Origin of the sequence: Burkholderia sp. Bp8986 (assembly GCF_003854225.1) — a bacterium.
Classification (GTDB): domain Bacteria; phylum Pseudomonadota; class Gammaproteobacteria; order Burkholderiales; family Burkholderiaceae; genus Burkholderia.
In genome coordinates, this window is record NZ_QTQM01000039.1 from 1 (window position 1) to 57,671 (window position 57,671).

50 protein-coding genes (1 of these 50 running past the window's edge) are annotated in these 57,671 nt (G+C 66.6%); 18 read left to right on the plus strand and 32 right to left on the minus strand.

The genetic code is table 11. The annotated features are described in order from the left end of the window. The first annotated feature begins 271 nt into the window (after positions 1-271). Positions 272-742, plus strand: a complete 471-nt coding sequence (locus tag DID99_RS27560) for an ATPase (protein WP_124667900.1) — start codon at positions 272-274, stop codon at positions 740-742. Between the two features lie 162 nt (positions 743-904). Here DID99_RS27560 and DID99_RS27565 read toward each other — a convergent pair whose 3' ends face one another. The 9 genes from DID99_RS27565 to DID99_RS27605 all read right to left on the minus strand — a co-directional run bounded on the left by DID99_RS27565 (position 905) and on the right by DID99_RS27605 (position 10,837). Further along, a complete protein-coding gene (locus tag DID99_RS27565; RefSeq protein WP_124667901.1) occupies positions 905-1,609 on the minus strand; it encodes a DUF429 domain-containing protein in 705 nt (234 codons plus the stop codon). 9 nt (positions 1,610-1,618) lie between these two features. Continuing rightward, on the minus strand, positions 1,619-2,143 hold the full coding sequence (locus tag DID99_RS27570) for an HD domain-containing protein (protein WP_044848835.1): 525 nt from the start codon (positions 2,141-2,143) through the stop codon (positions 1,619-1,621). Between the two features lie 121 nt (positions 2,144-2,264). Beyond that, entirely contained in the window at positions 2,265-5,735 is a 3,471-nt protein-coding gene (locus DID99_RS27575) for a YhaN family protein (protein ID WP_124667902.1), read from the minus strand. 3 nt (positions 5,736-5,738) lie between these two features. Further along, positions 5,739-6,989, minus strand: a complete 1,251-nt coding sequence (locus DID99_RS27580) for a DNA repair exonuclease (RefSeq protein ID WP_124667903.1) — start codon at positions 6,987-6,989, stop codon at positions 5,739-5,741. A gap of 591 nt (positions 6,990-7,580) precedes the next feature. After that, entirely contained in the window at positions 7,581-8,120 is a 540-nt protein-coding gene (locus DID99_RS27585) for a hypothetical protein (protein ID WP_124667904.1), read from the minus strand. 247 nt (positions 8,121-8,367) lie between these two features. After that, positions 8,368-8,736: a hypothetical protein gene (locus DID99_RS27590; RefSeq protein ID WP_124667905.1), complete on the minus strand. Its 369-nt coding sequence runs from the start codon at positions 8,734-8,736 to the stop codon at positions 8,368-8,370. Positions 8,737-8,908: 172 nt separating this feature from the next. Then, on the minus strand, positions 8,909-9,388 hold the full coding sequence (locus DID99_RS27595; protein ID WP_044848830.1) for an RES family NAD+ phosphorylase: 480 nt from the start codon (positions 9,386-9,388) through the stop codon (positions 8,909-8,911). Further along, a complete protein-coding gene (locus tag DID99_RS27600) occupies positions 9,385-9,840 on the minus strand; it encodes an antitoxin Xre/MbcA/ParS toxin-binding domain-containing protein (RefSeq protein ID WP_124667906.1) in 456 nt (151 codons plus the stop codon). The genes DID99_RS27595 and DID99_RS27600 overlap by 4 nt, the downstream gene beginning before the upstream one ends. A 343-nt stretch (positions 9,841-10,183) precedes the next feature. Then, on the minus strand, positions 10,184-10,837 hold the full coding sequence (locus DID99_RS27605) for an HD domain-containing protein (RefSeq protein ID WP_124667907.1): 654 nt from the start codon (positions 10,835-10,837) through the stop codon (positions 10,184-10,186). 216 nt (positions 10,838-11,053) lie between these two features. On the opposite strand from DID99_RS27605, the gene DID99_RS27610 reads away from it, so the two are divergent. From DID99_RS27610 to DID99_RS27620, 3 genes are all read left to right on the plus strand, one after another. Next, a complete protein-coding gene (locus DID99_RS27610) occupies positions 11,054-12,019 on the plus strand; it encodes a GlxA family transcriptional regulator (protein ID WP_124667908.1) in 966 nt (321 codons plus the stop codon). Between the two features lie 462 nt (positions 12,020-12,481). After that, positions 12,482-12,793, plus strand: coding sequence for a DUF4148 domain-containing protein (locus tag DID99_RS27615; protein WP_124667909.1), 312 nt, complete (start codon positions 12,482-12,484; stop codon positions 12,791-12,793). A 312-nt stretch (positions 12,794-13,105) separates the two neighbouring features. Beyond that, complete coding sequence (locus tag DID99_RS27620) at positions 13,106-13,819, plus strand: dienelactone hydrolase family protein (protein WP_124667910.1); 714 nt, start codon at positions 13,106-13,108, stop codon at positions 13,817-13,819. Between the two features lie 507 nt (positions 13,820-14,326). Here DID99_RS27620 and DID99_RS27625 read toward each other — a convergent pair. Both DID99_RS27625 and DID99_RS27630 read right to left on the minus strand, forming a co-directional pair. Beyond that, positions 14,327-15,268 carry a LysR family transcriptional regulator gene (locus tag DID99_RS27625; protein WP_044848839.1) on the minus strand — a complete coding sequence of 314 codons (942 nt, stop codon included), beginning with the start codon at positions 15,266-15,268 and terminating at the stop codon, positions 14,327-14,329. A 237-nt stretch (positions 15,269-15,505) separates the two neighbouring features. After that, complete coding sequence (locus tag DID99_RS27630) at positions 15,506-16,795, minus strand: adenylosuccinate synthase (protein WP_124667911.1); 1,290 nt, start codon at positions 16,793-16,795, stop codon at positions 15,506-15,508. Positions 16,796-16,935: 140 nt separating this feature from the next. On the opposite strand from DID99_RS27630, the gene gcvA reads away from it, so the two are divergent. Then, on the plus strand, positions 16,936-17,841 hold the full coding sequence (gene gcvA / locus DID99_RS27635; RefSeq protein ID WP_044848823.1) for a transcriptional regulator GcvA: 906 nt from the start codon (positions 16,936-16,938) through the stop codon (positions 17,839-17,841). Positions 17,842-18,167: 326 nt separating this feature from the next. On the opposite strand, the gene DID99_RS27640 is transcribed toward gcvA, so the two are convergent. Further along, positions 18,168-18,494, minus strand: a complete 327-nt coding sequence (locus tag DID99_RS27640) for a hypothetical protein (RefSeq protein ID WP_044848822.1) — start codon at positions 18,492-18,494, stop codon at positions 18,168-18,170. Between the two features lie 229 nt (positions 18,495-18,723). Then, on the minus strand, positions 18,724-19,299 hold the full coding sequence (locus DID99_RS27645; RefSeq protein ID WP_124667912.1) for a hypothetical protein: 576 nt from the start codon (positions 19,297-19,299) through the stop codon (positions 18,724-18,726). 1,723 nt (positions 19,300-21,022) lie between these two features. Between DID99_RS27645 and DID99_RS27650 the strand changes: the two genes are divergently transcribed. After that, a complete protein-coding gene (locus DID99_RS27650) occupies positions 21,023-22,339 on the plus strand; it encodes a replication initiation protein (RefSeq protein ID WP_124667913.1) in 1,317 nt (438 codons plus the stop codon). 90 nt (positions 22,340-22,429) lie between these two features. On the opposite strand, the gene DID99_RS27655 is transcribed toward DID99_RS27650, so the two are convergent. Together DID99_RS27655 and DID99_RS27660 are read right to left on the minus strand one after the other, a co-directional pair. Continuing rightward, positions 22,430-23,461: a ParB/RepB/Spo0J family partition protein gene (locus tag DID99_RS27655; protein ID WP_124523082.1), complete on the minus strand. Its 1,032-nt coding sequence runs from the start codon at positions 23,459-23,461 to the stop codon at positions 22,430-22,432. After that, on the minus strand, positions 23,454-24,149 hold the full coding sequence (locus tag DID99_RS27660) for a ParA family protein (RefSeq protein ID WP_011879640.1): 696 nt from the start codon (positions 24,147-24,149) through the stop codon (positions 23,454-23,456). The genes DID99_RS27655 and DID99_RS27660 overlap by 8 nt, the downstream gene beginning before the upstream one ends. A gap of 396 nt (positions 24,150-24,545) precedes the next feature. Between DID99_RS27660 and DID99_RS37425 the strand changes: the two genes are divergently transcribed. After that, entirely contained in the window at positions 24,546-24,752 is a 207-nt protein-coding gene (locus tag DID99_RS37425) for a hypothetical protein (protein WP_185733827.1), read from the plus strand. 1,236 nt (positions 24,753-25,988) lie between these two features. Here the strand turns inward: DID99_RS37425 and DID99_RS27670 are convergent. After that, positions 25,989-27,113, minus strand: a complete 1,125-nt coding sequence (locus DID99_RS27670; RefSeq protein WP_124523084.1) for an MBL fold metallo-hydrolase — start codon at positions 27,111-27,113, stop codon at positions 25,989-25,991. An 84-nt stretch (positions 27,114-27,197) separates the two neighbouring features. Here DID99_RS27670 and DID99_RS27675 point away from each other — a divergent pair, with 84 nt between their 5' ends. From DID99_RS27675 to DID99_RS27690, 4 genes are all read left to right on the plus strand, one after another. Continuing rightward, positions 27,198-27,848: a TetR/AcrR family transcriptional regulator gene (locus DID99_RS27675; RefSeq protein ID WP_124523086.1), complete on the plus strand. Its 651-nt coding sequence runs from the start codon at positions 27,198-27,200 to the stop codon at positions 27,846-27,848. Positions 27,849-28,041: 193 nt separating this feature from the next. After that, on the plus strand, positions 28,042-28,533 hold the full coding sequence (locus tag DID99_RS27680; RefSeq protein ID WP_044849164.1) for a flavodoxin family protein: 492 nt from the start codon (positions 28,042-28,044) through the stop codon (positions 28,531-28,533). A 652-nt stretch (positions 28,534-29,185) separates the two neighbouring features. After that, on the plus strand, positions 29,186-29,845 hold the full coding sequence (locus DID99_RS27685; protein ID WP_124667929.1) for a ProQ/FinO family protein: 660 nt from the start codon (positions 29,186-29,188) through the stop codon (positions 29,843-29,845). Between the two features lie 782 nt (positions 29,846-30,627). Then, complete coding sequence (locus tag DID99_RS27690; RefSeq protein ID WP_124523088.1) at positions 30,628-31,689, plus strand: DMT family transporter; 1,062 nt, start codon at positions 30,628-30,630, stop codon at positions 31,687-31,689. Positions 31,690-31,814: 125 nt separating this feature from the next. On the opposite strand, the gene DID99_RS27695 is transcribed toward DID99_RS27690, so the two are convergent. The 10 genes from DID99_RS27695 to DID99_RS27740 all read right to left on the minus strand — a co-directional run bounded on the left by DID99_RS27695 (position 31,815) and on the right by DID99_RS27740 (position 41,229). Beyond that, positions 31,815-32,180, minus strand: a complete 366-nt coding sequence (locus tag DID99_RS27695; RefSeq protein ID WP_124571912.1) for a bleomycin resistance protein — start codon at positions 32,178-32,180, stop codon at positions 31,815-31,817. A 118-nt stretch (positions 32,181-32,298) separates the two neighbouring features. Then, complete coding sequence (locus DID99_RS27700; RefSeq protein ID WP_124667914.1) at positions 32,299-32,889, minus strand: nitrogen fixation protein NifQ; 591 nt, start codon at positions 32,887-32,889, stop codon at positions 32,299-32,301. An 85-nt stretch (positions 32,890-32,974) separates the two neighbouring features. Next, entirely contained in the window at positions 32,975-33,400 is a 426-nt protein-coding gene (locus DID99_RS27705; RefSeq protein WP_124489331.1) for a molybdopterin-binding protein, read from the minus strand. Positions 33,401-33,583: 183 nt separating this feature from the next. Next, the gene (locus DID99_RS27710) at positions 33,584-35,083 is read right to left on the minus strand and encodes an efflux transporter outer membrane subunit (RefSeq protein WP_124571898.1); all 1,500 of its coding nucleotides are present in this window, start codon (positions 35,081-35,083) and stop codon (positions 33,584-33,586) included. Beyond that, positions 35,080-36,045: an HlyD family secretion protein gene (locus DID99_RS27715; protein WP_124646582.1), complete on the minus strand. Its 966-nt coding sequence runs from the start codon at positions 36,043-36,045 to the stop codon at positions 35,080-35,082. The genes DID99_RS27710 and DID99_RS27715 overlap by 4 nt, the downstream gene beginning before the upstream one ends. Positions 36,046-36,047: 2 nt before the next feature. Then, entirely contained in the window at positions 36,048-36,260 is a 213-nt protein-coding gene (locus DID99_RS27720) for a DUF1656 domain-containing protein (protein ID WP_044849171.1), read from the minus strand. 34 nt (positions 36,261-36,294) lie between these two features. Next, positions 36,295-38,445: an FUSC family protein gene (locus DID99_RS27725; protein ID WP_124489328.1), complete on the minus strand. Its 2,151-nt coding sequence runs from the start codon at positions 38,443-38,445 to the stop codon at positions 36,295-36,297. Further along, a complete protein-coding gene (locus DID99_RS27730) occupies positions 38,442-38,921 on the minus strand; it encodes a MarR family winged helix-turn-helix transcriptional regulator (RefSeq protein ID WP_124530012.1) in 480 nt (159 codons plus the stop codon). The genes DID99_RS27725 and DID99_RS27730 overlap by 4 nt, the downstream gene beginning before the upstream one ends. 269 nt (positions 38,922-39,190) lie before the next feature. Further along, complete coding sequence (locus tag DID99_RS27735) at positions 39,191-40,900, minus strand: dihydroxyacetone kinase family protein (RefSeq protein ID WP_124667915.1); 1,710 nt, start codon at positions 40,898-40,900, stop codon at positions 39,191-39,193. Further along, entirely contained in the window at positions 40,897-41,229 is a 333-nt protein-coding gene (locus DID99_RS27740) for a hypothetical protein (RefSeq protein ID WP_124523100.1), read from the minus strand. The genes DID99_RS27735 and DID99_RS27740 overlap by 4 nt, the downstream gene beginning before the upstream one ends. A gap of 24 nt (positions 41,230-41,253) precedes the next feature. On the opposite strand from DID99_RS27740, the gene DID99_RS27745 reads away from it, so the two are divergent. Next, entirely contained in the window at positions 41,254-42,462 is a 1,209-nt protein-coding gene (locus DID99_RS27745) for a collagen-like triple helix repeat-containing protein (RefSeq protein WP_124523102.1), read from the plus strand. A 176-nt stretch (positions 42,463-42,638) separates the two neighbouring features. On the opposite strand, the gene DID99_RS27750 is transcribed toward DID99_RS27745, so the two are convergent. Continuing rightward, on the minus strand, positions 42,639-43,757 hold the full coding sequence (locus DID99_RS27750; protein WP_124523104.1) for a sigma-54-dependent Fis family transcriptional regulator: 1,119 nt from the start codon (positions 43,755-43,757) through the stop codon (positions 42,639-42,641). A gap of 514 nt (positions 43,758-44,271) precedes the next feature. Here DID99_RS27750 and msuE point away from each other — a divergent pair. From msuE to DID99_RS27775, 4 genes are all read left to right on the plus strand, one after another. Beyond that, positions 44,272-44,832 (plus strand): FMN reductase, encoded by a 561-nt coding sequence (gene msuE, locus DID99_RS27760; protein WP_124667916.1) that lies wholly within the window; start codon positions 44,272-44,274, stop codon positions 44,830-44,832. 35 nt (positions 44,833-44,867) lie between these two features. Next, on the plus strand, positions 44,868-45,971 hold the full coding sequence (sfnG, locus tag DID99_RS27765; RefSeq protein WP_124667917.1) for a dimethylsulfone monooxygenase SfnG: 1,104 nt from the start codon (positions 44,868-44,870) through the stop codon (positions 45,969-45,971). Between the two features lie 189 nt (positions 45,972-46,160). Beyond that, entirely contained in the window at positions 46,161-47,390 is a 1,230-nt protein-coding gene (locus DID99_RS27770; protein ID WP_124667918.1) for an SfnB family sulfur acquisition oxidoreductase, read from the plus strand. Between the two features lie 146 nt (positions 47,391-47,536). After that, positions 47,537-48,985 (plus strand): APC family permease, encoded by a 1,449-nt coding sequence (locus DID99_RS27775; protein WP_124667919.1) that lies wholly within the window; start codon positions 47,537-47,539, stop codon positions 48,983-48,985. 43 nt (positions 48,986-49,028) lie between these two features. Here the strand turns inward: DID99_RS27775 and DID99_RS27780 are convergent, their stop codons facing one another. Beyond that, a complete protein-coding gene (locus DID99_RS27780; RefSeq protein WP_124667920.1) occupies positions 49,029-49,676 on the minus strand; it encodes a LysE family translocator in 648 nt (215 codons plus the stop codon). 106 nt (positions 49,677-49,782) lie between these two features. Here DID99_RS27780 and DID99_RS27785 point away from each other — a divergent pair, with 106 nt between their 5' ends. Continuing rightward, positions 49,783-50,631: a LysR substrate-binding domain-containing protein gene (locus DID99_RS27785; RefSeq protein ID WP_124530024.1), complete on the plus strand. Its 849-nt coding sequence runs from the start codon at positions 49,783-49,785 to the stop codon at positions 50,629-50,631. A 24-nt stretch (positions 50,632-50,655) separates the two neighbouring features. On the opposite strand, the gene DID99_RS27790 is transcribed toward DID99_RS27785, so the two are convergent. Beyond that, entirely contained in the window at positions 50,656-51,546 is an 891-nt protein-coding gene (locus tag DID99_RS27790; RefSeq protein ID WP_124667921.1) for a LysR substrate-binding domain-containing protein, read from the minus strand. A gap of 153 nt (positions 51,547-51,699) precedes the next feature. Here DID99_RS27790 and DID99_RS27795 point away from each other — a divergent pair, with 153 nt between their 5' ends. Continuing rightward, the gene (locus tag DID99_RS27795; RefSeq protein WP_124667922.1) at positions 51,700-54,753 is read left to right on the plus strand and encodes an FAD-binding and (Fe-S)-binding domain-containing protein; all 3,054 of its coding nucleotides are present in this window, start codon (positions 51,700-51,702) and stop codon (positions 54,751-54,753) included. A gap of 79 nt (positions 54,754-54,832) precedes the next feature. On the opposite strand, the gene DID99_RS27800 is transcribed toward DID99_RS27795, so the two are convergent. The 3 genes from DID99_RS27800 to DID99_RS27810 all read right to left on the minus strand — a co-directional run. Beyond that, on the minus strand, positions 54,833-55,135 hold the full coding sequence (locus DID99_RS27800; RefSeq protein ID WP_124489315.1) for an XRE family transcriptional regulator: 303 nt from the start codon (positions 55,133-55,135) through the stop codon (positions 54,833-54,835). Positions 55,136-55,223: 88 nt separating this feature from the next. Continuing rightward, positions 55,224-56,378 (minus strand): branched-chain amino acid ABC transporter substrate-binding protein, encoded by a 1,155-nt coding sequence (locus DID99_RS27805; RefSeq protein WP_124667923.1) that lies wholly within the window; start codon positions 56,376-56,378, stop codon positions 55,224-55,226. A 574-nt stretch (positions 56,379-56,952) separates the two neighbouring features. Further along, positions 56,953-57,671 carry the 3' portion of a DMT family transporter gene (locus DID99_RS27810; RefSeq protein ID WP_124667924.1) on the minus strand. The gene runs 187 nt beyond the window's last position, so the window shows 719 of its 906 coding nt (coding positions 188-906); the start codon falls outside the window, past its right edge — the gene reads right to left on this strand; it ends in the stop codon at positions 56,953-56,955.

Here is a 57,671-nt window from a genome sequence, read left to right on the forward strand (position 1 = left end):
CTTCTTCCCCCGCGCTGCGTTTCCGTTAGCGCGAAAGAGGCGTGATTCTAAGCACCTGCCCTCGTCTGCGCAACCCCTTTGTGAAAATATTTTGAAAAGCCCCGTGCGCTGCCGCGCACGGACTTGGGATGCCACGCTCCGGGGCGCCCCCTTCTTTCGTCCTATATATAGGCGGTCGACGACATCCTCTGTTCCTCCGCGCTCCGTATTGGCGTCGCGCTCTCGTCATCCGGCTGCGGAACAAACGAGGGGGCGCACGCCGTCGAGTATCATGCCGCGATCGAACAACGCACTCACACCGACGATGGACAGCACCACACAATCCGGCGACGCCGATCTCCGCGATGAATACGCCGCGCTGCGCGAGCGCGCCGTCATGCTCGAAGAACAGGTCCCGCCGCTCCTGCAACGCATCTCGGATGTCCTGCCGCGCATCAGCGGCGAGTCCGAACTGGCGGACGAGCATCGTGAACGGCTCGTCGGCGCGCGCAACGCAGCGATGGTCTCGATCGAAAACTATCAACAGGCGATCCCGTTCCTGCAGACCGCCGACTCGATCATCGAGCAGCTCGACAAGACGCCCGAGCGCGACGAGGACTTCGAGTGGCGCGAATCGCTGCTGCAGCGGCTCGACGAACTGATCGACGTCGCGGTCGTGATGATCGACGATGCGCAAGGCTACTTCGAGCAGGCCGATGCCTGCGATCTCTCCAGCGTGCCGAAGTCCATTCTCGAAGACTGAGCATCACGGCCGTGAGGCATACGGTGCGTCGACTGCCTATGTCGATGCGCACGCCACCTGCTCCGCACATGCCGACCGGCTGTCCCTGCTCGACACCGTGACGTCGACAATCCGATGCGCGTCCCGAAAAAGCTCACCCTTGCTGCCAAGGGTTCACGGGTATCAGCGAGCCGCGGCCCGTGACTGGAGCGTATCGAGAACGATCGTCTCGCCGACGACCGGTACACGGATATACCCGCCCTCCGCATCGCCATACGCGTGTGCGCTGCCGTCGATCACGTATTGCGCGGTCAATGCGCACAGCGTGGCCTCGCGCGCGTCGACCGATCGCAGCGTCGACACGTCGATTCCGAGTTGCGCGAGCAATTGCCGCCGCTGGTTGCGTTTCTGCTTCGCCGACGCAATCGCCTTGCCGAGCATCGCGCAGGTAATCGCGTACGGATAAGTCTCGAAGCTCACGCGCCCGCCGGCATACCGTGCGTCGGTCAGCAGCGGATAGGCGCCGGCCAGCGCGCGGTAGACACGCTCCCCCATGAACATCCAGTCGAAAAAGCCCGACGTGCTGGCCACGGCCTGCTCGCGCGACGGCGTCGGGAAACATGAGATCCGTTCACGCGCGAGCGCCTGCTCGGCCGCCCGGCGCCCGCTTCCGGTCCACCACAGGCTCGGCGCGTCGACGCCGACCGCCACCACGTCATGCTCGATACACAGCGAAGGCAGCGCTTCGGGCGCGATCCGCGCCTCGCGCCGGACGATCGTCGAGCCGCGCAGGATCACGAGATCGCACTGCTTCCTGTCGCCGCCCACGTCGACGCCCGCCACCGCAGGCAGTGACCGCTCGGCGGATCGGGATCGGGCCGCCCGCATGGCCGCGCGTCAGTCGGCCGGCCGCGCGTCGTACGCGGCGTCGAAGATCCCTTCCAGGCCCGGATGTACACCGCGCATCCGGTCGACGACCGACTTCGCCCAGTCGAAGTACGCCTGCTTGCGCTCGAGCGGCCAGTCCGCGGGCGGATGCCGGGCGATGTCGCGCAGGTTGCAGATCTTGTCCGCGAGCTTCACGAGCTTCGCGCGGCGGCTGATCGTCGCCGCATGCTCGACCTGCAGGCGCTTGCGCTCGTCCTTCGGCAACGACTTGTCGTCGGTGACCTCCATCACGATGTCCGCGACGTCCTTGCCGAACAGCCGCAGCAGTTCCTGCTCGGTGGTCTCCGTGTCCTCGATCGTGTCGTGCAACACCGCCGCGACGATCACGCGCTCGTCCTCGATGCCGGCTTCGTTGGCCAGCACTGCGGCCAGCGCAATCGGATGATTGATGTATGGCGACGCCTCGTCGTCCTTGCGCCGCTGATTGCGATGCTTGTCCGCCGCGAACGCAATGGCAGCTACCAGCTTGTTCATGTCGATCCCTCGTGTGGCCGGACCCGTGACCGGCAGAACCGGTCGCGTGCGTTTCGGAACCGCACATACTACCTGTACGCGATGACCATTCCCACGTAGCGGGACATCGGGCCGCCCGGCGTCATGCGCCGGCTGCCTCGCGCTGCAGCGCGACCACGTTCACCTGCGCGCCGAACACGTCCCGCACGAGCGGCAGCAGGTGATCGTGGTGCGTCAGGAACAGCACCTGGGTTCGCGTCGACAGATCGCGCAGCGCCTCGAGCCCCGCCTTCGCACGTGCATCGTCGAAGTTGATGAACAGGTCGTCGGCAACGAACGGCAGCCCGGTCCTGCTGGCGAGTTGCAGTTCGAGCGCCGCGATCCGCAGCGCGAGGAACAACTGGTCGCGCGTCCCTTCGCTCAGGCCGGCGACCTCGACCGACGCGCCCTTCGTGCGCCGCGCATACAGCGCGGGCGGCGTCCGTTCGGTGTCGACGGTCAGCCGCGCGAATTCGCCCAGCGTAAGTCCCGCGAAAATCTCGCCCGCCCGGCGCAGCATCGGCCCCTGCTTCTGGTCGCGATAACGATCGGTCGCCCACTTCAGCAAGCGACTCGCGGTCGCCGCTTCCAGATACTGTTCCGCTGCATCGCCCATCGCCGCGAGCGCTTCCTGCCGCTTTGCTTCGGCCACGGCCGCATTCGCCTGGCCGTCGATCGCGCCGAATGCCTGCCGGGCCACCACCTGCTGCTGCGCGAGCGCGTTCAGGCGCGTGCCGACGTCGCCCAGCGACTGCTTCACCGCTTCGAGATGCGCGGGCACGTCGGCGATGTCCTGTTCAGCGACCTCGGCCTCGACGGCCGGCTGGGACAAGCCGTCGCCGTCGCGCACCAGCGCCTCCTTCGCGGCATCGACGGCCTGTCGAAGCTGACGCTGCCGCTCCGATTGCTCGGCCAGTGGCAGCGCCGCGTCGATCGATGCGACGCCGGCCAGTTGCAGCAACGGCTGAATGCGCGCATCCGCGCCTGCCACCGCGGCGGCGGCATCGGCGACCTTGCCGTCGGCCTGCCGCACCGCGTCGTCGGCACGACCGATCGCACGCGCGGTTTCCCGTGCGGCCGCAACACGCATCGTCAACCGGCGCGCAACGTCCAGCCAGTCGCCGCTCGCCAGCCACGCGGGCTCGAGCGCTTCGGCCAGTCGCCGTGCGCCGGCCTCGAGCGCGGCCAGCTCCGCGCGGATCGCGGTCATCCGGTTGCGCGGCGCATCGGCGTCGGCCAGTTCGGCGGTCACCGTATTCGCGAGCGCGAGCGCACCTTCCGCGGCAGCCAGCGTCACCGCATGGGCGGACAGCTTCGCGTCGGCAAGCGCGTCGCGCCATTGCGCGTGCCACGCATCGTAGGCGGTCTGGGCCTGGTCGGCGCGCGAACGAGCCGTCGCGCATCCGCGTTCGGCTTCGCGCGCCCGGTCCTCCAGGCTGTCCTTTTGCGCGAGCGTCTTTTCCGCCGACTGCACGAACGTCCCGGCGATCGCGATGAGTGCCGTCAGGCCGTCGGCGTCGCCGCCGCGCGATACCATGCGCAGCGCCGAACGCAACGCGGCTTCCGCACCGGCCCGCGCATCGCGGATCGTCGCGAATTCGCGGAGCAGGCGGTCGAGCTCGAGCTGCGCGGCAAACACCGTGTCGCGCTTCGCGAGCCAGTCGCCCATCGCCGCCAGCGGCATGCCGGGCACGCCGGCCGTCGTCGCCAGTTCGGCCCACGCGTCGCGATGTGCCGCCAGCTCGCGTTCGCGCTCGTCCACGGTCGCCTGTCGGCGCGTCAACACGACGCGCGCGGATTCGACCTGCTGACGCAGCGATTGCAGTGTCGCCGCCGCTTGCGTGGCGCCGAGCTGCGCATCGACGAGTTCGTCGGCAAGGCGAATTGCATCGTCGACGGCCGGCGCGCCGGTTGCCAGATCCACCGCGCCGCTGCGAACGTCGCCCCAGGCGCCATCGCGGCGAGCGCGCGCCGCCAGCACCTCGGCGGTCGTGACGACCTTGTGGGTCTGAGCGAAATGCTTCTCCTGCAGTTCGAGCCGCTCGTGTTCTTCCTGCGCGCCGTCCCGTGCATCGCGTGCGGCGGCGGCCGCGCTCGCGCGTTCGCTCGCTTCGGTCAGCAGCACACCGAGCCGAGCCGCCGACGGCACGTCGAGCGCACGCAGCGCGTCGACCGGCTTGCGCCACTGGCCGAGCGCATCGAGCGCGTCGGACAACGTCTGCTCGGCGGCCGCGATGTCGCGTTCGAGTGCCTGTTCACGCTGCCCGCTATTGCGAAAGCCCTGCGCATCGGCGAGCGCCGCACGAAGCGCTTCAGGCACATCGACGGTCGACAGGCGCGCCAGTTGTTCCTGTGCCTGCGCGAGTTCCTGCGTGCGCTCGTCGAGCGACTCGCGCGCGCCGGCCAGCGCCTGATGCAGCGCGCCGTGGTCGCGCAGCAGGTTCGCGACCGTCTTCAGCGACAGCGCGGTCGGCAGGGCCGCGCGCAGCGACGTCTCGTCGGTCGGCCAGCCGAGCTGCGCGGCGGCCGAACCCGCGGCGGACAGATGCCGCTCGACGTCCGCGCCGAGCAACAGCAGATCCTGTGCATGATTCATGCATGCGCCGCGCAGCCGGTCGAGCGCTTCGATATCGGCTTCGAGCGCGAGCGCGTCGGCATCCGGATCGATCGCATCACGCGCCTGCCGTTTCGCGAGCAGGTCCGCGCGCCGTTCCTCGAGCACCTTCTGTTCGGCCGCGAGATCGCCTTGCGCTTTCAGCAAGTCGGCATACGCGGTCGGCGGCAGCTCGACGACGGCCCCCAGTTCGGCCAGCGCCACTTCCTTGATCGTCAGTTCCTTCAGGTACGGCGCCAGCCGCCGCACGCGCTCGAGCTTCGAGCGCAACGCTTCGAGGCGACGCTGCTCCGCGCGCGCCTGCTCGATCTCCTGCTCGACCGCGTCGCGCGCCTCCTTGCGATCGACCCAGTCGCGCGTGCGAACCTGGACTGCCTTCAGTTCGCCAACTGCTTCGTTGAACGAAGTCTCGGCCTGCGCGAATGCGCTGCCGCTGCGCCGCGGCGCCCACAGCTCGGCCGCGCGCGCGTCGAGTTCCTCGCGCACGGGGCCGAGCGTGCCGACACCCGCCGCCGATTCGAACAGCACCTGGCCGAGCTTGTCGGACGCGTCGAGAATGCTCCGGCCGCCGTCGACGAGCCGCCCGTGGTCGAGCCCGAACATCTGTTCGAAGAACTCGCGCGTCGCGCCGTCGAGGATGGCGTCGAGATAGTCGTCCGGCAGCTTGTCGTCGGCGGGCGTGCGCAGCGGACTGCGCCCGCGGGCGCGATGAAAGGCGAGCGCGCCGGCGCCGCCCTCCAGCACGCCGCCGAGACGCAGTTCGGGCGTCGCATGCAGGAAGTCGAGCGGCGTCTGCAGTTTCATCCCGAACAGCAGTTCCGACACGGCCGTCCGGATCGTCGACTTGCCGGCCTCGTTCGGCCCCACGATCACGTGGAAATCCTGGCCGGCCGACGGAAAGCGCAGCGTCTCGTCGGTGAACTTGCCGTACTTGATCAGGTCGAGCTGGCTGATGCGCATCGCTTATTCCCCCCTCGCCAGCCGCGCGAGCAACGCGGGACCGACCTGCTCGACCAGCGCCGTGAGTTCGCCGGCGCGCGCCATCGTCAGCAGCGGCACCTCTTCCTTCACGTCGCTGCGCACCTTGCCGACGAACGGCTTCAGGTCGCGTTCGAGCAGCGCGAGAAAATCCGGATCGTGTGCGGCATCGGCCAGGATCTGCTTCAGATCCTCCAGCGCCTCGAGTTGCTCGCTCTCGCCTTGCGGCTGCACGGGCGCGGACGTCGCGAGCCGGACCTTCTCCAGCCACAGCCGTTCGTTGCCGATGATGCCGATCTGGTTCAGCACCTCCGCACGCAATTGCGGCGCACGGCCGAAGAAGAGACCGTGCGCGGGCGTGCGCCCCGTGACCGTCACGCGCACCGCGCGCGGCACGTGGCCATCGACGCTCAACAGCGCCTCCAGCGACTGGCCGATCTTTCTCGACAGGTCGGCGACCGTCAGGCAATCGGACGCGTCGACCGACAACGCCTCCCAGCGCAGCACGTCGAGGTACAGACGCTCGACGTGCGTGCGGCCCTGCTCCACTGTCACGAGTACCGCGCCGCGGCGGCCCGTCTCGCGGATATGGCGCCCCTGCAGGTTGCCGGGAAACACGACGGTCGACGGCCCCGACCACTGCTGGAATTCGTGCACGTGGCCGAGCGCCCAGTAGTCGTAGCCTTTCGCATGCAATTCCGCCAGCGAGCACGGCGCATAGTTCGCATGCGCCGCATAGCCTTCGAGCGCGGTGTGCAGCACGCCGATGTTGTAATGGCCCGGCACGGGATCCGGATAGCCGATCGCGAGATTGTCGACGACGGCCTTGTCCTTGAAGCTCTGCCCGTGCAGCGCCACGTCGAATTCCGGCAGCTTGAAGGTTTCCGGCTTGCGGTGGCCGAACACGGTGACGTTGTCGGGCAAGGTCAGCTTCTTCGTCATCTCGCTTTCGGCATCGTGATTGCCGCCGAGCACGAATGCGCGAATGCCGGCCTTGCGCAGGCGGCCCATTTGCTGGCCGAAGAAAATGCCGGTGTTGTGGTCCTTCCAGTCGCCGTCGTACAGGTCGCCGGCGATCACGAGGAACGCGACTTCCTCTTCGATCGCACGATCCACGAGCTGCCGCAGCGCCTCGCGCGACGCGTTGCGCAACTGCGCGGCCGGCGCATCCGGATACGCGCTCAGGCCGTGCAGCGGGCTGTCAAGGTGAATGTCTGCGGCGTGGATGAACTTCACGAAGATTCCTCTGGTTCATGACGAAAGGGCGATGTCGACCGGCATTGTGCGCCGTCGAACGACGCGCGGCCGCTGGTCGCAGGCCGGACCGCCGCCGGATGCGCCGTCGCAGGTGGCGGCGCTCGTCCGCACCGATCGTGCCGCCCGTCGCCAGCGGGTCGGGATGGTACCTGAAAGCGGGCGCCGCGAATTCGTCCGGCCTCGCGCCCACCGTGCGCACCCCGCACGCGTCACTCGCCGTGCGGCATGGGTGGTGACGCGCAAGCCGCGAGCCGCGGCACGCAGGCAAGCGCGAGAAGACGGAGCGGGATGGTCATGGTCGTGATGCCTCGGAATGTTATCGGACCACGCCGGGCGGGCCGCGGCAGCGCTTTGGAGTCGTCTGTCGTCACGCTGCCGATCGGACATGCTTGCCTGCATCGATCGGTGGCGCGCAAGGGCGACCGGCGACCGGGAGCACCGCTATTTAAGCATGGCGGGCAGGCAATGGGCAGAGGGTGTGCGGCACACCTGTTCCGGGTCGCGGCTCGCGCAAAAAAAAAGACCCGGCCCGCATCGAAGCGGGCCGGGCCTTGGCTGAAAGCGTATCGCTTACAGCGCGCCGCCTTGTGCCGACGCCGAACCCTTCACGCCGACCGATGCGCCGCCCTGCACCGAGTTCGCCGCACCCTCGAGCGCTTCGCCGGCCTTCGCCTTCGCGCCGCCTGCGACATCACCCGCCGTCGACACCGCGCCTTGCGCGTGGCTCTTTGCCGAGGATGCAACATGCTTCACGTGCGACTTCGTCGTGTGCACGGCCGATATCGCGGCATCCTTCGCCGAACCTGCAGCCGAGCCGACCGCCTGCGTCGCACCGCCAACCGCATTGCCCGCTGCCGAGCCGACGCCGCCGACCGTCTTGCCTACGCCGTTCAGCGCACCGCCGACCAGGTTGCCTGCGCCCGAACCCGAGCCCGCGGCATTCGCGCCTGCACCCGCCTGCACGCCCACGCCGCCGCCGAGCAGCGGCGTCTGGACTTGTGCACCGACGCCGGCGGAACCTTCTGCGCCCGTCTGGGCCGTTTGTGCGAAAGCGGCCGATGCGATTGCCGTCAGCGCGGCGCCAAGCAGAATCGTGCGAATCTTGTTCATGGTCATTCTCCCCAAAGACGTTGTTGCTGCGGGCCGCCTTCGTGCGGCTTGTCGCATGCCTCACCGCGACGTGCGGCAGGTGGAGCCAATGTAGCCGCACCCACGCCCGAAACCATCGAATTGCGGGGACTGTTACTTCCGTTGCAAATGCTGACGATTGACTCACACTGTTTGACAATCATCGCGGCAGGCATGTGATTGGCATCGTCCGATCGCATGCATCGGCGCATCCGGTACGCCGCATCGGCTAGCAGGGAAACCGGCCGTTCGTGTAGGTCTCCCAAAGAACGCGTGACGGCCAGCCGTCGGTGCGGCCCGACAGCCGGCTTCGCGCGATCAGCTCGATGTCATCCGACACGCACGCCGCGATGTCGGCATTCCCCGAGGCCCGGAACGCGAGCCTGAACGCCTTTTCCCTCAGGGCATCCACGGCCGGCTTGTCCAGCACGGCGCCCGGATCGCCGTCGATTTCGTCGAATGCCGTCATCCAGCGGGCGTCGAACGGCTCCGCCTCGCGGCTGGCCAGCGCGCGATCGCAATCGACGTCGCCGAGAAAATCGAAAAACCCCGGGCCCGACAGGATGGCGTCCATTTCGAGCAGATGCGCGTTCGTCACGGCGCCCCCTTGCCACGATGCGTGGCCGTTCTGTTCATCGATCGTTGCTGCCGTGTGCCGCCTTCATGTTTCGCATTGGTGACGTGCAGCACCCTGCCCGCCGCGACCGGCAGACCGGAGCCGCAGGCGGGCGCTGATCGGCGCGGTGCCGCGCGACGACGCGCAATCAGCCCTATTCGCTCTTGTTCGACTGGATCAGCCGCAGAATCCGGCTGTCGTACGGCGACTGCATGACTTCGGCGATGCGGATCCCGGATGCGGCAGGGTGCAGCGGATTCAACAGGAAGTTGTGCGCGTGCGGCACGACGACGCTCGGTACGCGCAACAAGGCGCTCGGCTGCGTGTGCAGCCACTCGGTGCCGGCGCTGCGGGTCCAGTCGACGTCCTCTCGCCAGTCGGCCGGCGCATCGCCCTCCGCGATCTCGGCAACATCCACCGATTCAGGCACCTCGACCCGAAGCAGCTGGTAGCCGCTCGGCAATTGCGCAACGGTGGCGATTTCGAAGTGAACGAGCGTCTCGAGCAGCGCGAGCGCCGGATGCTCGGCGAGATAGACGACGGGCTGCCCGGCAAAATGCCAGCGCCCGCCGGCCCGCAATCCGCCGATGCCTTTCAGGTCCGCGTAATTGCTGATGCGCCACAGCGTCGTCAAGCGAAGTACCCCTCGTCGATCTGCGTGAGGGCTTCCTCGACGAGCCGCGCGCCATGCTCGGTACTCGCCATGTCGAGCGACGTGCGTCCGCCGAAGCGCTGGAGCCCGTTGCGCAGCCACGCCATCGCCTTGTCCGGGTCGCCGAACGTGGCCGTCGCCTGCGCGACGATGCGCGCCAGCCGGATCGCCTTGTCGGACTCCTCCTGCGACAGCCGTTCGTGCGCCTGGCGGCGATGGCTCAGCGTGCGCCGCGGGATGATGAAGGCGAGTTCGTCCGACTTCAGGCCGCGCTCCGACAGCCGGTCGATCACCGCGACGTCGACACGCGCGCTCGCCAACTCCGCGAGATCGGCGCCCGAGCGCACGCGAATCGCGAGCAGTTGCTCGAGGATCGTGAACTCTGCCTGGCGCGGGTGCGCGACGCCCGAAGGGTGAAACGCGATCGTACTCATGAGTCTTCTCCGGCAATTTGCCCAACCATTATAGGCGTTTTGCCGAAGACAGGCGGATTCGGTCGTCAGGCGGTCGACGACCGGTCGACGGCGGGCAATTGCGGGTGTCGGCGAAACGGGGCTTCCCGCTCGCCGCCCCGGCACGCGCGGCCGGAGATGCGCGTCTGGAGCGGGATCGTGAAATTCACGTATATGAAGTCGCTGACTGACGTCATGAAGTTGTCACGTAACAACTTTTCTAATGAATATTCCATCGACGAAACGGCGCCCACCCCGTCTAGGCACCGAATGCGACATGCGTCGCACCGGTTGCCTTCCCCGCCCCGCCCGCCACCGACACCGATCAACCGGCCCACGCCGACGCTCGGATCACGCTGCAGAAATTGCCTGCATGGAAATGCGGATCCTTGTCGGCCAGCACATCGGCCAGCACATCGGCCTTCACGTTGCCGAACGTCGTGTCCGGCTTGTGCCGGATACCGTCGTAGAACGCCTGGATGATGTCTTCCTTGAAGCGCGGCGTCCTCGGATGCGCGCGGACGACGGCTTCTCGCTCGACGTCGCTGTACTCCGGATACGTGAGGCCCAGCACATCCATCTCGACACCGGCGGTGACGAGCGCGACGACCGGATGCATGTGCTGCGGAATGCCGGGGGTGGTGTGCAGTGCGATCGCGGTCCACACGAGGTCGATGTCCTGCTGCGAAATGCCCCTGCTCTTCAGGAAATCGCGGGCGGCATTGGCGCCGTCCACTTCGAATCGCTCACATGCGCTGCTGTGTCGATGCGTGAGCCCCATGTCATGGAACATGCAGCCGCAATAGAGCAGTTCGGGATCGTAGCTCAGCCCGCGGCGCTGGCCCGCGAGCGCACCGAAGTAGTACACGCGGCTGGAGTGATGAAACAGCAGCTCGGACTCGGTATCCCGTACGAGTTCGGTGATCTCGCGCGCGAGTTGGCTATCGGGAAGGGTGATGCCGGCGACGTTCACAGTCATGATCGACCTCCTTGGAAGACAGCATTCATTCTGCGGAGACCGTCGTTTGGCATCATTCGGCGTATTACGCCAAATCCTGCCATTTTGCTCGATCGACGGCCACCACTGCCGGAACCATCGAATCGCACCCGCGTAATGCGCCGATGCCCCGCCCGTCGCATCGCACCGCGCGTCTATACTGCTACGCGTCACATTCGACACATCACGCAACCGAACATGCCGAAGGTCGTGGGTATTTTCGCGGTACCGGGCGTACAACTGCTCGACGTCTCCGCGCCGCTCGACGTATTCGCACAGGCAAACGCCGAAAGCGGCAAACCGTTCTATACGCTGCGGATCGTCGCGAGCGAGTCCGGCCCGATCCGCACGTCATCGGGCGCGCAATTGCTGGCCGACTGGATCGCTCCCGACATTCCCGATCGCATCGATACGCTGCTCGTTGCCGGTGCACCGGGTGCCGGCCGGATCGCGCTGCGCACCGACGTGCTCGCGTGGCTTCGATCGGCCGCCGTGCAAAGCAAACGGTATGGCTCGATCTGCACCGGCGCATTCATCCTCGCGGCGACCGGCCTGCTGAAAGGACGACGCCTGACGACGCACTGGGCCGCGGCCGATGCGCTCGCCGCCGCCTATCCGTCGCTCACCGTCGAAGCGGACGCGCTGTACGTACGCGACGGCAAGCTGCGCACCGGTGCCGGTGTCACGGCCGGCCTCGATCTCGCGCTTGCGCTGGTCGAGGAGGATCTCGGCCGGGAAATCGCGCGGCGCGTCGCCGCGCAACTCGTCATGTTCTTCAAGCGCCCGGGCGGGCAGCTCCAGTTCAGCCGCAGCGGCGCGGCGCGCCCGGCGGGGCGTTCGGTGCTGCAGGAAGTCCAGCGCTGGATCGCCAGTCATCCGGAACTCGAGCACTCGGTGGCGGAACTCGCGAAGCATGCGGGCATGAGCCCGCGCCACTTCGCACGGCTCTTTCGCGCGGAGGTCGGCATGACGCTGGCCGCGTGGGTCGAAGCGACCCGCGTCGCGGCGGCTCGCCAGTTGCTCGAAAACGGACATGACACGCCGAAGCAGGTCGCCGCGAAATGCGGCTTCGCGAATGTCGATACGCTCAGACGGTCGTTCGCGCGGCATGTCGGGATCACGCCTGCCGAATACCGGAAACGGCAGGCGATCGTCGACGCGTGATGCGGTACGCGCGACGAGACGGCACGGGCATTCCCGTCGATGCGTGCAGAAAGGCTCGGCTCGATTTCAACGCGATGGGGCGCGCGGATTTCCGTGCCCACCATCAATACTTCGTTATCCGATTCAATTGAGCTTTCTATCGGCCAAGCTCGGGGCCAAGGTCGGCGTTCGGTCGCCATACGCTCCTGTCCTGTAGTGCGCCGGCCCGTCGTTCTTGCGTCGACATGCCATGCTCGACTCACCGCCGCCGCGACGATCATGCCGCACCGCAACCCGTGACCGCCATCAGGCACGCCAACAATCGTCCGACAAAACCCGTTTTTTCCCGCGAATCGTTTACCCAGTTGCAATAATTATTCGCTGGAACGCCTATTTCCGACCGGTATCGCGATCGCTACGATGCAAATCAACCGCTCAACGCAACCAAGCGAAGCGCGAAATCTACGAAAACCGGAGGTCATCATGAAGTCGTTCATCTACGCAGTCGCCGCTGCCAGCGCCCTGTCCGCATCGTTTGGCGCATTCGCTCAGTCGAACCCGTCGGACCAACTGACGCGTGCCCAGGTCCGCGCAGAGCTCGTCCAGCTCGAACAGGCCGGGTACAAGCCGGAAGTCTCCGATGTCCACTACCCGAATGCGCTGCAGACCGCGCAGGCGCGCGTGACGAACGGCGACGCGACGGGTTACGGCGCACAGGCCGCCGCCGGCGTGCGTGCCGGCCGCGCGATCGCGGTCAAGCAGAGCGCACGCGACTCGGTCTATTTCGGTCAGTAAGACTGCCGCACGCGACGCATTCCGCGATACGCCCGTTGCCGACGCAACACCCCGCTCCCGTCCATCGGGGCGGGGTGTTGTGTTTTCGGCGCACGCGACATGCGCGCCGCACGACGCCCGATCGACGCGCGCGCGCGAATCGGCCGCCGCATCGCGCCGTTCACGCAGACCGCCGGCGTTTGCGCATAGAATGGCCGCGTGGTCGGCGCCGGCCGAAGCGAACGCGAGCGAGACCTCGACTCACCGGGCATACCGCACTCGCTGGCCGACCCGATGCTGCACTGATCGCATTTTTCGAAAAGGAGCGGTTTCATGTCTCAAACATCCGGTTCCATGATCACGTTTCGCCGTCCGGACGGCCAGGAACTGCAGGGCTACCTCGCCACGCCGGAAAAGACCGAAGGCGCACCCGCGGTCGTCGTCATCCAGGAGTGGTGGGGCCTGAATGACCAGATCCGCGGCGTCGCCGATCGCCTCGCGCGCTGCGGCTACTTCGCGCTCGTGCCCGACCTGTATCGCGGCAAGTCGACGGTCGAGGAGGAAGAAGCGCACCACCTGATGACGGGCCTCGATTTCGGCGACGCCGCGTCGCAGGACATTCCCGGCGCGGTGCAATACCTGAAGACGCACGCGTCGCGCGTGGCGGTCACCGGCTTCTGCATGGGTGGCGCGCTCACGCTGCTGTCGCTGCAGTTCGCGGAGGCGGACGCCGGCGTCACGTGGTACGGCTTCCCTCCGCTCGACTACCTCGACCCGTCGAAGATCAAGGTGCCGCTGATGGGTCACTGGAGTACGCAGGATGCGTTCTTCGCGATCGACCAGGTCGATGCGCTGGAGAAGAAGCTGACCGACGCAAAGGTCGACGTCGAATTCCACCGCTATCTCGCGCATCACGCGTTCGCGAACGAAACGGCCGTCGGCCCCGGCCGCATCGACGGCACGCAGTTCGATCCGGTGTGGTCGCAGATCGCGTGGGATCGCACGCTCACGTTCTTCGGGCGCACGCTCTGGGACAAGCAGCAGTAATACCGCAGCAGGCATCCGCCACTGCCGTGCAGCGATGCACGTCAAGCAAAACGCCACGGACTTGCATCCGTGGCGTTGTCGTATGCGGCAAGGATTGCGTTACGCGAGCGGCGGTGGCGCCTGCCGCGAACACCAGACCGGCCTCGATTAGCTGGCGACGGGGTGCGGATAGTCCGTCAGCCATGGAAGCCCGTGCTCGACGGGGCGGAAACGGAGGGGCAGGTTGCGCGTGGCCGGTGCGCGACACGCAAACGGTCGCGTGAACGCGCGGGCACGCGTCGCATCGATGCCAGGCGGTCGACACTTCACACCGAACCGACGATCTCCGATATCGAAAGCAGGTTTTCCATAACGGCGCGCATCGAGCGATGCAGCCGGTCGGTGAAGTCGTGCCGCGTCTTTTCACCATCAATTTAGGTATGCAAAATATCTTGCGCAGCTGAACCTGGATTCAAGGACGATGCGTGTGCCGCATCATGCGATCCGGCACACGTCGTCCACCTTCGCTCAGGACTCGCAGGAACCGCGCAGCGCAGCCTCGTCGGCGGACAGCATTTCAGGCACGCATTCACGCAGGAAATCGACGAAGGTACGGATCTTCGCGTCGAGGTACTGGCGCGACGCGTACAGCGCGTAGACCGTCAGTTTCTGCAGTCGGTACTCGGGTAACACGCGAACCAGCGCACCGCTCGCCAGTGCGGGCACCGCGGTCGACATCGGCAATGAGCCGATGCCGAGGCCGGCGCGCAACGCGGCGCCGAGCGCGTCGGCGATGTTGACCTGGAAATCCGCCAGCGGCAATTCGAACGTCTCGCGACCGTCGGGGCCGTCGAGATGCCAGCGGTCGCGCGGAAAGATCGGCGTGACGATCTGCAGGCACGCATGCGCTTCGAGATCGCGCACGGTGCGCGGCGTCCCGCGTTCCTTCAGGTACGCCGGCGACGCGCACAGCACGCTGTGCACATCGCCAAGCCGCTGCGACACCAGCCCCGAGTCGGGCAACTCCGTCGCGCTCAGTTGCAGCGACACGTCGTAGCCTTCGTCGATGATGTCGGGCACGTGCTGCGACAGCGTGAGCTCGACGGCCACCGACGGATAGCGCTGCCGGTATCGCACCACTGCGGGCACCAGGTAGGCCTGGCCGAAACTGGTCGTCGCGTGCACATGCAGGCGCCCCGACGGCTTCGCCTGCGCATCGGCCGCCTCGGCTTCCGCTTCGTCGATATAGCCGAGGATGCGCTGGCATCGGTCGAGATAGCGCTGTCCGGCATCGGTCAACGCGATGCGGCGCGTGCTCCGGTTGAGCAGACGGGTGCGCAGGTGCGTTTCGAGTTGCGCGACCGAACGCGATGCGTAGGCGGTGGTGATGTCCAGGCGCTGGGCCGCGCTCGTGAAGCTGCCCTCCTCCGCCACCCGGACGAAAATGCGCATCATCTGTAACGTGTCCATCGACATGTCCCCGGGATTGAAATCGCTTCGCAGCGGCGCCCGCCCCGGCACGGGCCGGTCTGGCGCGAATCGTGCGGAACAGTACCGCAGCGATGCAGGCGTGTCCAGTTTGCCGTGCGCCGCGGCGGCAGGCCGTCGTTCACGCGACAACCCATGCCGCAGGACGACCGGCGCCGGATCGATGCAGGCCGCATGGCGGCGGCCTGCCGGGCACGCATTGCGCGTGCCGCGTCGCGCTCAGGCCGGGTCGAAAGGATTGCTCAGCACGATCGTGTCGTCGCGCTCGGCGCCCGTCGTGATCATCGATACGGGCGCGCCCGCGACCGCCTCGACGCGTGCGATGAAATCCTGTGCGGCACGCGGCAGCGCCGCACGCTCGCGCACGCCCTTCACGGTCCCGTCCCACCCGGCGAACGTTTCATAGACGGGCGTTGCGCGTGCCTGCGCATCGAGGCTCGCGGGCAGATGGTCGACGCGTGCGCCGTCGAGTTCGTAGCCGACACACAGCTCGATCGACGCAAAGCCGTCGAGCACGTCGAGCTTGGTGAGCGCGAGCGAATCGATACCCGAGATCCGCACGGCCTGCCGCAACTGCGCGGCATCGAGCCATCCGCAGCGGCGCGGCCGGCCCGTGTTGACGCCGAATTCCTGTCCGCGTGCGCGCAGCGTTTCGCCGGTGGCGTCGTTCAGTTCAGTGAGGAAAGGGCCGCCGCCGACGCGCGTCGCGTACGCCTTGGTCACGCCCAGCACGTGACCGAGTTTCGACGCGCCGAGGCCGGTGCCGGCCGCCGCGGCCGATGCAACGGTGCCCGACGACGTCACGAACGGATACGTGCCCCAGTCGATGTCGAGCATCACGGCCTGCGAGCCCTCGAACAGGATGCGCTCGCCGCGGTCGTTCGCGTCGTTGAGATCGGCCCACACGGGACGCACGAACGGCAGGATCTTCGGTGCGATGTCGACCAGCATTGCCAGCATCGCGTCGCGCGAGCACGGCTCAAGCCCCAGGCCGCGGAACCATGCATTGTGGTGATCGACCAGCACGTCGAGCTTGCCGGCAAGCCGGTCCGGCTCCGCCAGATCGGCAACCCGCAGCCCGCGGCGCCCCACCTTGTCCTCGTAGGCCGGCCCGATCCCGCGCAGCGTGGTGCCGATGGGCTCGCGACGCAGACGCTCCTGCGCCTGGTCGATCGCACGGTGAATCGGCAGGACCAGCGTGGCGTTCTCCGCGATCGACAGATTGTCCGGCGTCACCGACAGCCCGAGCTCGGCCATCCGCCCGATCTCGGCCAGCAGCGCCTCCGGATCGAGCGCCACGCCGTTGCCGATCACGCCGCGCTTGCCGCGCACGATGCCGCTCGGCAACAGCGCGAGCTTGTACGTCTTGTCGCCGACGACCAGCGTATGGCCCGCGTTGTGGCCGCCGTTGTAGCGTGCGACGAGATCGGCCTGCGCCGCCAGCCAGTCCACGACGCGCCCCTTGCCTTCGTCACCCCATTGGGCGCCCACCACCACCACGTTCGGCATGCTCCACACTCCATGTGAGAAATTCAGACACATATTCCGGCCGCATCGACCGTTTGTGTGCCATATTGGCGAAGCATGATCGCCCGATCAAACGATTAAATCTGAGCATTCGTGTGAGTAAAAATCACGCGAAACGATGAATGGCCCGACGACTTCCTCCGTTGAATTCGCTGCGCGCGTTCGAAGCCGCGGCCCGGCACGGCAGTTTCACGCTCGCCGCCGACGAGCTGTGCGTGACGCATGGCGCGATCAGCCGGCATGTCCAGCAACTGGAGGCGTGGCTTGGCCGGCCGCTGTTCGAGCGGCACAACCGGCGGGTCGACCTGACTGATGCCGGTCGCGCGTACCTCGCCGAGGTCGGTGCATCGTTCGACCGGATTGCGCTGGCCACCGCGCAGCATTTCGGCCAGGGGCAGCAGCGCGTGCTGCGCGTCAGCGCGCCCGCGACGTTTTCGCTGCGCTGGCTCGTGCCGAAGCTGTCGTCGTTCCAGGTCGCCCATCCGGCCGTCGAAGTGCGGCTGTCGACATCGAACGAGCCGATCGAGAAGTTGCGCGACAAGGTCGACCTGATCGTCCGCGGCGGCCCGCAGGCAATCGACGGCTATGTCGCCGAGGAATTCCTGTCCGAAGTCAGGCTACCCGTATGCGCGCCGAAGCTGCTCGAGGGCAGGCCGTTGCGTACGCCGGCCGATCTCGCGGGCTTCACGCTGCTGCATGCGGCGACCTATCCCGGCATGTGGCCCGAGTGGCTCGCGGCAGCGGGGCACGCGAATCTGGTGCCGCGGCATTCGCTCACGCTCGAGCATTTCTATCTGACACTGCAAGGCGCGCTCGACGGTCTCGGCGTCGCGATGGGGCCGATCGCGCTCGTCGCGGACGACATCGCCGAAGGCCGGCTGGTGCAGCCGTTCAGCGAACCGGCACTCCCGCCGTGGCGCTACTTCACTTATGTGGCGGCTGCGCGCGCGGAGGACGAAGCCGTGCGGGCATTCAAGGACTGGCTGAAAGTGACGGGGAATGCGGCGGCAGCGAACGCGCGGCGCTGACCAGGTCCTGACGGCGACGATCGCTCGGTCGGTGTGGGTTTCGGGCGCCGTTGCGACGCCGCGTATTGCTCATGCTTGAACGTCTTTCGCCTCGCCCTTCATCCAAGGTTTTTTTCATTCAGTAGGATTACTACTAGTCTGAACAGGACGGACAGAGCAGGAAGAGTCAACGCATCGAGATGGTTTCCATTTCATCTAAAAACAAAGGACATCGAATCATTTGATGCGGATGTGATACCCGCATGGGTGCCCCGGACACGCATCGCGTTTCCGCAGCACAAACGACAAACCCCGGCTCGAGCCGGGGCTTTTCTCGCGAGGGACGCTTATTGGCTGGCGCCCGCGGCTTCGCCCGCCTTCTTCTCAGCGTTCTGCAGATTCTGCGGGTAGTTCGGATCGTTGGCCGCCGGCTTGTAACCCGCGTCTTCGAGCTTCTTCAGTTCGGCGTTGTTCTTCGCGCGCGCTGCCTTGTGTTCGGCTTTGCGTTTTGCCCGTGCTGCCTTGCGTGCTTCACGCTTCGCAGCTTTCGCATCCGAAGCGGCGGATGCGGCCGGTGCGCTGGCGTCGGTCTGCGCGAACACCGGAGCAGCCGAGCCGAAGAGGAACGCCGCTGCCGTAGCAGCCAGCGTCAGTTTTTTGATCTGGATTCGCATCGCTGAACTCTCTTTTCTGATTGGTCACGGAGTGAAAGTACATCGAGATACCGCCCCTGCCCCTGGCCGGTCTTCATCTCGCGATCAGGGCCTTTGCATCATAACCGCGTTGCAAAAAATGTGGCGCTATCGTGCGCACATTCTTGGGGATATACGTATGGGAAACGTCGCATCGTCACGTCTCCCGCGTGTCCGCCGGACCCTCGTTTCGCAGGGACACGGCAATACATCACGCGACGCGTGCGACCGCCGCAAACATGTGACGAAGCGGATTGTTCCGTCGATACGATGCAGGTTGCCGATGAGGATGAGATCCGCTTCGGCGCACCGCGCCCGCGTACGACGCCGACTGTTTCATCCGTGGAATTTGCTGCTCCCGCAACGCGATCGTTGCCTCATGAGCGGAACATGCGACGAAATCGCGGACCTGTGCGCCATGTTGCGATTTGCGGCCGCGCCAACGACGGCTCCTCCCATAAATGACCACGATTGATTCCGTGCCGAGTCCGCCCCGTTCCACTACACGTCGGCCCGATACTATGCGAACGATCGGGTAACCGGTGGCCGCTTGCATGGTTACCTGTTCGGAGCGATTCGTCGCCACTTCTGGGAGATGACATCTGCCGCACAAGGTGAGCGCTTCGATCGGCATTCGTTCACGATCGCGCATCTGCATCGTACGATGCAGTCGCATGAGCGCCTGCGCTGCGCGCGTCATCGTATCTGCGTCACGAAGCGTTTTGCGCCTGTGCGACAAGCACGCCGGCGCGTCTGGCGCTGCGCGCATACACCACAGCTTTTCCATCGGGTGCTCGTATCTCGTGCGGACGCGTCGCACGGACGCTCCATCAACCTGCGAGGAGCTAGTCGGTGAGCCTTTACAAGATCCGACAACTTCCGACGGTGAGCATTTTCGGGATTCGAGTATGTTTCCAGCGAGCGTGAGCCTGGTTGACTCGCCTCACGTTCGGAACCATGCCGGGATCGCCGTGACCGAAGCGCGTTTGATCGTCGTGTCGACCGGCACAGGGATGCAATTCTTGTCCGGTCTGTCGAGATCCCGTACCGATTCCGATACAGGCCCAAAGGTAGAAAACTATGAGGCCAAATGAACGGAGCAAGGGCCCGGGGTTTCGTCCGCGCACTGGTTACTGACTGAAAAGTGTCGGACGAGCCGGCGCGCGATAGCCGGAGACTTATCCACGGAAGCGCGGGCACAGACGCAAAAATAACCGCTTGCGGATGAATTCCGGTCATTTCTCACTGCCCTGAAGCCTACCCGCAGTATTCCTGTGCGGGTGCGATGGCCGTTTTCTACGGGTAATCCCGGACGGAGAAACCTCCCGCTGTGGGCATTTTCCGATCCCATAGATGGGAACCTATGTCCCGAAAACGCGGATTCCATCCCATAAGTTTCTACGTTTGAGCGCTTGTTAGTAGGTACTCACCCTCTTGCGAAGCCTTGTCAGGCCTGGGAGGCTCGCAGAATGAGGTCACATATCGGGGGATCCACAGGCTGGAGACCCGGATTGCTGTGCCCGTCGAGCCCGCTGGAGTCCCTTTGGTAGCGGTTTATGGGGGTTGTTTTTCTGCACAGGCACACGTGTGTTTACATCTTTGGTAAACAACGTTTACTTCTTTAACTACTTTTAGACGGCTCACAGCCTTGTCTGGCAAGGGTTTGACAGGTGTTCGGTACCCATTTATGGGAGCACAGGCGGAAGAGTATGGGGTTTCAGGTCTGTGGATTTGGGGAATCGGGTACCGCGTTGTGGGAAATGGGGGTTGTGGATATGGGGCACGCGTAGCCTGTTATGGGAATTCGGACCAAAAACACTTCAGGTAGCCCTCTATGGGGGAATCCATTGGTAGCCATTTATGGTGCGTTCCAGCTGATCGGTTGGTGCCGCCGGGCACAGCATTTTATGTGGGGTAGCCGGTTATGGGGCGGACTTCAGGTAGTCGTTTATGGGTGCCTGTATTGATCGCGTGATCTCGTTTGGCTCGTCCCTATAGTTGTGGCGTCCCATAAACAGGATCAGGCCGGTAGAAAGGTTACCTTCTGTGGGGGAATCTGAAGGTAGTCATCCATGGGGAGCATTTTCGCCTGTCGGACACCGTTGAACACAAAACGCCACGCCGGTGGATTTCGACAGGTACCCATTCATGGGGCGTGTCGAAGGTAGCGCGTTATGGGAGGAACGCAGATCGTGTTGCATGGCACCACGAATCGGGTTCGCCAATCCAGTTCGAGTCGATTGTTTCCCATGAATGGGTACCTTTGATAGGGCAAGTCCCATGCCGGATCCTGGCGACAAACCACACAGGTAGAAGGTTTTGGGAGCTGTTTTTGACCCAAAGGTATATGGATATGGGGCTCCGAACAAATAGGAAAACCTAGTTTTTTCCTTTTGTGACAGGAACTTAGCATCGGTAGTGAAAGTGATACCGTAGAAAGAGACGTTGCTCGGTGGCTGGAAAAGGTATAAAGTCCGCCATCAACACGGTCACCTTCTCCGGACATCACGATGCCGCGCAAGCCCGCAATCAAAGGCTCCGACAAGCAGGTTTCGCTATTTCAGACGCCCGAGCCTCCCGATCTGCTGCGCAAGGCGGTCCAGGCCATTCATATCGCTCCGAAGTCCGGAAAGATTGGGCTGCAGCAGCGCAAGATGTTCAGCTCGTTGATCAAGAATGCCCTTCGTCAGGAAGCGTTCGAGCCCGGCCGGACGAGCTTCTCGATCTCGATCGCCGCGCTCTCGCACGAAAGCGGGTTGAACAGCAACAACACGAAGTACGTGAAGGACACGGTCAACTCGCTGATCAGTACCGTCGTCAACTGGGACTACCTTGCGGCCGACCGCTCGACGGTGTGGAAGGCGTCGGGCCTGCTTGCCGGCGCCGAACTCGAGCAATCGGTGCTGAAGTACAGCTTCTCCGACCAGATTCGCAGCGAGCTGCTCAATCCGGAGATCTACGCGCTCATCGATATGCGGATCGCGCGCGAGTTTCGGCGCTCGCACTCGCTTGCGCTGTGGGAAAACACGGTGCGCTACGAGGGGATCGGCATCACGGCGAAGATTCCGCTGCCAAAATTCCGCGATCTCATCCTCGGTCAGGACAAGGCATCGCAATCGTACAAGGAGTACAAGCTCTTCAAGAGCAAGGTCCTGGTGCCGTGCATTCAGGAGGTGAACGAAGTTTCCGACCATACGCTCGAGCTGATCGAACACAAGTCAGGTCGCAGCGTGGAGGCCGTCCAGTTCAAGGTGACGCGCAAGCAGAGCGCGGATATGGTCGAGGAAGGCGACGTCAAGAACGAAGCACTCGTCGACGAAGTCGCCAAGTTCGGCATCCCGCGTTCGGAAGCGCGCCGGCTGATCACGCAGTACGGTGTGCAGCGCATCAAGGCGGCAATCGCCTATACGCTCAATCGGACTACGAAGAAGAATGCCGCCCCTGTCGACAACGTGGCCGCGTATTTCCGCAAGGCGCTGACACACGGCTATACGCTGGCCGACGGTCAGGGGACCGAAACGGCCGCGCCGGCAAAGGAATCCGCGCAGAGCAAGCAGGAACAGATTCGCGACAAATACCTGGCGGCGAAGGTCGACGAAGCCGGTGCGTATTTCCGCGAACTGGAGATCGACGACCAGACCAAGCTGATCGAGCGCTACAACGAGACGGTGGCCGGTTCGAGGGATCTCACGCTGTCGCCGAAGAAGAAGGCGAGCAAGCTGGCGCAAACCAGTTTCTTCCGTTGGCTGGCGATCGACACCTGGGGCGAACCGACCTCGGACGACTTGCTGGAATTCCTGCTGAAAAGCAGCCTCGCGACCAACTGATCAAGGCCTCGCAGCCTGGCATGCGCCGCGCGCCGGACTTCATCCGGTTGCGCGGTGCCGTGCAGGCGCGGGGCCTTTGTCTTGGCGCGGCTACTTTTGCGCGGCGTCTGCCAGTTCGGCGACGTACGCATCGATTACGGTCTTGAGGCGGTCGGCGAGTGCTTCCTGGTGAGACGCATCGACTCCCTTCAGTTGCAGATCCAGACGCCCGTCCGGATAGGTCTTCAGCTGACCGATCGCGCGTGATTCGAGCGCGAAATCGTGACGGACGCTGTAGCGCGTGCGCCCCGCCTTCTTGTTGCCGTCGCTCTGCGCGCGCAGGAAATTCTCGAGGTCGCGCACCGACTTTTTCCGGTCGATCACCGCGGTGAGCAGCCGGTCGGCAGCCGGTTCGCCCAGGCGCTCGAAAATCAGCTTCAGGAAGTACGCCGCCTGCAGGCCGACCACATCGTTCGCGCTGGCCATCCGTTCGAGCAGCGTGTTGGGCAGAGCGTTCAGCGACAGCGTCTTGCTGATCGATGCCTTGTCCTTGCCGATCTTTTCCGCGAGCGTGTTCTGGTCGGGGAAGACCTTTTCGTCGAGAAGACGCTTCCACGCGACCGCATCGTCGAAGATCGTCTGGCGCTCGTGGTCGTGGTTGGCGCGATACGCGATCGTATAGAGTTGCTCGGGCGTGTGGTCCGTGCGAAACGTCGCGTTGATCGTCTCGTCGCCGTTGATGCTCGTCGCGCGCAGGCGGCGTTGCCCGTCGATCACGACGAGCTTGCCGGGAAACTCCGGGAGCCGCGTGACCTTGATCGGCTCGATCTGCCCTTCCCGCTTCAATGTCAGTGCGAGCTCGTGCAGGCTCGATTCCGAATAGAACACGCGCGGGTTGAACGGGTTCGGGATGCAGTCCTTGACCGCGACTTTCTGCGGCGCGCCGAGGTCGATCGCGTCGGCGGACGTGGTCGAGGCGGGGGCGACGGGGGAAGCGGCTTCGGTGGCGGGATTCGACGCGGCCACCGGCTCCGGCAGGCGCGTTTCGAGCGCCGCGTTTTCCTGCGCGAGCCCGCGCAGCAGCCCGGCCGCGAGGTGCAGGTTGCCGGTCGGCTTCTTCTCTTTTGAGGTGTCCTTAGCCATGAGCGGCTCCGGTAGCGCGCGTCGACGCGATGTATTGGGCCATTTCGGTGACCAGCCGCTCGATTTCCGCGCGGGCTTCCTTCAGCCCCTTCAGGTATCGATTGTGATGATGGATCGTGGTGCCGAGGGCGAACGTCTGCCGGTAGACCTCTCGCTGCGCGATCTGGCTGTCGAGCAGATGCTCCCCTATTTCTTCAGCCTTTAGAATTTTTAAAATTTCTTCACGCATTTTAGTTTTTCCATTGACGCTATTCAGCATCAGCGCGGAAGACAAATTCGGGTTCCGAACGGCACGCATCGACTCGATCATCCGAATCATCGCGACGGTGCTGTACAGGTCGGCGGGCGACGGGGACAGCGGGACGAGGCAGAAATCGGCGACTTCCAGCACGGACGCGATGCGCGGGTCTTCGAGGTTGCCCGGGCAATCGACGACGATCACATCGAAATTTGCATCCTGCTTCTTGATCTCGCCGCCGATGCCGCGACCGGCGGGGGCCAAAGACAGAACCGTCATCGGGAGCGTATTTTCCCCGCTTGTGACCCATCTGACTGACGTGCCTTGAGGGTCGGCATCGATCAAGGCGACTTTGTTGCCGCCAGCCTCGAAGGCCGCCGCGATATTGACGGAGATGGTCGTCTTTCCAGTACCACCTTTTTGATTACTAACGGCGATCTTGAAAGCCATTAAATTCCTCCAAGGAGTTTTGCGTAATATATGCAGTTGTTGTTGAAAAGTCCAGAAAAGTGTTAGATAAACAGAGAAATTTTCTGATCAATGTGGTTGTCACGTGACAAGCAGGCCAAATGGCTAGCAGATTATTTCTTGAGTTCAAATCGACTGAAAAATAAAAACGGACAACACGTCATTTGAGATAGTAAGTGCCGATGGAGTGGTGGGGAATTCAGCGGCGGAAGCGACAAGAATCGCGGTGCGGTTTCTAAGGGTGATTTTGTTGTCGACCTGAAAATGCGGGACAGGTTTTCCAACTACTTGAGAACTTGAACAGCGTCGGGATCTGCAGTTGTCACGTGACAAGTCGATGCGGATGACTAAGATCGCAAATGCCCGCCGACGGGGAGTATGCAGATTCGACGCGCGGTGGACTCGTGGGGATTCTTTCTTCCTCTTTCGTCATTGCCGCTGTTGCACTCAGATATGCTGGTGCTGGTGCTGGTGCTGGTGCTGGTGCTGGTGCTGGTGCTGGTGCTGCGACTGCGACTGCGACTGCGACTGCGACTGCGACTGCGACGGACGTGGTTGTTACGTGACAACCCGCCTCAGTTGTGATTCCGGGTGGGTTCGCTTGCCTCAATGCACTTACTAGAGAACTTGCTAGCGTGAAGAAATCCGTGCGATATGTGAAGTGACGTGGTCGATCGGACTAGGTCATGGATGGGGGAGCCGTTCGAGTCGCATGGTTGTCACGTGACAACCGCTGAGGTCTCGTGTCGGAATGACCTGCTTCATACCGATGCGGCGTCTTCATTGGGGAGCCAAATTAGCGAGTTGGAACGTGCGAGTGATATGTGCGAGCGAGCGGTACTGGCCGGGCGGCTCGGCCATCCTCTAGCATTCTTGTACTGTGCGGGCTCTCGATCTCCCCACGGCATGTCAGATGGGAACTTTGGCGGCCATGATATGGCCCCAATAAATTGACCCCTGTCTGCGCTCCCCTTGCCACGACGACGTGGCAAGGGGAGGGTTGATATTCGGAGCTTTGTTGCGTTGACGAGTGCTTCAATGGTGGCGGGTATCGACGTCGTTTCACGTATCCTGATCGCGCGACGGCTTTTGGGGCGAATTCATGCATGTCGACGAGGCGAGATGACGCGAATCGACAGGGTCGTGAAACATTTCTCTAAAACGGTTCGTCTCCGTAAACCCTTGTCTAGCAATCAGTTGCGCCACTTTCTTCATGTTGTTTCACGCGAACTGAACGTGATTGATGGGTAAAATGGGGGCGCATGGATCTCGAGCGTCCTATTGGGTTCAAGCGATGAAGAGCGAGGTCAAACCGTATCAATGAAAACGTGTTTTGTAGTTTTCAATACGTTTCGCTCTGCGAAGACAATCGACACGCCGTCGAGCTGCGACGTCGCGCCGAACAGACCCGGGATTCAAGAAATGCGACGCTCCTCTTCATCGCCAGTTGTCACGTGACAACGCGCTGTCCCGGCGGTGCCGGATTGCGAATCCACGGGGGTTGGGAGAAATCGAAGCGGGCGCCGGGCCGATGTTGAATTTACCGGGCGTCCAAAGACTGCGTCGAACTAATGCTGATTCTGTAGACAGCCTCGGATGAACGTCTCCGAGGGGCTTGGCCAATGTCTATCGCAGCGCATACGAAACGGGGATCTGCAGAAACTGCATCAAGATAAGGTGCATTGCCATCGTCGGGCCGGCCGTGTCTATCTGGATAGCGTGGAAGGTCAGATTTCCGGCCTCACCGACCATCAATCCCGTATCGCGACGAAAATTCATCGCCGCGACGTTTCCGCCCAGAAACCGTCGCGGCCATCGAACCTACTTCGTCGCTTGCGACGCGCAGGGTTGCCACCGGCGTGTCTTCGTTTCGGAAGTCTTTGCCGGCTCATCGACCGATCGCCACCACCGCTCGCCGCGATGCGGCTTATTCAGATCGAGTCGCTCGCCCATCCTGGGCGTTGATAGCTCGACGCCATGCACCATTGCCAGCGCGGTGACGCGTTCGAACGGCTCCTGCCAACGGTGCATCGCGAGATCGAACGTGCCATTGTGAATCGGCATCAGCGTGCGACCGCGCAGGTCGATATGCGCCTGCACGGTTTCTTCCGGCTGCATGTGCACGTAAGGCCATTGCGGGTCGTATGCGCCGGTCTCGATCAGCGTCACGTCGAAGGGCCCAAGACGCTCGCCGATTGTCCGGAAACCGTCGAAATAGCCGGTGTCGCCGCTGAAGAACACGCGCAGATCGTCGTCGACGACGACCCACGACGCCCACAGCGTGCTGTTGCCGTCAAACAGGCTGCGCCCGGAGAAGTGCTGCGCCGGTGTCGCGATCAGCGTCAGGCCGTCGACGTCGATGCTCTGCCACCAGTCGAGCTGCCGTACCTTCTGCGAGTCGATACCCCATTCGATCAGGCGGTCGCCGACGCCCAACGTCGTGACGAACACGCCGGTGGTGGCCGCAAGCGCGAGCACCGTGTCGCGGTCGAGGTGATCGTAGTGATCGTGAGACAGGATCACGCCGCGCAACGGCGGGAGGTCCTCGAGCGCAATCGGCGGCGCATGGAAGCGCTTGGGGCCGACGCGCCGGAACGGCGATGCACGCTCGGCAAACACGGGATCGGTCAGCCAGAACTCACCGCGCAGTTTCAACAATAACGTTGAATGCCCCAGCCGATACAGGCTGCGGTCGGGGGCCGCGTCGAGTTGCTCGCGGGTCAGTGAATCGATGGGCAATGCGCCTGTCGGAACCGTGTTGCGCGGCTTGTTGACCAGCATGTTCCATGCGATACCCAGCGTCTTGCCGAAGCCTTCGACCGGTCGCGGTGCGACGTTGCTGAAGCGTTCGCCGTTGTGCTGCGGCGACTCGCCGGACAGCGTGCGGCCACGCCTGGCGGCGGCGAAACCCAGTACGCGATGAAGAAAAACGAGAGGCGAAGCCATGTCGATTCGTCCGGAAATAAAAGTACACCGAGCAGTGTAGTTTATCCCTGGGAAAAGTAAACTCGGCGGTGTAAAATTTTTTGTATGGATACGAGCACTTCTCCTCAGCGCCTGACCGACCGAAAGCGTGCGGCAATACTCGCCGCGGCGATCGAGGAATTTCTCGCGGCCGGCTATGACGCAACCAGCATGGATCGCATTGCCGCGCGCGCCGACGTGTCGAAGCGCACCGTCTACAACCACTTCCCGGGCAAGGAAGCATTGTTCGCGGCGATCCTGCATCAGCTGTGGGACGCGACGCTTACCGCCGGCGCGCCGGCTTACTGCGCCGACGTGCCGTTGCGCGATCAACTGCTCGCGCTGCTGGGCCGCAAATTGCGGTTGCTGAACGACGAAGCGTTTCTCGCACTCGCACGCGTCGCGATCGGTGCGGCCATCCACTCGCCGGAACGCGCGCGCGACATGGTCGAACGCATGGGCGAGCGCGAAGAAGACGTGACGGTCTGGATTCGCGCGGCCGCGGCGGCCGGCCGGCTCACGGTGACCGATCCGGTATTCGCCGCGCATCAGCTGCACGGAATCGTAAAAGCGTTCGCGTTCTGGCCGCAGGTGACGATGGGCCAGCCGCCGCTCGGTGTGCGGGAGCAGAAGAAGGTCGCGGAAACGGCCGCCGACATGTTTCTTGCGTACTACGCGCATGCGGACCGCGCCGATGCGAGTGCCGGGCAGGACTGACCGCACATCGTGCGAAGCGCGGAGTGGAACAGGCGCGTCGATATACTCGATGTGCGCTGCGTCTGCCGCCTCGAAGAATCTGCCATTCGACAGCGGAAGAACGCAGGCCCGGGCACACACGTCGACGTAGTCCGTTTGAGCCGTACCGACGTGTGCGGCGGACGCATTTGAAACCGAACGCGAGCGAACCCCGATGAAGACGCTGTTGATCGTCTATCACACGATGACCGGAGGCACGCAGCAGATGGCCGAGGCGGCCGCGGATGCCGCGCGTCAGCAACCCGGCGTCGACGTCAGGTTGCAGCGTGCGGATGCGACGAGCGCGGATGACGTGCTCGCCGCCGACGCCTACCTCTTCGCGACGCCGGAAAATCTCGCCGCGATGTCCGGGCTGATGAAGGATTTCTTCGATCGCTGCTATTACGCGGCACTCGATCGGGTGAACGGCCGTCCGTATGCGGCGATGATCTGCGCAGGCAGCGACGGACAGAACGCGCTGCGCCAGATCGACCGGATCGCGACCGGATGGCGGCTCAGGAATGTGGCGCCGGGCCTGATCGTCTGCACCCATGCGCAGACACCGGAGCGCATCCTCGCGCCGAAGACGATCGGCAGCGAGGATCTCGCGCGCTGCGCGGAGATCGGCGCGGGTCTTGCCGCAGGGCTTGCTCTCGGCGTGTTCTGATTGGCGACGATCGAGCCGGCCGCCGCGAAGCCGCAACTGCGCGCAACGACCGGAGCGCGACGCCTCGTGTGCCGCATTCGATGACCGCGAGTGCTAGCGATGCGCACGATTCGCGGGACACCACTCCAGCGAACCGCATTGCCGTTCGCGGCAGCGACACCCAGCGACACCAGCGACACCCAGCGATACCAAGCGACACCAAGCGACACCAAGCGACACCAAGCGACACCAACAGCTTGTCGATGCCCCGGTCAACCTTTGCCGATACTGGCGGCCGATGATGTTCGGGCCACCGGCTTTTCACGTGAAGCGCACTGAAGCGAGAAAGTGCGGAAAGCGACACTACGTAACGCGTGTGTCGATACCTGTCGAAAACACCGCCATAATGCGCGTCACGACTGCGCGGACGCCTTGCCTGCCACCCGGATCCGTCAAATCCGAACCGGTGAGTCAACCGACTGCCGCGCGTACCGGTATACTTCCACTCCTGCCTTTGTCCGGCATCGTGGCCGGGTGCCTGAAACAGTGGTGGTGGCGATGCGGCCCCGCAATGATCCGCATCGGTGGCAGTCGAGCCGCAGGCGATGCGGCGAACGCCGATGTGCGGAATGGCCGCACGAACCACACCTTATATTCCTGGTGGATTGAATTTATGGGTTTTGAACAACTTGCCGAATTGCGGGCGCAGCTCGCAGCCAAGGCCAAGCAGGAGCGCAACGCGAAGCGACCGGCTACGCAACCGGACGCAGGCGCGAAGCCGAAGTCCGGCGATCGGCCCGCTCGTGGGGCCAAATCGGGTGCCGGGGCCAAAGCGCCGTCCGGCGCGAAGCCCGCTTCGGCGAAGCCGTCGACGCCGATCGATCCGGTCATCGTCGCAATCGGCAAACTGCAGCGCCGGTTCCCGCGCGCGTTCCCGAAGAATCCGGCTCCCAAGGTGCCGCTGAAGGTCGGTATCTGGGACGATCTCGCCCGCGAGGCGCAAGCCGTCGGCCTGAGCGAAGCCGAGCTGCGCGAGGCAATGTCCACGTGGTGCCGCGGCAATCGTTACTGGTCGTGTCTCGTCGAAGACGCGGTGCGGGTCGATCTGCAAGGTAACGAAGCCGGACGTGTGACGCATGACGACGCCGCGCGTGCGCGCCGGCTGAAGTCGCGTCGTCCGGGCAACAAGGGCGGCGCACAAGCAGCGAAGGGCGCACCGCAGCAGCCGAAGGCCGATGCACAGGCCGACGCCGCCGCGCCGCAGCCGGCAGCCGTGGAAGCACCGGCCGACGCAGCACCGCAGGCCGAGCAGCAAACGGCCGCGAGCGAGTAACACGCGATGCGTCGCCGCGCGATATGCGCGGTGACGCGCCGGCCTTCACCGCGCATATCGCGCATCACAGACGGACCGACCTGTCCTTGTCCGGGCGGGTCGGGACTGCCACCGCTGGCCGTACAGCCAGTCAGCCTTGCCCGATCAGCATCGAACTGCCAATCGAACCGACGACGAAAGCACGTCGGCGGACGCGGCTTGCGAAACGTGTCGCTTACGTCGGGCGCGCGGCGATCAGGCATCGGGGAGTGTCGGCGCGCATCATGAATGCACGGTGCCGTCCCATCCGGAGAACGATGCACAGGCGGGCGTCCCGCACGACTGCGTATCCGCGCTTGCGCGCAGACGATCGACGCATGCGCCATCGAGTGAGTGACCAACGCACATCCGCTTGCGTTCAATCATGATAATTCGTGTTCCTAATGTAATCGGATCGGCGATGAAATCCGGATTCGCACCCACGCGAATATGTCTCACGGGAACTGTTGTCAGGCGTGAAGTGCGGCCGTATTCGAGAGACGGACGTTGAGATGTCCGGATGCGCCGCCGCGGCCGGCCGCTCGTCAGTTGGCGACCCGCAACACAAACGCGATAATCTCCCCGGCACGAATCGTCGGGCCGGCCTGCGTTGCCGCCCGCGCATGACGCGACAGGTACCTGAAAGCCTGCGCAATTCGTCCGACATTCCCCGACATTGAAAGGCACCGGCAAACCGCAAGCGCCACCGCATCGCACGCAACCTGCCGATTCCATACGCCCAACGCCAACGCCAAGACCGCATCATGAACCCGAGACATTCCGCGATTCTCGTCGCGCTCACCGCCGCCGCGCTGTTCGGCGCCGCGACGCCGCTCGCCAAGGCACTGATCGGCGCGATGTCGCCGTTCATGGTCGCGGGCCTGTTCTATCTCGGCAGCGGCATCGGCCTGGGCGTCGGGATCCTGCTGCGCGGGTTGCGCCGCCGCCGCGCGCCGGCCGAGGACGCAGCGCCGCTGCAGCGCGCGGACCTGCCGTGGCTCGCCGGCGCGATCGCGGCCGGCGGCGTCGCGGGTCCGGCGCTGCTGATGCTCGGGCTGTCGAGCACGCCGGCCGCCACGAGTGCGCTGCTGCTCAATCTCGAAGGCGTGCTGACGGCGGTCATCGCGTGGGTCGTGTTTCGCGAGAACGTGGATCTCCAGGTGTTTCTCGGCATGGTTGCGATCGTCGCGGGCGGCACGCTGCTGTCGTGGGTGCCGGGGCGCGCCGGCGTGCCGGTCGGCGCGCTGCTGATTGCCGGCGCATGCCTGTGCTGGGCGATCGACAACAACCTGACCCGCAAGGTCGCCGCGAACGATGCGATGGTCATCGCGTGCGTGAAAGGCCTGGTCGCCGGGCCCGTGAACATCGGCATCGCGCTCGCGACGGGTGCGTCGCTGCCCGCCGTTCCGGCCACGGCCGCCGCGATGCTGGCCGGCCTCGGCGGCTACGGGATCAGTCTCGTGTTGTTCGTCGTCGCGCTGCGCCATCTCGGCAGTGCACGCACGGGCGCGTATTTTTCGGTGGCGCCGCTGTTCGGCGTCGTGCTGTCGTTGCTGATCTGGCCGGCGCTGCCGTCGGTCACGTTCTGGATCGCGGCCGCGCTGATGGCGCTCGGCATCTGGCTGCATGTGCGCGAACGGCACGAACACGAGCATGCGCATGAGCGGCTCGAGCATACGCACCGGCATCGGCACGACGAACATCATCAGCACGCGCACGACTTTCCGTACGACGGCGATGAGCCGCACACGCATCCGCACGTGCATCTGCCGATCACGCACAGTCACGCGCATTTCCCGGACATTCACCACCGCCATCGACACTGATCGCGCGGCACGGGCGCACGACCCGCGCTGTATGCCACGCGCATCGCAAGGTAACCGTTTATGGGGCCGTCGTTCGTGTCCGCTGCACGGCTTCGGCGTCGATCGATGAGGCGAACCGTAGCGAGTCAGTCGTCCGTCTGAATCAACCGGATCAACGACCCGTCCGGGTCGATCAGCGCGCCGACGGTGCCGCCCCATGCCTCGCGTTTCGGCCGATGCACGCGCGGCCAGCCGGTCGTTTGCTCGGGAATACCGGCGGCGAGCACTTCGTCGAAAAACGCACCGACGTCGGCGAGCCGGAAGCAGCAGCTGAACCAGCTCGTGGCCGGATCGAGACCGGGATGCAAAAAGAATTCCAGCAGCAGGTCGCCGCGCCGCAGGATCATCCAGCCGTCGTCGCGCCAGGTTTCGACGAAGCCGAGCTTCGCGTAGAAAAGCGACGTAACTTCGAAATCGCGCGACGGCAGATTGGGACTCGCAAAGTCGGTCAAGGCGGTTCCTCCAGTGGGCGCAGCGATCGAACGAACGCGCGGGAAAAACGTGCGGACGGATGTCGCGCATGGTCGGTCAACGATGCGCACCGGCAAGCCGCGCAAGCCGCCGCCGCGACTATCGTCCGGCGGGAAAGCAGAATCCGAAATCCTCGCAGCCCGGGCATCCGGGGGCGGGCCCGGGCGGCAGGCCGAGCGATGCGGCCGCTTCCTGCGCGAGGAATTTCTTCCAGCGCAGGTTCGCGACATTGCGTGCGGCGAGCGCGGGAAAATAGCGGTCGAGCAGCGCGGACACCGCGGCGCGTCCGTCGAGGCCGAGATCGCGCCACAGGTGATCGGGGCGCAGGCACGCATGCGCGATGATGGTAGCGACGCAGTCGGCATCGTCGCGTGCGACGGCGCAATGCGCATCCTGCATCAATCGCGCGTGCAGTGTCGCGACGAACTGCGCGTGCGCGGTCGGCAGCGGCGCGATGGCGGCCGCCGACACGAGCGCGGCGGCATCGTCCGAACCCAGGTGCGGGAACTGGCGAGCAAGCAGGCCGCTCAACCGCGCGGGAGACAGACCGAGCAGCGCGAGCTCGTTGCGGCATGCGCGTGCCGCGACGAGCGTGCCGAACAGACGTGCATCCGGAGAATCGGCGTCGGTCGCCCCGGCCAGCAGCGATTGCAATATGCGCTCATGCGCGTGCTCGAGCATGGACGTCATCGTGTGCGCCCGCGCGCCGGTCGAGCGTCGCACGCCGCGTGCGGGCGCGGCGCACGATGGATCGTCGGTGCGGTCGACAGGGCGCTCACTCGACTCCGACGATCACGCTCGACGCCTTGAAGATGGCGGACGCGGCCTTGCCGCTCGCGAGGCCGAGACGATCGACGCTGTCGTTGGTGACGATCGCGACGATCTCGGCGCCGCCCGCCGCCTTGATCACGACTTCAGAATTGACCGCGCCTTTCGCGATCGACGACACGGTGCCCGAGACGCAGTTGCGGGCCGACACCTTGCTGCTGTCGACGTCGACCATCACGATCACCGACGATGCCTTGACGAGCGCAAACGCCTTCGTGCCGGCCGCGAGGCCCAGCGATGCGACGCTGCCATGCGTGATCACCGCGACGATGTCGAGGCCGTCCTGGGTACGCAGCGTGATTTCGTCGTTGACCGCACCGGGCTTGACGGCGCCGATCTGGCCGGCGAATTGATTACGGGCGCTGGTTCGCATGATGACTCTCCGGGAAATGGGCGGCCCGACGGGCGGCCGGCGAATGACGGAAACTGCGGACGAGTTTACCGGCAATGCAGGCGACGCGCGACGTCGGCATCGACATACCGGACATGCGAAATCGCGCACGATGGCGCGGGACGGCAGACGTGTCGTGCACGCCGGCTGCCGCCCCGCGCGCGCTTACTTTGCGGCGGCCGGCGCAGCAGCCGGCGTACCCGCTGCCGAAGTCCGCTGCGCCGCAGCGGGCGCAGCATCGCCTTCCCATCCGCCGCCGAGGGCGAGGAACAGCTTGACCTGATCGGCGGCGACCTGGCCCTCGGCCGCGGCGACCTGTGCGCGCACGCTCGTCAGCGTGCGCGTCGCATCGAGATCGGAGATGAACGACTCGCGGCCGGCCGTATAAAGCCGGTGCGTTTCGTCAGCGGAACTGCGCGCCGATTCGTAGGCCGTGCGCAGCGCATCGGTGCGCTGCACGTCGGCAGCATAGGTCGCGAGGCTCGACTGCGTTTCGCGCAGCGCGTTCAGCACGACGCCGTCGAAATGCGCGAGCGCGCCACCGGTCGCGGCTTCGGCCTCGCGCACGCGCGCGCGCTGGCCGTTGACCGGGAACGACCAGCTGATCAGTGGTCCGAACGACCAGCGATTGGTGGTGGACGAGAACAGGTCGGCGGCGACGCCGACCGAGCCGGCCGACGCACCGATGCTGACCGACGGATACAGCGCGGCCGTAGCGACGCCGATCCGCGCGGTCGCGGCGGCGAGCTGGCGCTCGGCCTCGCGCACGTCGGGGCGGCGGCGCAGCAGCGCGGCGCCGTCGCCGATCGGAATCGGCTGGCGCAGCTTCGGCAGCCGCTCGCATTCGGCGACAGCCTTCGGCAGGTCGGCCGGCGAACGCGCGAGCAGCGCGGCGAGCTGGTACTGCGCGATCTTGCGGCGGCCTTCGAAACGCGGGATGTCGGCCGCGAGCGTGCGCACCTGCGTGACGCCGCGCGTGACGTCGGTCTGGTTGCCGCGCCCCGCGTCGCGCAGCCGCTGCGACAGCTTCACGCGCTGCTGCTGCAGCGCGAGCGACTGCTTCGCGATCGCGAGCTCGTCGCCGGCGGAGCACGATTCGACGTAGGCGCGCACGACGTCCGCGACTACCGTGATGCGCGCGAGGTCGGCGGCCGCCTGCACGGCTTCGCTGTCCGCGCGCGCGGCCTCGACGCCGCGCCGCAGCTTGCCGAACAGGTCGAGCTCGTACGACACGCTGATGCCGACCGCGCCCTCGTTCACGACCGGCAGCTTGTTTTCGAGCAGATACTGTTCGGCCGATTCCTGCGCGCGCTGCACGGCGGCTTCCGCGCGGCCGGAAAAGCCGCCCTGTTCGTTCGCGACTTCCAGCGCCGCGCGCGAACGCGCAAGGTTGGCTGCGGCGACGCGCAGGTCGGTGTTCGATTTCAGCGCGCTGCGCACGAGTTCGTCGAGCACGCGGTCGTCGTACAGCTGCCACCAGTTGCCGGGCACCGGGTCACGCGACACGAGCGTGCCGTTCGCGTCGTCGAGCGCATGGTTCGCGAGCGGCGCATTCACGTACGCCTGCTGCGGCAGCCTGTAGTCGGGGCCGACGGATTTGCACGCGCCGAGTGCGAGCGCGAGCGGCGCGAGTGCCGCCGCGAGGCGCAGGCCGTGCCGCTTCATTGCGAGGCTCCCGTCGCGCTTGCGCCCGCGGGTGCCGAAGCCGTCGCCGGCGCGGCAGCGCCGGCAGCCAGCTTCGCCTTGTCGTCACGACGCGCATCGGGCGAGCGCATCGCGACGGTCGCGGTGCGCCCTGCGATCATCCGGAAGTCGTCGGGCACCTCGTCGAGCACGACGCGCACCGGCACGCGCTGTGCGAGCCGCACCCAGCTGAATGCCGGGTTCACGTTCGGCAGCAGGTTCGCGCCCTGCGTGCGGTCGCGATCCTCGATCGCGGCGACGATGCTCTGCACGTGGCCGCGCAGCGGCCGCGGCTCGCCCATCACGACGATGTCGACCGGCTGGCCGATATGGATGCCGCGCAGCTTGGTTTCCTCGAAGTAGCCGTCGACGCGGAACGAATTGCGGTCGACGACCGACAGCACCGCGCGGCCGGCCGGCACATATTCGCCGACGCGCGGCGCGCGATCGTTCAGGTAGCCGTCGACGGGACTCACGATCGTCGTGCGCTGCAGGTTCAGCTTCGCTGTGTCGAGCGACACCTGCGCGTCGGCGACGGCGGCTTCGCCCTGCTCGACGCGCGTGCGGCTTTCCTCGACCTGTTCGCTGGCGACCAGGTTGCCGAGCTGCTGGTTGCGCGCATATTCGCGCTTCGCCTGGGCGAGAGTCGCGCGGCGCTGCGCGAGCGTCGCTTCGGCCAGCCGTTGCGCGAGCGCGTAGCGGGCCTGGTCGATCACGAACAGCACCTGGCCGCGCTTCACCTCCTGGTTGTCGGCGACCTGCACCGCGGTGATGAGCCCCGCCACGTCGGGTGCGACCTGGATCACGTCGGCGCGCACGTGGCCGTCGCGTGTCCACGGCGAGAACATGTAGTAGTTGATGATCCGCCACAGCACGAGGGCGGCCACGACGACGACGATCAGGGTGAGCAGGATCTGCCCTGCCGAGAGCCAGGTTTTTTTCACGGTTAGCTAGCCACGAGATGGTGAGACACGATGACGACCGCGGCAAGCACGAACACGTAGATGCCGAGGTCGAAGATCGAACGGTGCCAGACGAGGCGGTAAAAGCCGACGCGTTCGAGCAGCGCGCGCACGACGATGTTGATCAGGTAGGCGATCAGCATCAGCACGAGCGGAGCCGGCACGAATACGCCGAAGATGTCGATTTCGCCGATCATGGTCGCGGTCGGAAAGACGGGTTGGAAAGCGGGATCATGCGCGTGCTCCGTCCGGTGCGGCTTGCGGCGGCTGCGCGGATGCGGCCGGGTACAGCGACAGGCGCAGGCCGACGAGCGCGTGCAGCGTATCGCGCAGCCGGCGGTGCGTCGCGGGCGTGACCGGCGCCGCGGGCGCGCCGGGCGTCGTGCCGCCGTCCGCCGGCGCGACGGAAGTGCCGGGCAGGTTGCGCCCGGCCACGCGCTGCAGCGCGTCGTCGATCGATGCGAGCAGCGCGGGCGGTGCAGGCTGGCGCGCATTCGCGGCCGCGCAGCGCGTGTAGTGATCGTTGACGCCGGCGAGCACGCGGTCGATCGCATCGGGCACGTCGCCCGTCAGCTTGCGGCGCGAGCGGCGCAGGTCGAGCGCGTTCAGCGCGATGCGCAGGTCGCGGAAGCTCTCGATCGACGGATGGCGGTGGTCGTCCGACGCGCCGAGGCGCGGCAGCAACTGCGTGACGCGATCGAGCATGCGCGACGCATGGTTGCGCTGGTCGTCGAGCGGCTGCGTCGACGCGGAGCGCGCGACGTCCTCCCAGCCCGAGCGCAGCAGGCGCCGCACCGCGAGTTCCGCGCCGAACGGCCGCGTCGCGCGCGTCCATACGTACGCGAACAGCAGCCCGGCGACACCCGCGAGGTTGCTGTTCAGGAACACGAAGAAGTCGGCGTCGTATGCGCTCTGGATGCTGATGAAGGTGGCGGTGTTCACCGCGACGAGCATCGTCACCATGTTGAATTGCGGGCGCGGCAGCAGCGTGCCGATCAGGATGAACGGCCCCGCGAACATCAGCACGAGCATCGGGAAGTCGTGCACGTGCGGCAGCACGACGAACAGGTACAGCCCGGCGAACACGACGCTCGCGGCCGTCGACAGGAAGAACTTGAACACCAGCGGCGCCGGTTCGTCGAGCGCGGCGAAGAAGCTGCACGACACGGCCACGAGCGTGACGGCCGCGGCACCGTCGTGCCAGCCGGACGAGATCCACAGCGAGCACGCGAACACGATCGCGAGCACGACGGTCAGCGTCGAGAACAGCATCATCCCGCGATCGAAGAAGCGTTCGGTGCCGCCGAGCCGCCAGTGCCGGTAGCGCGGCTGCCAGACGCCCGACTCGTTCGCGATCAGCGCGCGCAGCGAGCGGCAGTCCTGCCAGATGTCGATGACCTGGCGCAGCCGCCACAGCGCGTTCGACAGCAGCGCGCCGTCCCAGCTCGCCAGCGCGCCGTCGGCCGGCTGCAGCGCGGCGATGCGTTCGCGCAGGTCGTCCGCGACCGGGTCGTGCGCCATGTCGCCGTCGCTGCCGGCCTTCACGGCCGGCAACGGCGCGTCGAACCACTTCGCCGCGTCGGCGAGCAGCGCGTCGAGCGCCGGCGGCCGCACGTGCAGGTCGCGCATCAGCGCGATCAGCGGATCGGCGAGCGACGACATCAGCGGCAGGAACAGCTGCATCCGGCCGGCGAGTGCCTGCGCGCGGGCGAGCACGCGCGGGTGCGCATGGTCGTAGCTCAGCTGGCTCAGCAGGAATTCGAGGCCGGTGATGGTCGCGGCGAGGCGTTGCCGGCACGCGGACAGCGCCTTGCCCGCGATATGCCCGGACAACGTCTCGCGGCCGTAGAATGCGGCGTCCTTGAACCATGCGTCGGTGCGCTCGATCAGCGTCGGCGCGAGCCGGTTCGGGAACACGGCGCTGCCGACCACGCTCGCGCACACGATGCCGAGCACGATTTCCTCGGTCCGCGCGATCGCGACGTCGAAGATCGTCGACGGATCGGTCACCGTCGGCAGCGCGACTAGCGGCATCGTGTAGCCGGCCAGCATGAACACGTAGCTACGCGCGGTGCGGTCGGAGATCGCGAGATAGAGCAGCGTGCCGCACCATGTCGCGACGATGACGCTGAACAGGAACGGCGTCTCGACGAACGGCGGCACGAACAGGATCGCGGCGGCCGCGCCGAGCGCGGTGCCGAGCGCGCGATAAAGCGCCTTCGAGCGCGTCGCGCCGACGAACGGGTTCGACACGATGTAGACGCTCGCCATCGCCCAGTAAGGGCGCGGCAGCTGGAAATACAGGCCGAGGTACAGCGCCAGCATCGACGCGGCGAACGTCTTGCCCGAGAACAGCCAGTCGCGAAGGCTCGGATAGGTCATGACGCGGAGTCGGCGGGGTGGGACGGACGCGACGCCGGATGCTGCGCATCGGCCGCGTTGAACGCGTTCAGCACGCGCAGCGTGGCTTCGAGATCGGCGCGCGTGACGCCCTTGAGCACCTGGGCGCGCAACACGCGCAGGTCTTCTTCCATCTTCGCGGTGACCGCGCGGCCGGCGGCCGTCAGCGAGATCGTCTTCGCGCGGCGGTCGTGCGGATCCTCGTCGCGGCGTGCGAGGCCGGCCGCGCACAGCTGGTCGAGCAGGCGCACGAGCGACGGCCCCTCGATGCCGACGTGTTCGGCGAGCGTACCCTGGCGCACGCCTTCGCCGAGGCGGCCGGCGATCAGCAGCGGCGTCGCGCAGGCTTCGGATACGTTGTACGCGGTCAGCACGCCGTCGCTCGTGCGGCGCCACTTGCGCGCGGTGAGCACCAGCAGGCTGCTGACGGCGAGGCGGAGGTCGTGCAGATTGGTCATGGGCGAGATGATAGGAGCAAAAACATTCGATAGCAAACTATCGGTTTTGTCACCCGGGTGTCATGCCGCATGCCGGGGCGCCGACCTGCAATGCGCAATTCGGGCGTCCGGCCGAGAGCGGGTCAACCTGTAAGGTCGCAAGCGCGCGGTGCGCCGTGATGCCGCGCGGCAACCCGATGGATCGCCCGGATCGCGCCGTCTGGTCCGACCGGGAGATCGCGCCCGGCGAACGCCGGCTCGCGAGGCCGACGCGTCGCCCGGATCCCCGTCTACCGCACGTACGGCAGCAACGCGCGCAGCCAGTACGCGACCGCCGCCGCGCCGCCGTCCGGCGTGCCGATCGCGCGTTCGCCGAGATAGCTCGCCCGTCCCGCACGCGGTGTCATGCCGGCCGTCTGCTGCGCGCCGCGTTCCGCGGCGTCCACCGCGGCCGCCCATGCGCTCGCGGGGTCGCGGTCATGGTCGAGTGCGTGGTCGAATGCATCGGCGGCGGGCAGCAGCGCGTCGAGCATCGTCCGGTCGCCGGCGCGTGCGCCGCCCAGTTCGGCGATTGCATCGGCTGCGCTGCGCAACGCCGCGGCCCAGTCGCGTGCCGACGGCTCGGCGGTATCGGCCGCCGCGGCGAGGCGCCGCGACGCGCGCAGCAGCGCGGTCGCGTAGAACGGTCCCGAACTGCCGGCGATCGCGCGGCGCAATGCGGCGCCGAGCGCCGCGAGCGTGCCGGCCGGCGAGCCGTGCGCGGCGTCCGGCAACGCGAGGATCGCCTGCGCGGCGCGCCGCATGCTCGCGCCGAGATCGCCGTCGCCGGCGGCCGTGTCGAGTTCCGTCAGGGTCGCCTCGTGGTCGATCAACACCTGCGCGACCGCACGCAGCGCAGGCTGCAGCCGGGCGGCCCACGCATGACCGGCCGCATCGAGCGGCGGCAGCGGCTCGTCGTGCGCGGCGGCTGCGGCCACGCGAATCTGCGCGTTGACGGCGCCGCCGCCGGGCCATGCGAGCGCCTGCGTCGGCGCGTCGAGCAGGGCGATCCGCTCGTCGTTCAAGCGCAGCAGCGAGATCGAGCAGCCGGGCATGTCCAGCGCGGACAGGAACGTGCCGGCCCATGCGCGCGCGACGCTGATACCGCGCCGGCTCAGGTTGTCGTACGCGGCGCGCAGCACGATCGCCAGTTCCATGTCCGGGGTCGCGCCGAGACCGTTGACGAACAATGCGACGCGTTCGCCGCGATCGAGCACGAGGTCGGTGACGATGCTCGACAGCAGCGTCTCGACGAGCGCGTCGGCCGGCATCGGCGCGGTGCGTTCGACGCCTTTCTCGCCATGGATGCCGAGGCCGAGCTCGATCTCGTGTTCGGCGAGGCTGAACCCCGACTTGTCGGCGCCGGGGATCGTGCAGCCGTCGAGCGCGACGCCCATCGTGCCGAGGTCGGCGGCCGCGTCGCGTGCGATCGCCGCGACGCGGACAAGCGGCAGCCCGCGCGCGGCAGCCGCGCCGGCCAGCTTGTGGATCAGCACGGTGCCGGCGATCCCGCGCCGCTGCCCGCGCTCGACGCGGCCGCGCAGCGACACGTCGTCGGCAACGATCACCGTCTCCACCGGAATGCCGTCGGCGCGCGCGAGTTCGGCGGCCAGCCCGAAATTGAGGCGGTCGCCGGTGTAGTTCTTCACGACGAGCAGCGCGCCGTTCGGGCCGGCGCTCGCGCGGATCGCGGCGAGCACGGCTTCGGTCGGCGGCGACGTGAACACTTCGCCGCAAACGGCCGCGCTCAGCATCCCTTCGCCGACGTAGCCGCCGTGCGCGGGCTCGTGACCGCTGCCGCCGCCGGACAGGATCGCGACGGGGCGCCGCGACGGCTCGGGCAGCGGCTGGCGGACGAGCACCTGCTCGTCGCCGAGGATCGCGACATGCGGCGACTGCCGCGCGATGCCTTCGAGCATTTCGCGCACGACGTCGGACGGGTGGTTCACGAGCTTTTTCATGGCGACGGTTTCCTGACGATGGGGCGCAGCCCGGCGGCACGCGTGCGGTGCCGCCGGGGCTGCGTACTGTGGATGGTAGGCGGTGAATGGCAGGCGGCGCGCGCCGAATGCAATGCGCCGCGCTTAGCGTTACGTAACATCGAAGCATTCGTAGCACGAATGTAACGATACCAGCGCCGCTCATGGGCATGAAACGCATCGATCGCGATCGCGTGCAGGCGCTTGTCCGGGCCCGCGGGCGCCGGCACGGCGGCGGGAATGCCCGTGCGCTCGCACCAATGGCATGGAAAATGCTGTTTCTTCCTCCGGTCCTCAATCGAACCTTCCATCGCCCGGACCGCGAGGAGACCACCATGTATCGCACCCGCATTGTCACGTCCGCGGCGTTGCTCGCCGCCGCCGGCGTGCTGGCCGCCTGCGGCGGCAACGACGTCGCCGCGCCGTCGAGCGCCGCCGCGAGCACCAGTGGCGCAACCATCGCGGGCGACGCGCCCGGCAGCAACACGCCGGACGGAGGCTGGGGCACCAGCGGCGCCCCCGGCACGCGCGGCGTCGTGAGTACCGCCGGCGCGCTCGCGGTCGGCGTCGGCTCGACCGTCAGCGCGGCGTCGTTGCCGGTACTCGGCAACGCCGTGACGCGCAGCGCAGGCGACACGATCTCGAGCGTCAGCACGATTTCGCGCGCCGCGACCAATGCGCTCAGCGACGGGCTCGGCAGGATCGGCTCGACGTCCGATCCGGTCGGCACGACGGTTGCCGGCCTCGGCGACGTGGTCGGCGCAACGGCGAATCCGGTCGCGGGCCTCGCGCAGACCGTCCGCGCGCTCGGCTCGGGGCCGCTGGCGCCGCTCGCGCCGGTGACCACCCCCGTCGGCGCGGCGCTCGACACCGTGGCCGGCGGCCTCGGCACGGCGGGCAAGACGGTCGGCGCGACGCTGGCGTCGGGCGCCGTGCAGCAGGTCACGCAGCCGCTCAGCTCGGCCGTCACGCCGCTCGTCATCACGGCCGGCCAGGCGACGCAGCAGATCGGCGCGACCACGGGCCTCGGGCAGCCGGTGGCCGGCCTGCTCGGGCAGGTCGGCGGCGTGCTGGCGACGACAGGGGGGCGGATGGGCTCCGTTTCGTCGCAACCGGCGGTCGGGGCGGTGGGCGAAGTCGTCGGCGCGCTCGGCAATACCGTCACGAACGCAGGTGGACTCGTGAACGCCAACGGCCCGAACGGCGTCGCGCCGATTCCCGGCCTGATCGTGAGTCTCGCGGGCGCTTCCATCACCACCGTGCAGAACGGTCCGTCGAACGGCGCGCCGGGCGGTTCGAGCGCGTCCGGCCCGCTCGGCGGCTTGCTGTCGGGGGCCGGCTCGACGCCGCTCGGGTCGCTGACCGGTGCGCTCGGCAGCGCGGCCGGTGCCGGCGCGGCGAGTCCGCTTGCTCCGGTGACCAATCTCGTGTCGACGGTCACCGGTGTGGTCGATAGTGGCGCGGGCGGCGCCGGTGCCGCGGCGAATCCGCTCGCGCCCGTGACGTCGTTGCTCGGCGGTGTGACGGGCGGCGTCGGGAAATAGCGGCGCACCGCGCGGCGAGCGGCCGGACGACGCGCGGCTCGCCGCTGCGGGAACGCGCGCCGCATCGCCTTCGCCGAGCCACGCCGTCGACGATGCGCGACGATGCGCGACGCGCCGACGCGGCCGTCACCCGCAGCACCTGACGCGCGGCGCCGCGTGCCGCCGCGCGATCGCGCCTACTTGGCTGCCGCGATCGCCTTCGCGCGAATCAAGCGCGCGCGCAGCACATTGCGGCTGATGCCGAGCAGGCGCGCGGCCTGGATCTGGTTGCGGTGACTGAAGTCGAACGCGACCCGCATCACGGTGTCCTCGATATACTCGAACAGGTTCTCGTGCGCCTCGTCGAACAGCGCGCACAGCGCCAGCTCGAGCGCTTCCCGGGCAGGCACCCGGCTCGCCGCTTCCCCCGCGGCCGTGACCGGCACGCACGACGATGCCAGGTTCAGGTCGGTGTCCTGCAGTGCATCGTGACGGCTCACCAGCAGCGCGTGATGCATCACGTTCTCCAATTCGCGGATATTGCCGGGCCACGAATGCGCTTCGAGGCGGCGTGCCGCGCGCGGATCGATGCTGCGCGGCCCGTGGCCGAGGCGGCCGCGGTATGCGTCGAAGAAGTGGCGCGCGAGCGGCAGGATGTCGCCGGGCCGTTCGCGCAGCGATGGCACGTCGAGCCGCACGACGTTGAGCCGGTAGAACAGGTCGCCGCGAAACCGTCCGTCCGCCACCGCCTGCTGCAGGTCGACGTTGGTCGCGGCCACCACGCGCACGTCGATCGGGATGCTCGTGCGCGAGCCGAGCCGCACGACCTCGCGTTCCTGCAATACACGCAGCAGCTTGACCTGCATCGACAGCGGCAGGTCGCCGATCTCGTCGAGAAACAGCGTGCCGCCGTTCGCGGCCTCGAACCAGCCCGGCTTCGTGCCGGCCGCGCCCGTGAATGCACCTTTCTCGTGACCGAACAGTTCGCTGTCGACGAGCGTGTCGGAGAGCGCGCCGCAATTCACGGCGACGAACGGCCCGCCGCCGCGATGGCTGACATCGTGCACGTGGCGCGCGATCAGCTCCTTGCCGGTGCCGGTTTCGCCGACGATCAGCACGTTCGCGTCGCTCGGCGCGACGCACCGCACGCGCTCGAGTAGCGCGAGCGAACGTGGATCGACGAAGACGTGCGTACGTGGGCGGGCCGGTGCGTGGTGCGCCGGACGGGCGGGAGCGGGCGCGCTATGCGATTCGTCCGGCTGCGCGGTGACGACACGAAGATTGACCGGACGTGGCGTGGCAAACAGTGAAGTCATGGCGATGAAGGCGTAAGTCGATCGAACGGGCCGGACCCGCGCCGACGGGCGCCGCGGTCCGGTTGCTGCCCAGTCAGCAGAGTGTTCAGTGTTTTGCGCCGCACGGGAAACATCGATTTCTGATAACGAAAGCGGGATTGCTGCGCAGGATGCAACGGCGCGGGAACGTGCTGCCGGGACAGCGGATTCGACGGTATCGCGCTCGACGCGATGCGCGCCGCGCGTCGCAATCGGATGGCTGGAGCGCGCGACACTGCTGATTGAGCAGCAGTGCATCAGCACGGCTGTTTCCGCGGGTTCATCGCCGTGCGGAATATCGATGTGACGTGATTTCCGGAGCGCTTGCCACGATCGGTCATATGGCTGCGGAAGCCATGCCAGGCGGGCGCTCGAACGATATTTCGTCATGCAGAGGATCGACGCGATCGCGCCTGCGTCGACAATGGCATGCTCCTTGCAAACCCGACACGGTATCGGCGCGGCAACGCGCAGCTCGACAACGGGAACGCATGGCATGAGCAATACCCTCAACGTCGTCGCCATCTCGGGCGGCCTGCAGCGGCCGTCACGCACGCTGGCGCTGACGAACGCGATCGTCAGCGCGCTCGGCGATACCGTGCCGATCGACGCACGGTCGATCGAACTCGGCGAAATCGGCAGCCGGCTGGCCGGCGCGCTGAAGCGCGCGCAGGTACCGCCCGATCTCGACGCGCTGATCCGCGCGATCGAGACGGCCGATGCGCTCGTCGTCGCGAGCCCCGTGTATCGCGCGTCGTACACCGGCCTCTTCAAGCACCTGTTCGACCTCGTGCATCACGAGTCGCTAGTCGATGTGCCGGTGCTGCTCGCGGCCACTGGCGGCAGCGAGCGGCATGCGCTCGTGATCGACCATCAGCTGCGGCCGCTCTTCAGCTTCTTCCAGGCGCGCACGCTGCCGATCGGCGTGTATGCGGCCGAAAGCGATTTCGACCGCTACGAGATCGCGAACCCCGCACTGCGCGCACGCATCGCGCTCGCAGTCGAGCGTGCGGTGCCGCAGCTGCGTCCGCGCGCGCTTGCCGCCGCGGCCGCGTAGCCCGTCTCTCGTTTTCCATTGGATCAGGACTTCTCATGAGCATTCACGAATCTTCGGCCGACGGCGTCAAATTCGCATACTGGGTGCCGAACGTCAGCGGCGGCCTCGTCGTCAGCACGATCGAGCAGCGTACCGACTGGAGCCTCGAATACAACCAGAAACTCGCTCGCACGGCCGAAGCGGCCGGCTTCGACTACGCGTTGAGCCAGATCCGCTTCACGGCCGGCTACGGCGCCGAATACCAGCACGAGTCGGTGTCGTTCAGCCAGGCGCTGCTGCACGCGACGACGAAGCTCAAGGTGCTCGCGGCGATCCTGCCGGGGCCGTGGCATCCGGCCGTGGTCGCGAAGCAGCTTGCCACGATCGACCACATTTCGAACGGACGCATTGCGATCAACGTGGTGAGCGGCTGGTTCAAGGGCGAGTTCACCGCGATCGGCGAGCCGTGGCTCGAGCACGACGAACGCTATCGGCGCTCGAAGGAATTCATCCAGGCGCTCAAGGGCATCTGGACGCAGGACAATTTCACGTTCAAGGGCGACTTCTACCGCTTCAACGACTACACGCTGAGCCCGAAGCCCGTGCAGAAACCGCACCCGGAGATCTTCCAGGGCGGCAGCTCGCGCGCGGCGCGCGACAACGCGGCCAGCGTGTCGGACTGGTACTTCACGAACGGCAATACGCCGGAGAACCTGAAGGCGCAGATCGACGACATCCGCGCGAAGGCCGCTGCGAACAACCATCGCGTACGGATCGGCGTCAACGCGTTCGTGATTGCACGCGACACCGAGGAAGAGGCGAAGGCCGTGCTTGACGACATCATCCGGCACGCGCATGTCGAGGCAGTGAATGCGTTCGGCGATGCGGTGAAGGAGGCCGGCAAGGCGTCGCCGGAAGGCGAGGGCAACTGGGCGAAATCGACGTTCGAGGATCTCGTGCAGTACAACGACGGCTTCCGCACGAACCTGATCGGCACGCCACAACAGATCGCCGAGCGGATCGTCGCGCTGAAGGCGATCGGCGTCGATCTCGTGCTCGCCGGGTTCCTGCATTTCATCGAGGAAGTCGAGTACTTCGGCAAGCGCGTGCTGCCGCTTGTGCGCGAACTGGAAGCGCAGCGGCAGGCGGTTGCCGCGTGATGCGCGGCGCCTGCGCGCTGAAGTGCTGAGGCGCTGAGGCGCTGAGGCAGGCCGCGCACCGGGCGGGCGAACGGACGGCCTGCGATGAGCATCGCAGGTGAGGCGCCTGACGCTTCCCCTATCGAAACAGGCGGTCGACGGATGCCTGCGCGGCGTCGTCGATCCATGCAGATTTTTGCCGGAAACTTCATGTCCACGGAAATCATCGAAGAACACACGCGGCCGCAAGCAGACGCTGCGCCGGTTCCCGTCATCGGCTCCGATGGCGAAGCGCTCGACGTCGCGCATCAGGTCGCGGCGCGACTCGCCGAACATGCGGCGCTGCGCGATCGCGAACGGAAGCTGCCGTACGACGAAATCGAGTTGTTCTCGTCGAGCGGACTGTGGGGGATCACCGTGCCGCGCGAATACGGCGGCGCGGAAGTGTCGAACGTCACGCTCGCGGAAGTGATTGCGATCGTCTCGCAGGCGGACCCGTCGATCGGGCAGATTCCGCAGAATCACTACTGCCTGATCGAGGATATTCGTCTCGAAGGCAACGATGCGCAAAAACGCTTCTTCTTCGATCTCGTGCTGAAGGGCGCGCGCTACGGCAACGCGTTTTCGGAAGCGGGCGGCAAGAACGTGCTCGACATCCGGACGCGCGTGCGCCGCGACGGCGACGGATTCGTGCTGAACGGCCGCAAGTTCTACTCGACCGGTACGCTGTTCGCGCACTGGATTCCGGTGCTGGCCCTCGACGAGGCGGACCAGGCGGTACTTGCATTCGTGCGGCAGGGCGCGCCGGGGCTTACCGTGGTCGACGACTGGAGCGGCTTCGGCCAGCGCACCACCGCGAGCGGCACGGTGATCGCCGAGAACGTGCGCGTGAGCGCGTTCGAGATCTTTCACACGCAGCGTTCGTACGATCGCCCGACCTTCGCGGGCCCGTTCGCGCAGATCACGACGGCCGCGATCGATCTCGGCATCGCGCGTGCCGCGCTGCAGGACACGATCGCATTCGTGCAGCAGCATGCGCGGCCCTGGATCGACAGCGGCGTCGAACGCGCAAGCGAGGACCCGCTGACGATCGCGCAGATCGGCGATATCGCGTACCGCGTGCATGCGGCCGAAGCGCTGCTCGCGCGCGCGGGGCGCTTCGTCGACGTCGCGAAGCGCGAGCCTGACGAGGACACGGTCGCGCAGGCCGCGATCGCCGTCGGCGAGGCGAAGATCGCGACGACCGAGGTATCGCTGCTCGCGGCGAGCAAGCTGTTCGAACTGGGCGGCAGCAAGTCGACGCTCGCGAAATACAACTTCGACCGCCACTGGCGCAACGCGCGCGTGCATACGCTGCACGATCCCGTGCGCTGGAAATACCACGCGATCGGCAACTACTACCTCAACGGCGTGAAGCCCGCGCGCCATTCGTGGAACTGACGAACCCGCGCCGGCGTCGCTGCCGCGACGTCGTTCCGATGCGCGCCGCGGCGCATTTTCGTACGGGCGCACGCAGCGGCCCGCGTCGAGGCCATGCCACGGACGCGGCACACGCCGCGCCGCCCCAATCATGACAAGGTGAATCGATGAGCCATCCAGCCACACCCGCGCAGGCGCTGCCCGCGCCGAGCACCGCGCCGCAGGCAGGCGGCCTGCGGCGCAATTACCTGAGCCTGCCCGAGCTGATCGCGCAGTCGATCGGCCTCGTCGGCGTGTCGGGCGGGATCGGCGTGCTGATTCCCGCCGTGTTCGCGACGGCCGGCAACGGCACCTGGCTCGCGTACCTGTTCGCGATCGTCGCGCTGCTGTTCTCGTCGTGGAGCATCTCGGTGTTCGCGCGCGATTCGGCGTCGCCGGGCGCGCTGTATGCATACGTGTCGGCCGGCATCGGGCCGACCTGGGGCGCCATCTGCGGCTGGTCGCTGCTGATCGCCTATGCGGTGGCCGCGGCGGGCATCCTGCAGGGCACGATCAACACGTTTCTCGTGCTCGGCCGCGAAACGGGGCTGCTCGGCGGCGCCACGCCGCTCGGCACGGTGCTCGGCCTCACGGTCGTCACCGCGTTTGCCGCGTGGTACATCGCGTTTCGCGACATCCGGCTGTCCACGCGCTTCACGCTGTTCGTCGAGCTCGCGACGCTGCTGCTGATCGCCGCCGTCGTGATCGGAACGATCGCATTCGGCGGTCATCCCGTCGATCGCGCGCAGCTCACGCTCGAAGGCGTGAAGCCGACGCAGCTGCAGCTCGGGATGGTGCTGGCGTTCTTCAGCTTCACCGGGTTCGAGAGCGCGACCGTGCTCGGCGCCGAGGCGCGCGACCCGTTCCGCGCGATTCCGCGTGCGGTGCTGATCAGCGTGGTCGGGCCGGCGCTGCTGTTCGTGGTGGGCGCGTACGGGATGGTCGGCGCGTTCCACGGGCAGACGCCGCCGCTCGATCGCGTCGACGGGCCGCTCGCGGTGCTCGCGCATCGGCTGGGCGCCGGGTGGGTCGGGGTGCTGATTGACGCAGGGGTGGCGCTCAGTTTCTTCGCGGCGTTCTTCTCGTCGATCAACGCGGCGGCGCGCATCGTCTATACGTTCGGGCGGCAGGGCGTGCTGCATGCGTCGACCGGGCGCGCGCACGAGACGAACGCGACGCCGCACGTCGCGGTCGCGCTGATCGCGGTGCTCGCGCTGGCGACGGCGCTGGTGCTGACCGCACGCGGCACGGCGCTGCTCGATTCGTACGGCTATCTCAGCTCGATCGCCACCTACGGCTGGCTGCTCGCCTATGTGCTGGTCGCGATCGGCGCGCCGCTCTATCTGCGTCGGCAACGCAGGCTTCGCGCGCGGCACGTCGCGATCAGCGTCGTCGCGGTCGTGCTGCTCGCGATTCCGCTCGCCGGCAGCGTGTATCCGGTGCCGGACGGCGTCTATGCATGGCTGCCTTATGTGTTCGTCGCGTTGCTGGCGGTCGGGCTCGCGTGGTTCGTGGCGCTGCGCGTGCGGTTTCCGGAGCGGCTGCGCGACCTGGAGGCCGAATTGCTGACGAAGTGAACGCGCGGCGGCGCGATGTACCTCGGTACGTTCGTCGCAGCCGTCACGCCACAGCCGCCATGCTCGACGCCTCGACGAGCATCTGCACGCCGAGGCCGCCGAGCACCGCGCCCATCGCCCAGCGTTGCGCGAGCAGCAGCGCCGGCCGCCCGTGCAGGAACGTCGCGATGCGGCTCGAGCCGATCGCGACCAGTCCGTTCGCCGACACGAACGCCGCGATCAGCAATGAGCCGAGAAAGAGCGACTGGCCGAACACGCTGCCTTGCCGGTAATCGATGAACTGCGGCAGCAGCGACACGAACAGCATCGCGAGCTTCGGATTCAGCACGCTGGTCGTCGCGCCCATTGCGAGCAGCCGCAGCGGCTGCTCGTTCGGCAGCGTCTTCACCTCGAACGGTGAACGGCCGCCGGGCCGGACAGCCTGCCACGCGAGGTAGAGCAGATACGCGGCGCCCACCACGCCGAGCACGGTGCCCGCGTACGGCACGCTCAGGAACAGCGTCGTGATCCCGAACGCGGCGCCGAACATGTAGAACAGATAGCCCACCGTCACGCCGGCCAGCGAAATCAGCCCGGCGGTGCGCCCTTGCGCGATCGAGCGCGACATCACGTAGACCATGTTCGGCCCCGGCGTGATCGCGAGCATGCCGCCGATGACCAGGAATCCGTAGAGCGAGCCGGAGGTATGCATGGTTACAGCTTCCCGCGATGAATGTCGATGACGTCCATTGTCCGGCGTTGGAGGAGGACAGTAAAACGGGATAAACTGAATCGATTGATCAGATTTTCTGAATGACATGAAAAAGCTCGATCTCGATGTGCTGGCGATGGTGGTGGCCGTGACGGAGTCCGGCTCGTTCGCGCAGGGCGCGCAGGCGGTGCACCGGTCGCCGTCGGCGGTGAGCATGCAGATCAAGGCGCTGGAGGATGCACTCGGCAAGCCGCTGTTCATCCGCGACACGCGCAACGTCACGGCCACCGACGACGGCCGCATGCTCGCCGAATACGGCCGCCGGATGCTGGCGCTGCGCGACGAGGCGTGGGCGTCGGTCGTGCGGCCGGAGATCCGCGGGCGCGTGACGATCGGCGTGCCGGACGACTACATCTCGTCGCTGCTGCCGCAGGTGCTCGGCAAGTTCGCCGCGATGCATCCGCGCGTCGAAGTGCGCGTGATCGGCCAGCCGAGCAGCGCGCTGGTGCCGATGCTGAAGGACAACACCATCGATCTGGCCTGCCTCACGCGCATCAAGGGCGTGACCGGCGAGCTGGTGCGGCGCGAGCCGATCGTGTGGACCGGCTCGGCGAAACGCAACGTATGGGAAGAGCGGCCGCTGCCGGTCGCGCTCTTCACGCACGGCAGCATGGCGCGCGATCACGCGCTCAAGGCGCTGAACCGGCAGAAGATTCCGTTCCGGATGTCATACGAAAGCCCGAGCTTCCTCGGCTTGCTCAGCATGGTCGAGGCCGGCCTCGCGATCGCGCCGCTCGCGCGTTGCAGCATTCCCGCGCATCTCGTCCGGCTGTCGCAGAACGAAGGGCTGCCGCCGCTCGACGCGGTCGAGGTCGTGCTGGCGCGCAGCGCGCAATCGGCGCGCCCGCTGTGCGACTACCTCGCCGAACAGATTCTCGACGAATGGCGCGCGTGAGCGCGCCGCGCGGCTGCCTGCACGTCAGCACGATTTCAGCAGCCATTCCCGAAACGCGACCAGCGACGGCAGCGTGTCGTTTTCCGGCGGATACACGAGGTAGTAGCTGCGCTGGCTGGTGATCGCGTCGCCGATCGACACGAGCTCGTTGCGGCTCAGCTCGTCTTCCACCAGCACCTTCGGCACGAGGCCGATCCCCATTCCCGCCCGCACGGCCTGGATCAGGTGCGACGTCAGCTCGAAACTGGGACCGATGCGCATCTCGCGATGATCGAGCCCGAAATGCGAGAACCATTCGGCCCACGCGTGCTGATTGCTCGTCACGCCCAGCAGCGTCTGCCCGGCCGCCCATGCCGGCGCACGCGGAGCCGCCTTGCGGCGCGCGGCTGACTCGGGGCTCGCGATCGCGATCAGGAACTCGTTGTACAGCCGGTGCGCGTGCAGGCCGGGCCAGTCGCCCGCGCCGACGGTGATGGCCGCGTCGAGATCGTCGGTATGGAAGTCGATGCCGCCGATCCGCGAATGCAGGTGCACGGTCACGCCCGGATGCGCGGCATAGAAATCGTGCAGGTGCGGCAGCAGCCATTTCGAGCCGAAGGTCGGCAAGGTCGCGAGCCGCAGCGTGCCGGCGCCGGCCTGGTGCGACATCGCCTGCAGCGTCGCGCCGCGGATGCGCCCGAGCGCGCCGCTCAGCTCGACGAAGTAGCGCCGGCCGACTTCCGTCAGCTTCACGGAGCGGCCTTCACGCCGGAACAGCGGCACGCCGAGCTGATCCTCGAGCGTCTGGACCTGCCGGCTGATCGCGCTCTGGCTCAGCGACAGCTCGTCGGCCGCACGCGTGTAGCTTTCGTGGCGCGCGGCGGCCTCGAACACCAACAGCAGCGACATGGACGGGGTCAGGCGACGGTAATTCATGAGTTTTATGCAAGTTTTGCCGGGGGAGAATTCGTTTGTTTCTCGCGCTGATTCGCACGATACTGGATTTCCGGGCTGCGTGGAATCTTGCTCAAAACTCATGTTTTCGATCGAGGCCGCGCACCGGCTCCCTCCACATTGCGCTTTCATCCCATGCCGATCGCTCCGTTGCCCCGTCCCGCCAGCCCGCCCGAGGCTCGTTACCGCGACTTTCTCGCCGCCCTCCAGGCGGCCGGATTCGCCGGCGAAATCCGCGCGGACCATGCGAACCGGACCGTGCAGGCGACCGACAACTCGATCTACCAGCGCCTGCCGCAGGCGGTGATCTGTCCCGCGCATGCGGACGACGTGCGGCTGCTCGCGCGCCTGCTCGCCGAACCTGCGCACCGCGACGTCGCGGTGGCGGCGCGCGGCGGCGGCACGGGCACCAACGGGCAGTCGCTGACCGACGGCGTGGTCGTGGACCTGTCGCGCAACATGAACCGGATCCTGGAGATCAACGCCGGCGAGCGCTGGGTGCGCGTGCAGGCGGGCGTCGTCAAGGACCAGCTCAACGCCGCGCTGAAGCCGCATGGCCTGTTTTTCGCGCCCGAGCTGTCGACGTCGAACCGCGCGACGGTCGGCGGGATGATCAACACCGACGCGAGCGGGCAGGGCAGCTGCACGTACGGCAAGACACGCGACCACGTGCTCGCGCTCGACTTCGTGCTGATGGGCGGCGAGCAGCTGCACAGCGACGCGCTCGCGGACGACGAACTGGAACGCCGCTGCGCACGGCAGGACCGGGTCGGCAAGGTCTATCGCACCGCGCGCCGCATCAGCGACGAAAAGGCCGCGCTGATCGACGCGAAGTTTCCGAAGCTCAATCGCTGCCTGACCGGCTACGATCTCGCGCACCTGCGCGAACCGGACGGCCGCTTCAACCTGAACAGCGTGCTGTGCGGCGCCGAAGGCTCGCTCGGTTTCGTGGTCGAGGCGAAGCTGAACGTGCTGCCGATCCCGAAGTATTCGGTGCTGGTCAACGTGCGCTACGCCGGCTTCATGGACGCGCTGCGCGATGCGCGCGCGCTGCTCGAACTCAAGCCGTTGTCGATCGAGACGGTCGACTCGAAGGTGCTGATGCTCGCGATGAAGGACTTCGTGTGGAGCAGCGTGGCCGAGTATTTCCCGCAGGACGATGCGCGTCCGACGCTCGGCATCAACCTGATCGAATTCTGCGGCGACGACGCCGGCGACGTCGATGCGCGCGTGCGTGCGTTCGTCGAGCATTTGCGCACCGACACGAGCGTCGAGCGCCTCGGCCACACGGTCGCGACCGGCGACGACGCGGTGAAGCGCGTGTACGCGATGCGCAAGCGCGCGGTCGGCCTGCTCGGCAACGTGCAGGGCGAGGCGCGCCCGCAGCCGTTTGTCGAGGACACCGCGGTGCCGCCCGAGAATCTCGCCGCGTACATCGCCGAATTCCGCGCGCTGCTCGACGGCCACGGGTTGCAGTACGGGATGTTCGGCCACGTCGACGCGGGCGTGCTGCACGTGCGCCCGGCGCTCGACATGAAGGACCCGAAGCAGGCCGCGCTGGTGCGGCCGGTGTCGGACGCGGTGGCCGAACTCACGCAGCGGCATGGTGGCCTTCTATGGGGCGAGCACGGCAAGGGCGTGCGCTCCGAATATGCGCCGGCGTTCTTCGGCGAGCTGTATCCGTCGCTGCAGCAGCTGAAGGCCGCGTTCGATCCGCACAACCAGTTCAACCCGGGCAAGATCGCGACGCCGCCGGCGCGCACGCTGCGGCTCTTGAAGATCGACGAGGTGCCCACGCGCGGCGATCACGACCGGCAGATCGACGAGCGCGTGTGGCAGAGCTACGGCACGGCGATGCACTGCAACGGCAACGGCGCGTGCTACAACTTCGATCCGGACGATGCGATGTGCCCGTCGTGGAAGGCGACGCGTGAACGCGTGCAGTCGCCGAAGGGGCGCGCGTCGCTGATGCGCGAATGGTTGCGTCTGCAAGGACAGGCCGGCGTCGACGTCGTCGCGGCCGCGCGTGCGCGACAGCCGTTCCTGCGCGGTTTCGCGCAACGCTGGCGCAACAGCCGCGCGGCGCGCAACGGCGAAGCCGACTTTTCGCACGAGGTGTACGACGCGATGGCCGGCTGCCTCGCGTGCAAGTCGTGCGCGGGGCAGTGCCCGGTCAAGGTCAACGTGCCCGAGTTCCGCTCGCGCTTTCTCGAGCTGTATCACCAGCGCTACTTGCGGCCGCTGCGCGACTACCTGATCGGCTCGCTCGAATTCACGATGCCGTGGATGGCGCGCGTGCCCGCGCTGTACAACGGCCTGATGCGCGCCGGCTGGGTGCGCACGCTGCTCGAGCGGCACGTCGGCATGGTCGATAGTCCGCTCCTGAGCCGCTTCGACCTCGCGGCCGTGATCCGGCAATGGAAGGTGCGGCCGGCCGAGCCGCAGGCGCTCGCCGCGTTGAGCGATGCGCAGCGCGCACTCAGCGTCGTCATCGTGCAGGACACGTTCACGCGTTATTTCGACACCGAGCAACTGGCGACGCTGATCGAACTGGCCGCGCGTATCGGCTTCCAGGTGTGGCTCGCGCCGCTCGCGCCGAACGGCAAGGCGCTGCACGTGCAGGGCTTTCTTCGCGCGTTCGAGCAGGCGGCGATTCGCAACGCGACGCAACTGGCCGCGCTCGCGCGCTCGGGTGTCCCGCTCGTCGGCCTCGATCCGGCGATGACGCTCACGTATCGGCAGGAATACCTGAAGGTGACGGGGCTCGCCGACGTGCCGAAGGTCGCGCTGCCGCAGGAGTGGTTGCTGGATGCGATGCCGGAGGCCGGGGCGGGCGCGCACGGCGTATCGGCAGCGTACCGGCTGCTGCCGCATTGCACCGAGAAGACCAACGCGCCCGACAGCGGCAAGCAGTGGGCGCAGGTGTTCGCGCGTCGCGGGTTGCGCCTGGCGGTTCAGGCGGCAGGGTGCTGCGGGATGTCGGGGACCTACGGGCACGAGGCGCGCAACCTGCAGACGTCGCGCACGATCTATGCGCAATCGTGGGCCGCGCATGTCGATGCGCCCGAAGAGGAGGGTGAAGCGCTGGCGACCGGGTATTCGTGCCGCAGCCAGGTGAAGCGCATGTCCGCGCGGCAGGTGCGTCATCCGCTGCAGGCGCTGCTCGAGCACGTGCGTGCGGCGGCGTGACGGGCGGGCCGCGAGCGCGGCGCGGCAGCGCGCGTGACGGTGTCGAGCGGCACCGACGACCGCTACCGACCGCTGCGGCTCAGGAGCCGGCTTTCGCGGTCTTTCGCGTGCGCGGCTTGTCCGCGACCGGAAACGCGCCGACGCCGCGCGGCCGTTTCGGCTCGATGCCCGTCTTGCCGATCACGTGCCGGAAATCGATCTCGTGCGCGGCGAGCGCGCCGATGAGTGTCGCGATGACCGCGAGGTGGGAAGGGACGGTGCCCTTGCTCGAATAGTTCGTGATGGAACTTTCGTTCATCCGGATCAGCCGGGCGAACTCGCGCGCCGTCAACTGCGCTTTCTTCAACTCCTGTTGAAATTCCGCGTACGCCATTGCACACATGTCGCCTCGTCTCCGCAAAACTTGAATCGGCCCCGCGCGACGCCGGCGCAAACGGGTGGCGTTCCCGTCGTGCCGGCGTCGCGAGGCGTTACATCTTCACCTGGTCGAGGAAGGTCTTCTTGCCGCTCTTGTAGCCGTAGATCGAGATGATCCCGTGCGTCAGGTCGCCCTTCGCGTCGAACGTCGTCGTGCCGATCACGCCTTCATATTTCGTCGACGGCATCGCGGCGAGGATCTTCGCCGGGTCCGTCGAGTTCGCGCGCTTCATCGCGTCGACCGCGATGTAGACCGCGTCGTACGCGAACGGCGCATCGAACTTGATGCCCTGGTTGAAGCGCTTCTGGTACTTGGCGAGGAACGCCGCGCCGCCCGGCATCTTCTCGAGCGCCGCGCCCGCCTGCGAGCACAGCACGTTGTCGGCGGCCGGGCCGGCCAGCTGGGCGAGCGAGTCGGTGCACACGCCGTCGCCGGACAGGATCTTCGCGCGCAGGCCGAGCTGCTTCGCCTGCTTCGCGAGCGGGCCGCCGGTGGCGTCCATGCCGCCGTACATGATCGCGTCCGGGTTCTCGCCCTTGACCTTGGTGAGAATCGCGCGGAAGTCGACGGCCTTGTCGTTGGTCGCGTCGTGCGACAGCACCTTCAGGCCGAGTGCCTTCGCCTTCTTCTCGAATTCGTTCGCGAGGCCCTGGCCGTATGCGGTCGAATCGTCGATCACCGCGACGCTCTTCACGCCCTTCGACTGCGCGTAGCTCGCGAGTGCCGGACCTTGCTGCGCGTCGGTCGCGACCACGCGATACGTGGTCTTGAAGCCCTGCAGCGTGTAGGTCGGGTTCGTGGCGGACGGCGAGATCTGCACGATGCCCGCGTCGCTGTAGATCTTCGACGCCGGGATCGACGTGCCCGAGTTCAGGTGGCCGATGACGGCGACGACCTTGTCGTCGACGAGCTTCTGCGCGACCTGCGTGGCCTGGCGCGGGTCGGCCGCGTCATCCTGCGCGTCGAGCTGCAGCGTGATCTTCTGGCCGCTGATCGTCAGGCCCTTCGCATTGATTTCTTCCACCGCGAGGCGCGCACCGTTCTCGTTGTCCTTGCCGAGGTGCGAAATGCCGCCCGTCGTCGGTTCGACGCTGCCGATCTTCACGACCTGGTCGGCCATCGCGCCCGACGCGGCCGCAAATGCGGCGGCGGCCAGTGCGACGGTGATCAGGGGTTTGCAGCGCATGCCGACAGTGCTTCGTTCCATCTGCCATCTCCGTTGATTGATATTTCTGGTGCCGTCCGGTTTGCCGCGCGCCCTTGTGAGGCGGTCGGTGTGCCGGACGAATCTCCGTGACCCGTGACGGGCCCGGCTTGCATGTCGCCCGGGGCTCGCACGAGCGAGCGGGCGATTGCGTCCGGCGACACGCAATTCGTATGAATATATCCGAACGCGCTTGCGCCCGCTTCCGCGAATTGCCCGGCCTTGCGCAAATGTGATGCGATGGCGCAGCCGTTTCGCGATGCGTCGCGCAGGTGTGAGCGTCTTGCGCCGTCGATTGCTTCGATTATTCGATCGGGCCGATTCCGATGACCATGGACAGCGCGACGCAATCAATCCGGCACTGTTCGGTCGATTCGTCTGCACAGTTTCATCGCCGTGGCGCTGCTCGAGATGCCGCCACCCGCTTGTTGCAACTAACGGTCGAGCCCGGCGGCGTCGACGAATCGCGGCGGGTCGACCGGCGCAGCGTGCGCGTCCTGCTTTGCAGATGACGAGGCCGGTTCGGCCCACTGCCGGCTCGTCCGGCCCGCCGTTGCCGTCCGGCGCGGCCGCATGCCTACGTCCGTCCGCGCAAGGCCACGAATATCACGCCGGCAATCGCCAGCAGGCCGCCGCACAACGTTTCGATGCCGGGCCGCTCGCCTGTCAGCGCCATCGACAACACCGTCGCGACGGCCGGTGTCAGGTACAGGAAATTGGCGGCGCGCGCCGCGCCGAAGTAGCCGAGCGCGAAGGTCCAGGTCGCGTAACCCAGCGCGGCGGGAAAGATGCCGAGCACCAGGACGGCGAGTGCCGTGTCGCGTGACGCGCCGCCGCCGCCGAGCGATGCGAGCGCGCCGGGCAACCAGGGCGTGAGCAGCAGCGCACCGGCCAGCAGCGTATACGCGGTGCAGGGCAGCGCGCCGTAGACGGGAATCAGCCGCCGCTGCAGCACGAAATAGCTGGCCGAACACAATGCCGCGCCGAGGATCAGCGTGCTGCCGGAGCCGAGCACGAGGCCGCCGGGCTGGCCGTGCGCGATCACGGCGATGCCGGCCAGGCTGACCAGCGAACCGAGCCATCCGCGGCGATTGAAGCGTTCGCGCAGAAACACCGCCGCCAGCAGCGCCGTGAAGATCGGCAGCGTGTTCACGATGAAGCTCGCCGCGCCGGCCGACACGGTCTGCTCGCCGGTATTGAGCAGCGCGTTGTAGAGTGCGATGCCGAGCAGGCCGCAGACGAGAAAGCGCAACGCGTCGCGTCTGGCCGGCATGCGAGGCCGCCGCCATGCGAGCC

Coding starts and splice junctions, on each gene's coding strand:
- DID99_RS27680 (WP_044849164.1), top strand. CDS start 28,042: ATGAAGACGCTGTTGATCGTCTATCACACGATGACCGGAGGCACGCAG.
- DID99_RS27725 (WP_124489328.1), bottom strand. CDS start 38,445: ATGACCTATCCGAGCCTTCGCGACTGGCTGTTCTCGGGCAAGACGTTC.
- DID99_RS27710 (WP_124571898.1), bottom strand. CDS start 35,083: ATGAAGCGGCACGGCCTGCGCCTCGCGGCGGCACTCGCGCCGCTCGCG.
- DID99_RS27700 (WP_124667914.1), bottom strand. CDS start 32,889: ATGACGTCCATGCTCGAGCACGCGCATGAGCGCATATTGCAATCGCTG.
- DID99_RS27655 (WP_124523082.1), bottom strand. CDS start 23,461: ATGGCTAAGGACACCTCAAAAGAGAAGAAGCCGACCGGCAACCTGCAC.
- DID99_RS27660 (WP_011879640.1), bottom strand. CDS start 24,149: ATGGCTTTCAAGATCGCCGTTAGTAATCAAAAAGGTGGTACTGGAAAG.
- DID99_RS27770 (WP_124667918.1), top strand. CDS start 46,161: ATGTCCACGGAAATCATCGAAGAACACACGCGGCCGCAAGCAGACGCT.
- DID99_RS27745 (WP_124523102.1), top strand. CDS start 41,254: ATGTATCGCACCCGCATTGTCACGTCCGCGGCGTTGCTCGCCGCCGCC.
- DID99_RS27645 (WP_124667912.1), bottom strand. CDS start 19,299: ATGGAAAAGCTGTGGTGTATGCGCGCAGCGCCAGACGCGCCGGCGTGC.
- DID99_RS27610 (WP_124667908.1), top strand. CDS start 11,054: ATGCCGAAGGTCGTGGGTATTTTCGCGGTACCGGGCGTACAACTGCTC.
- DID99_RS27730 (WP_124530012.1), bottom strand. CDS start 38,921: ATGACCAATCTGCACGACCTCCGCCTCGCCGTCAGCAGCCTGCTGGTG.
- DID99_RS27690 (WP_124523088.1), top strand. CDS start 30,628: ATGAACCCGAGACATTCCGCGATTCTCGTCGCGCTCACCGCCGCCGCG.
- DID99_RS37425 (WP_185733827.1), top strand. CDS start 24,546: ATGCAGATTCGACGCGCGGTGGACTCGTGGGGATTCTTTCTTCCTCTT.
- DID99_RS27585 (WP_124667904.1), bottom strand. CDS start 8,120: ATGAACAAGATTCGCACGATTCTGCTTGGCGCCGCGCTGACGGCAATC.
- DID99_RS27775 (WP_124667919.1), top strand. CDS start 47,537: ATGAGCCATCCAGCCACACCCGCGCAGGCGCTGCCCGCGCCGAGCACC.
- DID99_RS27570 (WP_044848835.1), bottom strand. CDS start 2,143: ATGAACAAGCTGGTAGCTGCCATTGCGTTCGCGGCGGACAAGCATCGC.
- DID99_RS27615 (WP_124667909.1), top strand. CDS start 12,482: ATGAAGTCGTTCATCTACGCAGTCGCCGCTGCCAGCGCCCTGTCCGCA.
- DID99_RS27685 (WP_124667929.1), top strand. CDS start 29,186: ATGGGTTTTGAACAACTTGCCGAATTGCGGGCGCAGCTCGCAGCCAAG.
- DID99_RS27620 (WP_124667910.1), top strand. CDS start 13,106: ATGTCTCAAACATCCGGTTCCATGATCACGTTTCGCCGTCCGGACGGC.
- DID99_RS27605 (WP_124667907.1), bottom strand. CDS start 10,837: ATGACTGTGAACGTCGCCGGCATCACCCTTCCCGATAGCCAACTCGCG.
- DID99_RS27750 (WP_124523104.1), bottom strand. CDS start 43,757: ATGACTTCACTGTTTGCCACGCCACGTCCGGTCAATCTTCGTGTCGTC.
- DID99_RS27785 (WP_124530024.1), top strand. CDS start 49,783: ATGAAAAAGCTCGATCTCGATGTGCTGGCGATGGTGGTGGCCGTGACG.
- DID99_RS27575 (WP_124667902.1), bottom strand. CDS start 5,735: ATGCGCATCAGCCAGCTCGACCTGATCAAGTACGGCAAGTTCACCGAC.
- DID99_RS27790 (WP_124667921.1), bottom strand. CDS start 51,546: ATGAATTACCGTCGCCTGACCCCGTCCATGTCGCTGCTGTTGGTGTTC.
- DID99_RS27670 (WP_124523084.1), bottom strand. CDS start 27,113: ATGGCTTCGCCTCTCGTTTTTCTTCATCGCGTACTGGGTTTCGCCGCC.
- msuE (WP_124667916.1), top strand. CDS start 44,272: ATGAGCAATACCCTCAACGTCGTCGCCATCTCGGGCGGCCTGCAGCGG.
- DID99_RS27675 (WP_124523086.1), top strand. CDS start 27,198: ATGGATACGAGCACTTCTCCTCAGCGCCTGACCGACCGAAAGCGTGCG.
- DID99_RS27735 (WP_124667915.1), bottom strand. CDS start 40,900: ATGAAAAAGCTCGTGAACCACCCGTCCGACGTCGTGCGCGAAATGCTC.
- DID99_RS27630 (WP_124667911.1), bottom strand. CDS start 16,795: ATGCCGAACGTGGTGGTGGTGGGCGCCCAATGGGGTGACGAAGGCAAG.
- DID99_RS27795 (WP_124667922.1), top strand. CDS start 51,700: ATGCCGATCGCTCCGTTGCCCCGTCCCGCCAGCCCGCCCGAGGCTCGT.
- DID99_RS27565 (WP_124667901.1), bottom strand. CDS start 1,609: ATGCGGGCGGCCCGATCCCGATCCGCCGAGCGGTCACTGCCTGCGGTG.
- DID99_RS27720 (WP_044849171.1), bottom strand. CDS start 36,260: ATGATCGGCGAAATCGACATCTTCGGCGTATTCGTGCCGGCTCCGCTC.
- DID99_RS27800 (WP_124489315.1), bottom strand. CDS start 55,135: ATGTGTGCAATGGCGTACGCGGAATTTCAACAGGAGTTGAAGAAAGCG.
- gcvA (WP_044848823.1), top strand. CDS start 16,936: ATGGCCCGACGACTTCCTCCGTTGAATTCGCTGCGCGCGTTCGAAGCC.
- DID99_RS27560 (WP_124667900.1), top strand. CDS start 272: ATGCCGCGATCGAACAACGCACTCACACCGACGATGGACAGCACCACA.
- DID99_RS27805 (WP_124667923.1), bottom strand. CDS start 56,378: ATGGAACGAAGCACTGTCGGCATGCGCTGCAAACCCCTGATCACCGTC.
- DID99_RS27740 (WP_124523100.1), bottom strand. CDS start 41,229: ATGGAAGGTTCGATTGAGGACCGGAGGAAGAAACAGCATTTTCCATGC.
- sfnG (WP_124667917.1), top strand. CDS start 44,868: ATGAGCATTCACGAATCTTCGGCCGACGGCGTCAAATTCGCATACTGG.
- DID99_RS27705 (WP_124489331.1), bottom strand. CDS start 33,400: ATGCGAACCAGCGCCCGTAATCAATTCGCCGGCCAGATCGGCGCCGTC.
- DID99_RS27625 (WP_044848839.1), bottom strand. CDS start 15,268: ATGGACACGTTACAGATGATGCGCATTTTCGTCCGGGTGGCGGAGGAG.
- DID99_RS27780 (WP_124667920.1), bottom strand. CDS start 49,676: ATGCATACCTCCGGCTCGCTCTACGGATTCCTGGTCATCGGCGGCATG.
- DID99_RS27640 (WP_044848822.1), bottom strand. CDS start 18,494: ATGCGAATCCAGATCAAAAAACTGACGCTGGCTGCTACGGCAGCGGCG.
- DID99_RS27650 (WP_124667913.1), top strand. CDS start 21,023: ATGCCGCGCAAGCCCGCAATCAAAGGCTCCGACAAGCAGGTTTCGCTA.
- DID99_RS27600 (WP_124667906.1), bottom strand. CDS start 9,840: ATGAGTACGATCGCGTTTCACCCTTCGGGCGTCGCGCACCCGCGCCAG.